General features: G+C 55.3%; 48 protein-coding genes, 1 tRNA gene, 1 rRNA gene and 7 pseudogenes (2 of these 57 only partly in view). 20 read left to right on the top strand and 37 right to left on the bottom strand.

Annotated elements, in window-relative coordinates; all coding sequences use genetic code 11:
- Positions 1-602: ribosomal RNA gene (locus AC1ME2_RS03160) — 16S ribosomal RNA — on the bottom strand; it reaches 937 nt to the left of the window's first position.
- A gap of 545 nt (positions 603-1,147) precedes the next feature.
- Positions 1,148-1,496: pseudogene (locus tag AC1ME2_RS03165) on the bottom strand (reverse transcriptase domain-containing protein); the annotation flags it as partial.
- A 289-nt stretch (positions 1,497-1,785) separates the two neighbouring features.
- Between AC1ME2_RS03165 and AC1ME2_RS03170 the strand changes: the two are divergent.
- Together AC1ME2_RS03170 and AC1ME2_RS03175 are read left to right on the top strand one after the other, a co-directional pair.
- Entirely contained in the window at positions 1,786-1,989 is a 204-nt protein-coding gene (locus tag AC1ME2_RS03170) for a hypothetical protein (protein WP_480439260.1), read from the top strand.
- Positions 1,902-2,839 (top strand): annotated as a pseudogene (locus AC1ME2_RS03175) (IS110 family RNA-guided transposase). The gene AC1ME2_RS03170 and the pseudogene AC1ME2_RS03175 overlap by 88 nt, the downstream one beginning before the upstream one ends.
- 80 nt (positions 2,840-2,919) lie before the next feature.
- Here AC1ME2_RS03175 and AC1ME2_RS03180 read toward each other — a convergent pair.
- The 18 genes and pseudogenes from AC1ME2_RS03180 to AC1ME2_RS03265 form a co-directional block, all read right to left on the bottom strand.
- On the bottom strand, positions 2,920-3,750 hold the full coding sequence (locus AC1ME2_RS03180) for a methyl-accepting chemotaxis protein (RefSeq protein WP_480441970.1): 831 nt from the start codon (positions 3,748-3,750) through the stop codon (positions 2,920-2,922).
- A gap of 24 nt (positions 3,751-3,774) precedes the next feature.
- A pseudogene (locus AC1ME2_RS03185) lies at positions 3,775-4,578 on the bottom strand (cache domain-containing protein); the annotation flags it as partial.
- 156 nt (positions 4,579-4,734) lie between these two features.
- Positions 4,735-5,679: a SphA family protein gene (locus AC1ME2_RS03190; RefSeq protein ID WP_480439261.1), complete on the bottom strand. Its 945-nt coding sequence runs from the start codon at positions 5,677-5,679 to the stop codon at positions 4,735-4,737.
- A 276-nt stretch (positions 5,680-5,955) separates the two neighbouring features.
- The gene (locus AC1ME2_RS03195; protein WP_480439263.1) at positions 5,956-6,147 is read right to left on the bottom strand and encodes a 2-hydroxymuconate tautomerase; all 192 of its coding nucleotides are present in this window, start codon (positions 6,145-6,147) and stop codon (positions 5,956-5,958) included.
- Between the two features lie 52 nt (positions 6,148-6,199).
- Complete coding sequence (dmpH, locus tag AC1ME2_RS03200) at positions 6,200-6,994, bottom strand: 2-oxo-3-hexenedioate decarboxylase (RefSeq protein WP_480439264.1); 795 nt, start codon at positions 6,992-6,994, stop codon at positions 6,200-6,202.
- On the bottom strand, positions 6,991-8,028 hold the full coding sequence (gene dmpG / locus AC1ME2_RS03205) for a 4-hydroxy-2-oxovalerate aldolase (protein WP_480439265.1): 1,038 nt from the start codon (positions 8,026-8,028) through the stop codon (positions 6,991-6,993). Before dmpG ends, dmpH begins: the two co-directional genes overlap by 4 nt.
- Before the next feature lie 11 nt (positions 8,029-8,039).
- Positions 8,040-8,978 (bottom strand): acetaldehyde dehydrogenase (acetylating), encoded by a 939-nt coding sequence (locus tag AC1ME2_RS03210; RefSeq protein WP_480439266.1) that lies wholly within the window; start codon positions 8,976-8,978, stop codon positions 8,040-8,042.
- A 15-nt stretch (positions 8,979-8,993) separates the two neighbouring features.
- The gene (gene dmpE / locus AC1ME2_RS03215; RefSeq protein WP_480439268.1) at positions 8,994-9,779 is read right to left on the bottom strand and encodes a 2-oxopent-4-enoate hydratase; all 786 of its coding nucleotides are present in this window, start codon (positions 9,777-9,779) and stop codon (positions 8,994-8,996) included.
- A gap of 11 nt (positions 9,780-9,790) precedes the next feature.
- Entirely contained in the window at positions 9,791-10,642 is an 852-nt protein-coding gene (locus AC1ME2_RS03220; RefSeq protein ID WP_480439270.1) for an alpha/beta fold hydrolase, read from the bottom strand.
- 7 nt (positions 10,643-10,649) lie between these two features.
- On the bottom strand, positions 10,650-12,110 hold the full coding sequence (locus AC1ME2_RS03225) for a 2-hydroxymuconic semialdehyde dehydrogenase (RefSeq protein ID WP_480439272.1): 1,461 nt from the start codon (positions 12,108-12,110) through the stop codon (positions 10,650-10,652).
- A gap of 35 nt (positions 12,111-12,145) precedes the next feature.
- Entirely contained in the window at positions 12,146-13,069 is a 924-nt protein-coding gene (locus AC1ME2_RS03230; protein WP_480439274.1) for a catechol 2,3-dioxygenase, read from the bottom strand.
- On the bottom strand, positions 13,066-13,404 hold the full coding sequence (locus AC1ME2_RS03235; protein WP_480439276.1) for a 2Fe-2S iron-sulfur cluster binding domain-containing protein: 339 nt from the start codon (positions 13,402-13,404) through the stop codon (positions 13,066-13,068). The genes AC1ME2_RS03230 and AC1ME2_RS03235 overlap by 4 nt, the downstream gene beginning before the upstream one ends.
- 8 nt (positions 13,405-13,412) lie before the next feature.
- Complete coding sequence (gene dmpP, locus AC1ME2_RS03240) at positions 13,413-14,474, bottom strand: phenol 2-monooxygenase reductase component DmpP (RefSeq protein WP_480439278.1); 1,062 nt, start codon at positions 14,472-14,474, stop codon at positions 13,413-13,415.
- Positions 14,475-14,484: 10 nt separating this feature from the next.
- A complete protein-coding gene (locus tag AC1ME2_RS03245; RefSeq protein WP_480439280.1) occupies positions 14,485-14,844 on the bottom strand; it encodes a phenol hydroxylase subunit P4 in 360 nt (119 codons plus the stop codon).
- A gap of 70 nt (positions 14,845-14,914) precedes the next feature.
- Complete coding sequence (locus tag AC1ME2_RS03250) at positions 14,915-16,468, bottom strand: aromatic/alkene/methane monooxygenase hydroxylase/oxygenase subunit alpha (RefSeq protein WP_480439282.1); 1,554 nt, start codon at positions 16,466-16,468, stop codon at positions 14,915-14,917.
- Between the two features lie 10 nt (positions 16,469-16,478).
- Positions 16,479-16,751 carry an MmoB/DmpM family protein gene (locus tag AC1ME2_RS03255; RefSeq protein ID WP_480439284.1) on the bottom strand — a complete coding sequence of 91 codons (273 nt, stop codon included), beginning with the start codon at positions 16,749-16,751 and terminating at the stop codon, positions 16,479-16,481.
- Complete coding sequence (locus AC1ME2_RS03260; RefSeq protein WP_480439286.1) at positions 16,748-17,749, bottom strand: aromatic/alkene monooxygenase hydroxylase subunit beta; 1,002 nt, start codon at positions 17,747-17,749, stop codon at positions 16,748-16,750. Before AC1ME2_RS03260 ends, AC1ME2_RS03255 begins: the two co-directional genes overlap by 4 nt.
- A gap of 46 nt (positions 17,750-17,795) precedes the next feature.
- A complete protein-coding gene (locus AC1ME2_RS03265; RefSeq protein WP_480439288.1) occupies positions 17,796-18,065 on the bottom strand; it encodes a phenol hydroxylase subunit in 270 nt (89 codons plus the stop codon).
- A gap of 405 nt (positions 18,066-18,470) precedes the next feature.
- On the opposite strand from AC1ME2_RS03265, the gene AC1ME2_RS03270 reads away from it, so the two are divergent.
- Entirely contained in the window at positions 18,471-20,162 is a 1,692-nt protein-coding gene (locus AC1ME2_RS03270; RefSeq protein ID WP_480439290.1) for a sigma 54-interacting transcriptional regulator, read from the top strand.
- 272 nt (positions 20,163-20,434) lie between these two features.
- Here AC1ME2_RS03270 and AC1ME2_RS03275 read toward each other — a convergent pair.
- The 3 genes and pseudogenes from AC1ME2_RS03275 to AC1ME2_RS03285 form a co-directional block, all read right to left on the bottom strand.
- Positions 20,435-20,614 (bottom strand): annotated as a pseudogene (locus AC1ME2_RS03275) (ATP-binding protein); the annotation flags it as partial.
- A gap of 271 nt (positions 20,615-20,885) precedes the next feature.
- Entirely contained in the window at positions 20,886-22,124 is a 1,239-nt protein-coding gene (gene ltrA / locus AC1ME2_RS03280) for a group II intron reverse transcriptase/maturase (protein ID WP_480439292.1), read from the bottom strand.
- Between the two features lie 476 nt (positions 22,125-22,600).
- Positions 22,601-22,795 carry a hypothetical protein gene (locus tag AC1ME2_RS03285; protein WP_480439294.1) on the bottom strand — a complete coding sequence of 65 codons (195 nt, stop codon included), beginning with the start codon at positions 22,793-22,795 and terminating at the stop codon, positions 22,601-22,603.
- 193 nt (positions 22,796-22,988) lie between these two features.
- Between AC1ME2_RS03285 and tnpA the strand changes: the two genes are divergently transcribed.
- The 4 genes and pseudogenes from tnpA to AC1ME2_RS03305 all read left to right on the top strand — a co-directional run.
- A complete protein-coding gene (gene tnpA, locus AC1ME2_RS03290; protein ID WP_480439297.1) occupies positions 22,989-23,285 on the top strand; it encodes an IS66 family insertion sequence element accessory protein TnpA in 297 nt (98 codons plus the stop codon).
- A 44-nt stretch (positions 23,286-23,329) separates the two neighbouring features.
- Positions 23,330-23,508, top strand: a pseudogene (tnpB, locus tag AC1ME2_RS03295) (IS66 family insertion sequence element accessory protein TnpB).
- Positions 23,507-23,625 (top strand): annotated as a pseudogene (locus AC1ME2_RS03300) (DUF932 domain-containing protein); the annotation flags it as partial. The pseudogenes tnpB and AC1ME2_RS03300, both read left to right, overlap by 2 nt.
- 181 nt (positions 23,626-23,806) lie before the next feature.
- A pseudogene (locus AC1ME2_RS03305) lies at positions 23,807-23,976 on the top strand (YqaJ viral recombinase family protein); the annotation flags it as partial.
- 44 nt (positions 23,977-24,020) lie between these two features.
- On the opposite strand, the gene AC1ME2_RS03310 reads toward AC1ME2_RS03305, so the two are convergent.
- Complete coding sequence (locus AC1ME2_RS03310; RefSeq protein WP_480439299.1) at positions 24,021-24,893, bottom strand: BrxR family helix-turn-helix transcriptional regulator; 873 nt, start codon at positions 24,891-24,893, stop codon at positions 24,021-24,023.
- A 118-nt stretch (positions 24,894-25,011) separates the two neighbouring features.
- Between AC1ME2_RS03310 and AC1ME2_RS03315 the strand changes: the two genes are divergently transcribed.
- The 9 genes from AC1ME2_RS03315 (at position 25,012) to AC1ME2_RS03355 (ending at position 36,425) form a co-directional block, all read left to right on the top strand.
- On the top strand, positions 25,012-25,266 hold the full coding sequence (locus AC1ME2_RS03315; protein WP_480439301.1) for a hypothetical protein: 255 nt from the start codon (positions 25,012-25,014) through the stop codon (positions 25,264-25,266).
- An 11-nt stretch (positions 25,267-25,277) separates the two neighbouring features.
- Positions 25,278-26,330 carry an ADP-ribosylglycohydrolase family protein gene (locus AC1ME2_RS03320; protein WP_480439303.1) on the top strand — a complete coding sequence of 351 codons (1,053 nt, stop codon included), beginning with the start codon at positions 25,278-25,280 and terminating at the stop codon, positions 26,328-26,330.
- A 472-nt stretch (positions 26,331-26,802) separates the two neighbouring features.
- Positions 26,803-27,813, top strand: a complete 1,011-nt coding sequence (locus tag AC1ME2_RS03325) for a helix-turn-helix transcriptional regulator (RefSeq protein WP_480439305.1) — start codon at positions 26,803-26,805, stop codon at positions 27,811-27,813.
- Positions 27,814-27,985: 172 nt separating this feature from the next.
- Entirely contained in the window at positions 27,986-28,984 is a 999-nt protein-coding gene (locus AC1ME2_RS03330) for a dynamin family protein (protein ID WP_480439307.1), read from the top strand.
- Positions 28,981-31,233 carry a dynamin family protein gene (locus AC1ME2_RS03335; RefSeq protein ID WP_480439309.1) on the top strand — a complete coding sequence of 751 codons (2,253 nt, stop codon included), beginning with the start codon at positions 28,981-28,983 and terminating at the stop codon, positions 31,231-31,233. The genes AC1ME2_RS03330 and AC1ME2_RS03335 overlap by 4 nt, the downstream gene beginning before the upstream one ends.
- A gap of 13 nt (positions 31,234-31,246) precedes the next feature.
- On the top strand, positions 31,247-32,149 hold the full coding sequence (locus AC1ME2_RS03340; protein ID WP_480439310.1) for a hypothetical protein: 903 nt from the start codon (positions 31,247-31,249) through the stop codon (positions 32,147-32,149).
- A gap of 4 nt (positions 32,150-32,153) precedes the next feature.
- The gene (locus AC1ME2_RS03345) at positions 32,154-35,423 is read left to right on the top strand and encodes an ATP-binding protein (protein WP_480439311.1); all 3,270 of its coding nucleotides are present in this window, start codon (positions 32,154-32,156) and stop codon (positions 35,421-35,423) included.
- Complete coding sequence (locus AC1ME2_RS03350) at positions 35,420-36,004, top strand: HNH/ENDO VII family nuclease (protein ID WP_480439312.1); 585 nt, start codon at positions 35,420-35,422, stop codon at positions 36,002-36,004. Before AC1ME2_RS03345 ends, AC1ME2_RS03350 begins: the two co-directional genes overlap by 4 nt.
- Positions 36,005-36,017: 13 nt before the next feature.
- Positions 36,018-36,425, top strand: coding sequence for an SMI1/KNR4 family protein (locus AC1ME2_RS03355; protein WP_480439314.1), 408 nt, complete (start codon positions 36,018-36,020; stop codon positions 36,423-36,425).
- A 410-nt stretch (positions 36,426-36,835) separates the two neighbouring features.
- On the opposite strand, the gene AC1ME2_RS03360 is transcribed toward AC1ME2_RS03355, so the two are convergent.
- Positions 36,836-36,961: a hypothetical protein gene (locus AC1ME2_RS03360; RefSeq protein ID WP_480439316.1), complete on the bottom strand. Its 126-nt coding sequence runs from the start codon at positions 36,959-36,961 to the stop codon at positions 36,836-36,838.
- 231 nt (positions 36,962-37,192) lie between these two features.
- On the opposite strand from AC1ME2_RS03360, the gene AC1ME2_RS03365 reads away from it, so the two are divergent.
- Positions 37,193-37,744: a hypothetical protein gene (locus AC1ME2_RS03365; RefSeq protein ID WP_480439318.1), complete on the top strand. Its 552-nt coding sequence runs from the start codon at positions 37,193-37,195 to the stop codon at positions 37,742-37,744.
- A complete protein-coding gene (locus AC1ME2_RS03370; RefSeq protein ID WP_480439319.1) occupies positions 37,725-37,904 on the top strand; it encodes a hypothetical protein in 180 nt (59 codons plus the stop codon). The genes AC1ME2_RS03365 and AC1ME2_RS03370 overlap by 20 nt, the downstream gene beginning before the upstream one ends.
- A gap of 45 nt (positions 37,905-37,949) precedes the next feature.
- On the opposite strand, the gene AC1ME2_RS03375 is transcribed toward AC1ME2_RS03370, so the two are convergent.
- The 4 genes from AC1ME2_RS03375 to AC1ME2_RS03390 form a co-directional block, all read right to left on the bottom strand.
- Positions 37,950-39,584 (bottom strand): NUDIX hydrolase, encoded by a 1,635-nt coding sequence (locus tag AC1ME2_RS03375; RefSeq protein ID WP_480439321.1) that lies wholly within the window; start codon positions 39,582-39,584, stop codon positions 37,950-37,952.
- Positions 39,585-39,623: 39 nt separating this feature from the next.
- The gene (locus tag AC1ME2_RS03380) at positions 39,624-40,682 is read right to left on the bottom strand and encodes a PDDEXK nuclease domain-containing protein (protein ID WP_480439324.1); all 1,059 of its coding nucleotides are present in this window, start codon (positions 40,680-40,682) and stop codon (positions 39,624-39,626) included.
- A gap of 840 nt (positions 40,683-41,522) precedes the next feature.
- Complete coding sequence (locus tag AC1ME2_RS03385) at positions 41,523-45,314, bottom strand: SIR2 family protein (protein WP_480439325.1); 3,792 nt, start codon at positions 45,312-45,314, stop codon at positions 41,523-41,525.
- A gap of 134 nt (positions 45,315-45,448) precedes the next feature.
- Positions 45,449-48,793, bottom strand: coding sequence for a VPA1262 family protein (locus AC1ME2_RS03390; RefSeq protein ID WP_480439326.1), 3,345 nt, complete (start codon positions 48,791-48,793; stop codon positions 45,449-45,451).
- A gap of 464 nt (positions 48,794-49,257) precedes the next feature.
- Between AC1ME2_RS03390 and AC1ME2_RS03395 the strand changes: the two genes are divergently transcribed.
- The gene (locus AC1ME2_RS03395) at positions 49,258-50,349 is read left to right on the top strand and encodes a competence protein CoiA family protein (RefSeq protein ID WP_480439328.1); all 1,092 of its coding nucleotides are present in this window, start codon (positions 49,258-49,260) and stop codon (positions 50,347-50,349) included.
- A 1-nt stretch (position 50,350) separates the two neighbouring features.
- On the opposite strand, the gene AC1ME2_RS03400 is transcribed toward AC1ME2_RS03395, so the two are convergent.
- Positions 50,351-50,848, bottom strand: a complete 498-nt coding sequence (locus tag AC1ME2_RS03400; protein WP_480439329.1) for an inovirus Gp2 family protein — start codon at positions 50,846-50,848, stop codon at positions 50,351-50,353.
- Positions 50,755-51,006 (bottom strand): hypothetical protein, encoded by a 252-nt coding sequence (locus AC1ME2_RS03405; RefSeq protein ID WP_480442419.1) that lies wholly within the window; start codon positions 51,004-51,006, stop codon positions 50,755-50,757. Before AC1ME2_RS03405 ends, AC1ME2_RS03400 begins: the two co-directional genes overlap by 94 nt.
- 223 nt (positions 51,007-51,229) lie before the next feature.
- On the opposite strand from AC1ME2_RS03405, the gene AC1ME2_RS03410 reads away from it, so the two are divergent.
- On the top strand, positions 51,230-51,658 hold the full coding sequence (locus AC1ME2_RS03410; protein ID WP_480439331.1) for a hypothetical protein: 429 nt from the start codon (positions 51,230-51,232) through the stop codon (positions 51,656-51,658).
- A gap of 1,643 nt (positions 51,659-53,301) precedes the next feature.
- Here the strand turns inward: AC1ME2_RS03410 and AC1ME2_RS03415 are convergent.
- The 6 genes from AC1ME2_RS03415 to rplT form a co-directional block, all read right to left on the bottom strand.
- Positions 53,302-53,378 (bottom strand) — tRNA-Pro (locus AC1ME2_RS03415).
- Between the two features lie 91 nt (positions 53,379-53,469).
- Positions 53,470-53,826: a MerR family transcriptional regulator gene (locus AC1ME2_RS03420; RefSeq protein ID WP_480439333.1), complete on the bottom strand. Its 357-nt coding sequence runs from the start codon at positions 53,824-53,826 to the stop codon at positions 53,470-53,472.
- Entirely contained in the window at positions 53,807-54,109 is a 303-nt protein-coding gene (ihfA, locus tag AC1ME2_RS03425) for an integration host factor subunit alpha (protein WP_002553164.1), read from the bottom strand. Before ihfA ends, AC1ME2_RS03420 begins: the two co-directional genes overlap by 20 nt.
- 3 nt (positions 54,110-54,112) lie before the next feature.
- On the bottom strand, positions 54,113-56,491 hold the full coding sequence (gene pheT / locus AC1ME2_RS03430) for a phenylalanine--tRNA ligase subunit beta (protein WP_480439335.1): 2,379 nt from the start codon (positions 56,489-56,491) through the stop codon (positions 54,113-54,115).
- A gap of 36 nt (positions 56,492-56,527) precedes the next feature.
- A complete protein-coding gene (pheS, locus tag AC1ME2_RS03435) occupies positions 56,528-57,544 on the bottom strand; it encodes a phenylalanine--tRNA ligase subunit alpha (RefSeq protein WP_219061986.1) in 1,017 nt (338 codons plus the stop codon).
- A 105-nt stretch (positions 57,545-57,649) separates the two neighbouring features.
- Positions 57,650-57,671, bottom strand: partial view of a 50S ribosomal protein L20 gene (gene rplT, locus AC1ME2_RS03440; protein ID WP_480439336.1) — the end only. 335 nt of this gene lie beyond the right edge of the window; 22 of the gene's 357 nt are visible here — the last part of the coding sequence; its start codon lies off the right edge, out of view; it ends in the stop codon at positions 57,650-57,652.

The raw sequence follows: 57,671 nt of genomic DNA on the forward strand, positions 1-57,671 counted from the left end.
CACATCCAACTTAACGAACCACCTACGCGCGCTTTACGCCCAGTAATTCCGATTAACGCTTGCACCCTCTGTATTACCGCGGCTGCTGGCACAGAGTTAGCCGGTGCTTATTCTGTCGGTAACGTCAAAACAGATACGTATTAGGTAACTGCCCTTCCTCCCAACTTAAAGTGCTTTACAATCCGAAGACCTTCTTCACACACGCGGCATGGCTGGATCAGGCTTTCGCCCATTGTCCAATATTCCCCACTGCTGCCTCCCGTAGGAGTCTGGACCGTGTCTCAGTTCCAGTGTGACTGATCATCCTCTCAGACCAGTTACGGATCGTAGCCTTGGTGAGCCATTACCTCACCAACTAGCTAATCCGACCTAGGCTCATCTGATAGCGCAAGGCCCGAAGGTCCCCTGCTTTCTCCCGTAGGACGTATGCGGTATTAGCGTCCGTTTCCGAACGTTATCCCCCACTACCAGGCAGATTCCTAGGTATTACTCACCCGTCCGCCGCTCGCCACCAGGTACAAGTACCCGTGCTGCCGCTCGACTTGCATGTGTTAGGCCTGCCGCCAGCGTTCAATCTGAGCCATGATCAAACTCTTCAGTTCAAACATCTTTGGGTTTTGACAAAACCCTAAACTTAGCTCAGCAATCGTTGGTTACATCTTTGATTTCTCGCGGAGTAACTTGTGATGCTGACAATCAGTTGACTTCAGTCTTACAGCACAAGCACCCACACGAATTGCTTGATTCAGTTGTTAAAGAGCGGGTGGTTGAGATCTTTCGTCTCAGCCGAGGCGCGCATTCTACAGCAGCCCCTGTTGCTGTCAAGCGGTTATTTTAACAAGTTTCAAAGTTTCCTTTGCAACTTCAACCACTTGCGCTTCGATCAACTTCACGTCTCTCGTTAGCGGGAGGCGAATTCTACAGCGTTACACGCTGCTGTCAACACCTCTTTTCTACCGCTTTCGATCCAGAAGATCAAAACCCCTTCCTCGCCGCTTACTCTGGATAACTCTTTGATTTACAAGGAGTTTTCCGTTTCATCTGCTCCGGAAGAGGTGCGAATTATAGAGAGATTTGACGGGCCGTCAACACCTAATTTCACAAACCTGTCACATCGTTAAAACACGTCTATATATAGCTAACGATGCCGTCGACTGACGATCCCGCCCGACATCACCCCCGCTCCGAGGTAACGGCGGATCAGCTTGATAACTTGCCGGACTTCGATTTGGCGCTGCACGTAAACCATCAGCACATCATGGCTGACCCGATCAAAGAATTTCTCAAGATCAAGTTCCACGCACCAGCGGTGACCCGCCGCCACATGGGCACGGGCGATTTCGATGGTTTGGCGAGCGGTTCTGCCCGGACGAAAACCGTAGCTATAGTAGCTGCAGTGCCTGTTGGATCAAACGGTCCACGACGCAGGGAATACCCAACTGTCTTGTTCCGCCTTGGGGTTTTGGAATTTCGACGGCGCGTACACCTTGAAGGTGTCAAGGGCTGGCTCTCATGTGACGAGCGAAGACGGGCTGAGACATATGCAGCTTCTTATGCAACGTTACAATTTCTTGCGCCGACACTTCTGGCGCCGGCAAGGCGCAAGCCGCCGACTCCGTTCGTCGCCTCTGCAAACGTAACGCGGAATACGCGACCATGCATGGCTTAAGGATTGCACAGGACGCTCGTAGCGGCCCCAGAACGACGTAATTCTGACGCGGCGGCAATCAACTTAACACTTAAGGACTCCAGCGATGCGCTTGGTCAGTCACCGGGAGATGTAACGTGTCAACTCTCAATGAAATCGCAGCGAACCACGCGAGAATGGCTAAGGCACGGGTAGAAGAGTCGACCGAGCAGAGTGAGAGACACTCCCAAATAGTGGGCACTTTCGAAGCTCCATCCCCTCATGCGATACAGCAAATGCCACTGCACCTCGTCGGAGCAAAAGACAACTACCTCGGACAAGCAACGGGCTACTTGCTCTGACTGCGCGCTCTGAGCTTCGACCTTGTTGGCCGCGTTTGACGGCCCTGTGCTGTGCCGGGTCCCATTTTGTCGCTCGCCAGCTGATGGCGATGGGGCACACGGCCAAGCTGGTCTCTCCACAGCTTGTTCGTCCCTTCGTCAAGGGCAACAAAAACGACTTTGTCGACGCTGAGGCGATTTGTGAGGCGGCTTCCCGCCCTTCAATGCGTTTCGTTACGCCTAAAACCGAAGCCCAGCAAACCCTTTCAGTGTTGCATCGTATGCGCGAATCGCTGGTGCGCGATCGCACCAAAACCGCCAATCAGATGCACGGTTTTCTGCTGGAGTTTGGAATCAGCTTGCCTAAAGGCCTGGCGGTTATGAAGCGTTTGGCGAGCGTCTTGCCTGAGCATGAATTACCCGTGCGGCTGACGGTGTTGTTGCAGCGCCTGCACGATCACTTTGTCTACTTGGATGAGCAAATCAAGGCGTTGGATAAAGAGCTGGCGTGCCAACTGGCCGACGATGATCTGGGCAACCGCTTGCTGAGCATGCCGTGTGTCGGCCCGATCACCGCCAGCCTGCTGGCTGTCGAGATGGGCGATGGCAAACAGTATCGCTGCAGCCGCGACTTTCCCGCCTCTGTTGGCCTAGTGCCCAGGCAATACAGCACGGGCGACAAGGCTAACCTGCTGGGGATCAGCAAGCGCGGTGACAAAAATCTCAGGCAGATTGGGTCCGCGCACGGCTGATACGACGGCACTCGAACGTGGTGGCCTGTGCTTTGACCAACAAACTGGCTCAGATCGCTTGGGCGATATCAGCTCGTCATGGGATATTTGAAGTTGAGTCCGATGCCGTGGCCAGCTGACTCAGCAATTATTGTAGTGCCACGAACCACTCCAGGAACGATCGTTTCAGCATCTCGGCGGAAACTGCAATGGCTACCTTTTACACGCGAAACTGTCCCAGTAGTTGATACAGCTGCCTGACCACATGGCTCAGTTGCTGGCTGGCTGAGTTCGACTCTTCGGCAGCTTGAGCATTGCTCTGGGCCAGGCTAGCGGTCTGGGCGACATTTTGGTTGATCTCGTCGACCACATGCGCCTGTTGCAATGTAGCGCTGGCGATGGAAGCGCCCAAACCGCTGATGTTGCGCAGCGCCCCGGCGATCTGGCTCAAGCTGGTGCCGGCCTGACTGGCTTGTTCCAGCGTCAACCGGGAAGCATGACTGCTGGCGTTGATCACACTTACCGCGGCTCTGGACTTACCCTGCAGTTGTTCGATCATCATCTGGATTTCCGCAGTCGACTGCTGGGTGCGCTGGGCCAGCAGGCGTACCTCGTCGGCGACCACGGCAAAGCCGCGCCCCTGTTCTCCGGCGCGGGCAGCTTCGATGGCAGCGTTGAGCGCCAGTAGATTGGTCTGTTCAGCGATGGCACGAATGACCTCCAGCACACCGCCTATCTGAGTACTGTCCTCATCCAGTGACTGGATCACATTCACCGCTTGGCCAATGGTGGTCGACAACTGATCGATCTGCGTCAAGCTGCGGTCGATGCTCTGCAAGCCCTGTTCCGCCTGATGCTCGGCACTACGAACTTCAGCGGCGGCATGTTCGGAGCTCTTCGCCACATCTTGCACGCTATAGGCTACCTCGTTGATAGCTGTGGCCACCTGTTCCATCTGTTGCGACTGCTGACCACTTTGCTGCTGGGCAGCACTGGCGCTGTCACTCAGGGAATGGGCGGAGCGATCCAGCAATTGCGCAGCCTCGAGCATTTCTCCAATCACCTGGCGCAGCTTACCGGTGAAGGCGTTGAAATGCAGTGCCAGGGAACTGAGCTCGTCACGGCCACTCACCTGCAACTGGCGAGTCAGGTCACCTTCGCCACTGGCGATATTGGCCATGGCCTCGACCGTCTGCTGAAGCGGACGGGATATGCTGCGCACGATCAGGCTGACGGCGACGGCCAACAACAAGGCGATCAGCAGACAGAGCAAAGACGTCTGCAGCAGTTCATCGCGGAACGGCGCCTTTATGTCGTCGATGTAGACTCCGGAGCCAAGTACCCAGCCCCAGGGTTTGAACAACGCAATGTAGGAAACCTTGTCCAACGGCTCGCTGTACCCTGGCTTGGGCCACGTGTAGGCAAGCATGCCAGCGCCCTGTTCTTTGGCGATGCGTATCATTTCAGCGGCAAACAACAGACCGTTGCTGTCCTTCAGACCGCCGACGTCCTGCCCCTCCATCTGAGGATTGACCGGATTCATTAGCATCACTGAACGCAAATCCTGGATGAAAAAGTATTCCTGGCTAGCATAACGCAGACCGCGCACCATCTCCTTAGCCTGCTCCTGGGCTTGTTCACGGGTCAGCTTGCCAGCCTGCTCCAACCCCTGGAAATAGGCAAAAACGCCCAGCGTGTTTTCCACAGCATTACGGGGCTGCTGAATCTTGGCGCTGTAGTGGTTGCTATAACTTCGCTGCAGCATGACGGCGGCAAGTGCCAGCAGCATTAACAAAGAAACCAGCAGAATTAGCCAAAGGCGGCGGTTGATGGGCATGTTTCGCAGACTAGACACGGGGATGTTCCTTATTGAAGTCATGTGCTCGGTGCTCGGATATCCACTGCCCGGATCGTTGCGGTAGTCCCCCCTGCTTGAGCATCCGCGCAGACAGGGGGGATTTACCTCCCGAGCTAAAAATTCGGAGCTGACATCAATCCCTTGACAGCTCCTTGAGATTTTTTCGAAAGCTCTAACTCAGAACGGCACCGCCAGCTTCAACCAGTAAGCATCGCCTTGCGCACGATTTCGCACGTCGGATTCCTGCTCCCATTTTGCGGTCAGGAACCAACCTTTGTTGCTGGCGTATTTGATCGAAGGACCAATGGCAAGCGCGTGCCCTTTGTTGCCTTCGATGGTTTCACCGTACTGCCGATCATCTGTGGTCTGCTGATAGACATAGCCGCCCAAACCCACTACCCAACCGCTGCCCAGTCCCCAACCCACCGAATAGTCGACGTGCAACTCTTGGCCTGATGTGTAATCGGTCGCGTTATTTTTCGTATTGAAGTCATACATGATTTTTGCATCGGCATTCAAACCCACCGGATCGATATACGAAAACGCCAGAATCGGTTGTATATCCCAATAGTTGCGACCTATATTGGCCAAATCGTTACGATCATATTCACCGGCCGGCGTAATTATATCGAGTGCGACGATGGCGTGTAACTTCTCGCTCAGGTGATAGCCCAACGCCGTCCCGAGTGTTATATCACCTAATCCTCGCTTTCTTTGCGACTGGCCATTGAGATCAACTTTTAGGTCAACTAACGGCATAATGGTATGGAACCCCAGGGTACCACCCAATATCTGCTGATCGGTCACCCAGATAAAGCGCGGATCAATCGAACTGGCTTGGACTCGAAAGTCCAGCGGCAGTTTTTCGCCGTTGTTACCGCGCAGCGAATCCGCATCGTAATGGCTGGCAAAAACCATACCGTAAAGACCAGGCGGTGGCATCGCGCCGGTCATGTAGTTTTCAGCGCCCATTGGATAGCTGGACCCGCCACCTTCAGTTGCCTGCACACCGTCTGAAAACCCTACCGTCAGTAGGCTCAGACTGATACAGAACAACAAATACAGAACGTAGATAATGTGTGTGTTTTCCGTCAGTAAAATATTGTTTTTATTATTATTCATGGTCACTTCCATTATATCAGAATTTATACACAGTTAATGGTTAATTGCCAAGTAATGATAGCCATTGTAGCGAGCACAGAAACTCAAGAGGCTCTATTTTTACGCGAGGAATAGCAGTCTCCACATACTCACGAAGCTCTTTATTAATAAAGCGAAAAACCGGTTTGATCTCTAATTTCTTGCCGGTTATTCTTCAATCACGTATGACAAAGTACTTTGAAAAATGGGCCAAGCCAAACCATTCTCAGCATTTGTTGATCATGTTATGCACGCACATTAGCGTTTGAGCTTACTTGCCGATTCACCACCAATACCAAAGTGGTTTTTCGGCATTTCGGTGATGATCACTCGGACCCGTTCGATGGGCGCGTCCAGCGAGCGCGACATGGCCTCGCTCACTTCACGGATCAGGGTTTCCTTCTGCTCATTGGTACGACCTTCGAGGATATACAACTGGGCAATCGGCATGGTGCCTTTCCTTGCGTTTAGCGGCCGGCTCGGAAGCCGGCAGTAAAGGGGGTTAGATAAAGCGTGCAGAGACCGAACCGAGGCCCTGGTAGCGTACGGTGATGTTGTCGCCTGGTGCCACCGGCACCGCTGCGGTGATACCACCGGTCATGATGAAACTACCCGCCGGGATGTGTTCGCCGCGCTCGGCCAGCAGATTAGCCAACATCGCCACGCTGGATGCCGGGTGACCGAGCACCGCAGCGCCAGCACCGAGCTCCACCACTTCACCGTTTTTCTCCATCACTACACCGATGGTGCGCAGGTCGAGATCGGCCACATTGGCCATTTTCCCGCCGCTGATAAAGCGGGTCGAAGAGGCGTTGTCGGCGACCACGCTGATCAGGTCGAACTTGAAGTTCTCGTAGCGCGAATCGATCACTTCCACAGTCGGGATGATGAAGTCGGTGGCTGCCAGTACCTGACCAATGTGGCAACCAGGGCCGTACAGAGGTGCCTTGGTAACGAAGCTAATCTCCGCCTCGACTTTCGGATGGATCAGTTTTGAGCAGTCCACTACGCCGCCGTCGGCGATGCTGAAGTAGTCGGCGAGAAAGCCATAGATCGGCGTTTCCACGCCCATCTGCGCCATCTTCGCCCAAGAGGTCAAACCCATCTTCATTCCGACGATCTTGTTGCCTCGGGCCTCCTTACGCCGGCGGATTTCCCACTGCACGTCGTAGGCGTCTGCAAATGTCATCTTTGGATAGTCGTTAGTCACCTTGCTGATCTCATGCACATGCAGTTCAGCGTTTTCGACGTGCTCCGCGAGGGCCAGCACCTGTTCGCGGGTCAGGGTACGGTTCATGAGCGTTGCTCCTTACGGACGGCTAGAAGATTGAGGGCGACATCAACGATCATGTCTTCTTGACCACCCACCATCCGGCGCCTGCCCAGCTCGACCAGGATGTCCAGAGTCTTGAGGCCGTACTTGGCAGCGGCGACTTCGGCGTGGCGCAGGAAGCTTGAGTAAACGCCGGCATAACCCAGCGCCAAGGTCTCGCGGTCAACCCGCACCGGACGGTCCTGCAACGGACGCACGATGTCGTCGGCTGCGTCCATCAAGGTGTACAGGTCGGTACCGTGGTTCCAACCGAGGCGTTCGGCGGCGGCAATGAACACTTCCAGCGGCGCATTACCGGCACCGGCGCCCATCCCGGCGAGGCTGGCGTCGATCCGGTCGCAACCCTCCTCCACCGCAGTAATGGAGTTGGCCACCCCCAGGCTCAGGTTGTGGTGGGCGTGCATACCGGTCTCGGTTTCTGGCTTCAGCACGGCCTTGAACGCACGGAAGCGATCGCGGATATCCTGCATGTTCATGGCCCCACCGGAGTCGGCCATGTACACGCAGGTCGCGCCATAGCTTTCCATCAACTTGGCCTGCGCGGCCAACTGCTCGGCCGGGATCATGTGGCTCATCATCAGGAAGCCAACGGTGTCCATGCCCAGTTCACGGGCGTATTCGATGTGCTGTTTGGACACGTCCGCTTCGGTGCAGTGAGTGGCGATCCTGACCACGCGAGCACCGGCGTTGTAGGCCGCCTTGAGGTCATGCACCGTGCCGATTCCGGGCAACAACAGGGTGGTGATTTTGGCATGGCGGATCACATCGGCAGCCGCTTCGATCCACTCCAGATCGGTGTGCGAGGCGAAGCCGTAGTTGAAGCTGGAGCCTTGCAGACCGTCACCGTGGGCGACTTCGATGCTGTCGACCTTGGCCTTGTCCAGAGCCCGGGCAATGTCCTGCACGTTCTGGATCGAGTACTGATGACGAACCGCATGGCTACCGTCGCGCAGGGTGACGTCGGAGATGTACAGCTTTTTACCGGGATTAAAACTCATGGCGATTCTCCTTAGGCGTTCAGCATCGACAGCGCCATGCGCTCGGCGGTGGCCAAGGCTGCGGAGGTCATGATGTCGAGGTTGCCGGCGTAGGCTGGCAGGTAATGGGCGGCGCCTTCGACTTCGAGGAAAATCGAGGTCTTCAGCCCGGAGAACGTGCCCAGCCCAGGGATCTTCAGCGGTGCCGACTCAGGGATGACGTCGAACTGCACCTTTTGTTTCAAGCGATAGCCCGGCACGTAGGCGTTCACCGCAGCGGCCATTTCTTCGATGGACGCTTCGATCTCAGCCTGGTCGGCAGCTTCGGACAGCACGAAAACGGTGTCGCGCATCATCAGCGGCGGCTCGGCCGGGTTCATCACGATGATCGCCTTGCCCTTGCTCGCGCCGCCGATCACTTCGATGGCTTTGGAGGTGGTTTCGGTGAATTCATCGATGTTGGCGCGGGTGCCGGGGCCGGCAGATTTGCTGGCGATCGAGGCGACGATTTCGGCGTAATGCACCTTGGCCACCCGCGACACGGCGGCGACCATCGGAATAGTGGCTTGGCCACCGCAGGTGACCATGTTCACGTTCAACGAGTGGAGGTTTTGCTCCAGGTTGACCACCGGCACGCAGTACGGACCGATGGCGGCCGGGGTCAGGTCGATCAGGCGGATCCCCGGTTTGATCGAACGCAGGAACGCGTCGTTCTTCACATGGGCACCGGCCGAGGTCGCATCGAAAACGAAATCGATGTCCTTGAACACGTCCATGCGGGTCAGCCCTTCCACCCCTTCATGAGTGATGGCCACGCCCATGCGCTGCGCACGGGCCAGGCCATCGGAGGCCGGGTCGATACCGACCATGACGGCCATTTCCAGGTGTTTTGCATTACGCAGAATCTTGATCATCAGATCGGTGCCGATGTTGCCGGAACCGACGATGGCGACTTTGAGTTTATTGTTCATTATGAGCTCCCAGGATCAAGTGAAACGCACAGAGGCGCTGCCAATACCACCGATGTCGACGCGCATTACATCACCAGCCTTGATCGGCTCTAGTGGTACCAGCGACCCGGAGAGAATCACTTCCCCAGCTTTCAGCGGGATGCCGAAGCGGCCGAGGGTGTTGGCCAGCCAGGTCACACAGTTGACCGGCGATCCGAGTGCCGCCGCACCGGCCCCTGTGCTAATCACATGGCCATTCTTTTCTATCACCATGCCGCAGGTGACTAAGTCGACCTGCCGCGGTGACACGGCTTGGTCACCGAGTATGAATAGGCCGCAAGAGGCGTTGTCTGCCACCGTGTCCTGGATCTTTATTTTCCAATCGCGGATACGCGAATCGACGATTTCGAAACACGGCATTACGCATTCGGTGGCAGCCAGCACATCTGCATTTGTCACGCCGGGGCCAATCAGATCTTTCTTGAGGATGAAGGCGATCTCACCTTCGGCCTTGGGCTGCATCAGCAATTGGCTGATCGGCACCGCTTCGCCACTGTTGAACACCATGCGGTTGGTCAGGTAACCGAAGTCCGGCTGGTGCACATTGAGCATGTTCTGCACCGCCTTGCTAGTAACCCCGATCTTCTTGCCGATTATCTTCTCTCCGGCCGCTAGGCGGCGCTCGAGCATACGCAGAGAGATGTGGTAGGCGTCGTCGATGCTCATGTCGAAGCCCCGCTCGGTCAGCGGGCTGATCGCCTCACGGTTAACCATCGCCTGGTACAGCTCGTCGCCGAGCTCATTGATCAATATCTTGTCCATTCTCGTCTCTCTCAGGAAAGGCTGGTGGCGTCTGCCTCGGCAAGGAAGTCACCGACCAGGCGAGCGAAGCGGGCGGCATGTTCTATCTGCGTCCAGTGGCCGCACTGCCCGAATACGTGCAGTTGCGCGCGGACGATTAATTCAGCCAGGGTCAGTGAGGTGGCTAGGGGGATCACCTGATCCTCGCGCCCATGGATCACCAAGGTCTCATGTGGCAGGGCACGAATATCCGCCACGCTACTGGCCAGGCCATCGACCCAACGCTGACGCGGAGCCGGGAACATCTGCGCGAAGGATTCTTGAAAACCGGGACGTATGCTGGCCTGGTAACGCAACTCGGCCAACTCGTCCGTGACCAAGTTGCGGTCGTAGGCGAAGGTGTCCATCAGCCGGCGCATGCTGGCGAAGGATGGTTCATAGCCCCACACGTCATCGAGGCCTGGGGTGATCGGAAAGCTCACTCCGACGCTGCCCATCAACACTAGCCGGCGCACGCGCTCGGGGTGGCGAATGGCCAAGGCCAGGGCCAGCCCGCCGCCGAAGGAGTTGCCGATCAGGTCAGCCTGTTCAATGCCCAGGGCATCAAGCACGCCAAGTGCATGGTCGACCCAATGCTGCTGGTGGTATTGACCATCTGCCGAGCGCTCGCTGTAGCCGAAGCCGAGCATGTCCGGGGCGATCACCCTGCGGCTCTTGGCCAATTCGGGTATCACCAGACGCCAGTTCGCCCAGGCGGTAACGCCCGGACCGGAGCCGTGGATCATCATCAATGGAAAACCTTCGCCACTGTCATGCAGGTTGGTGCGATAGCCAGCGGCGAGGATTTCGCGGCCGATTTCCGGGCTGTTCCGGGGGGCGTTCATGACGGCCTCACAATTTCACGCAGATGTTTTTCAGTTCGGTGTAGAACTCCAGCGAGTGCACACCCCCTTCTCGGCCGATCCCGGATTGCTTACTGCCACCGAAGGCGGTGCGCAGGTCACGCAGGAACCAGCTATTGACCCAGACGATGCCGGCTTCCAGTTGCGCGGCGACGCGGTGCGCGCGACTGACATTCTCGCTCCAGAGGGTCGCGGACAGACCGAAGGGTAGCCCGTTGGCCAAGGCAATGACTTCGGCTTCGCTGTCGAACGGACGGATATGGCAGCACGGTCCGAAGATCTCCTCAGTAACTACCGCAGAGTCGTCGGCCAGGCCGATCCAGATGGTTGGCTGCACCCAAGCCCCGCCAGACAGCTCGCTCGGCATCTGCGGTACCCCGCCGCCGGTGACCACGGTGGCACCGTCGTCAATTGCTTTCTGGTAGTAGGACAGCACCTTCTCGCGGTGCTTAAGACTAACCAAGGGGCCGAAGTTGCTCGCCGGATCGTCCGGTGGACCGATCACCAAGCTCTCGGCACCCGCTTTCAGGCGGGCGACGAATTCCTCGAAAATCGAGCGTTCGACATACAATCGCTCAGTGCCCAGACATACTTGGCCACAATTGGCGAACGCCGACCGCAAGGTGCCTTCTATGGCCTTATCCATGTCACAGTCGGCAAAGACGATTCCGGCGTTTTTGCCGCCTAGCTCCAGGGAAACCTGACGCACGCCCTTGGCGGCGGCGCGCATGATCAGCTCGCCAGTACCGGTTTCGCCGGTGAAGGTGAAGGCGTCGACATCCGTGTGCTCGGTGAGAAAGGCCCCGGCGGAGTCGCCACCGAAACCATGAACCACGTTGTACACACCGGCCGGCACGCCGGCTGTCTGCATCACCTCGCCGAGCAGGGTGGTGGTCAGCGGGGTTTCCTCGGAAGGCTTAACCACAACGGTGTTGCCGCAAGCCAGGGCAGGGCCGACCTTCCAGGTCATCAATAGCAACGGTAGATTCCACGGACTGATCACTCCGATCACCCCCTTGGGTCGGCGCACCGAGTAGTTGATCGCGCCGTTGCCGTCTGGCGTGGCCATCTCGTAGGCTTCGCTGGGCACGTTCTTCAGCAGGTCGGCGAACACCTTGAAGTTAGCCGCGCCGCGCGGGATGTCGATATGGCTTGCCAGCGACCTGGGTTTGCCAGTGTCCAGGCATTCGGCATCGAGAAACTCGTCGAAGCGCGCGATAATGCCGTCGGCCACTCGGTGCAGGATATCCGCCCGCTCGTTCACGCTCATCTTGCCCCACGGCCCATGCAATGCAGCACGGGCAGCCTGCACCGCGGCATCGACCTCGGCGCGACCGGCCTCGTGCACATTGCCGATCACCCTGCCGTTGGCCGGGTTGATGTCTTCAAAGGTGCGGCCGCTGGCCGAACCGACAAAGGCACCGTTAATGAAGTGCTTGATCTCTTTCATTTGCGCAATCTCTGAAAAAAAGGCGAGCCGGACTTTCAAGTGAGCACGGTCAGGAAACTTTCGTTAAGCACACGGTCGTGATAGAAAATGGCCTTACCCAGATCCTTGGCCAACCAGGTCACTGGCCTGTGGTCCTGATAGTTGTAATCGCCACCACAGAACACCTCGTTGCGATTGCCCGAAGGGTCAAAAAAGTAGATGGTTTTGCCATGGGTCAGACCGTGACGGGTCGGTCCGATGTCGATCGACGTGTCGGTCATGGAAATAAGGTCGGCGGCGCGTAATACGTCTTCCCAGGTTTCCAGATAGAATGAGACGTGATGGAACTTGCCCTTCTCTCCATGCTGAATAAAGGCCACGTCATGAGCCTTGGTTGAGAGGCTGAGAAACTGCGCGATGCGCGTACCCTCGTCGTCAACCACTTGCTCGGACAGGTAGAACCCGAGTACCTCGGTGAACAGATCATGGGTCGCCTGCAGTTCATCGCCATACATCAGGCAGTGATCGAAACGTACCGCGCGCATACCTTCAAGGTTGCGTGGCCACGCTTCCGGGTTGATCTCCTCGACACCCCACTTGCCGGTGTATTCCTTATCGGCATAGAGCTCGAAAAAATGCCCCGATGGTGCCTGAAAACGAATGCGCCGACCGCATCCCTTCAGTTCTCCAGCGGCAATACTTTCGATCATGCACCCGTAATTCAACAGGTCTTCGCTGAGCCTGGTTAGGGTTGCTTCATTGAGCACCTTAAAGCCCATGAAATCCATGCCAGGCTCGTCAGCCTCACGCAGCACCACGGAAAACTTGTCGACCTCAGTCCAGGCCTTCAGATAGATGCGTCCCTGATCGTCGCGGTCCATCTCGATCAAGCCGAGTAGGTCGCGGTAATGGATCAGAGCGCTCTCCAGATTGAGTACGCGAAGCTGGACGTGGCCAGGACGCATAACGCCTTTTTTCATGACAACACCTCTTGCTGGTTTTTGTTGTTGTAATCGCCTGGGCCTTGGCGGCGTAGGCATTCGATGCTCAGGTCGGTCTGGGGAAACAGTTGGCAAGCCAAGGCCAGACCTTGCATGGTCGCTTCCGGCGAAACATGTCTACAGCTCATCTTGCGGCACTGGTAGGTGCCGCTCAGAATGCGCACTTTGCACAGGCCGCAACCACCTCCCCGACAGCCCACGGGCACGCAACGCTTGCCCTGTTGCTCCATCGCGCTCAGCACCGACTGGCCTGGCATGCAACGGAACGACTGACCGCTGACGATTTCGAGAACTTCATAACCAATACTGTTCATGGCGCACCTCAGATGCGTTTGAACAGGGCAGAACGGGTGCTCTCGCTGGTACCGTCAGCAGCGGTGAAAAACCGCTCCATGAAAATGTCGCGCTCGAACAACCGGCCCTGCATCAAGGTCGTAATGGCGGCGTCGATCATTGGTGGAGGACCGCACAGGTAGGCCTTCTGCCCACTGAAACGACCGTCGAAATGCGCTTTGACAGCGTCGTGTACGAAGCCCTTGAAGCCTTGCCATTCAGGATCGTCATTGGCTTGGTTGAGCGCCGGCACGTAGCTGAAGTGTTCGTACTGCACCGCCAACCCCTCGAACAGCTCGCGGTTGTAAAGCTCGGCACGGTTGCGTGCACCCTGGAACAGGGTTATCCGGCGACCGTCGCCTCGCTCGAGCAGATCGAGGATCATCGACTGCGGACTAGACAGACCAGAACCACCGGAGATAAAAATCAAGGCGCCTGCTTGGGAGTCGCGGACAAAGAACTGACCATAGGGCCCGGACAGCTCCACCGGATCGCCGACTTTCAGCTGATTGTGGATAAAGCCGGTGGCTACCCCGCCCTCGACCAGGCGCACATGAAGCTCTATCTCGTCGGCCTTGCTCGGCGGGTTGGCCAGGGAGAAAGCGCGAGTACCGTCTATACCCGGCAGGACCAGGTTGACGTATTGCCCGGCCTGGAACGGCAGAGGCCGATCTAGTCGGATGTGCACGCCCTTGATGGTTGGAGAGAGATCGACGATGGCACTGATCACCCCGTGGTAATCCGCTACCGGATGGCCGAGGAAGTCCGGATCCGCATCGACGTCGGCCTCAATCACTAGGTCGGAGAGTGGTATGGCGCAGCAGGCTAAAACCTTGCGTTCGTCACGTTCAATGTCCATCAGTGCGAATGGAGAGGCCGCGCCGATATCCACCTCTCCCTCGACCACTTGCACTTTGCAGGTGGCGCAGGTCCCATGCCCGCAGGCGAACGGCAGCCAGACACCTTGACGCAGGGCCGCCTGAAGAATGGTCTGGCCCTCCTCCACTTCGATGACTTCACCGGTCGGTTCAATAGTGACGTTGTAACTCATAGCACACCTCTCAGCAGCAAGAACCCTGGATACCGGACAGGCCTGGTGTGCTCAGGCGCAGCAGACTCTTGTGATCAACGCCGTTGGCCTCCAGGCTCGCGGCATGGTCTGGGGTTAGACGCTCGCCATTGAGGGTCCAGACGGCCGCTGAAAAATCGACTCTGGCGCTGTCCGGATGGGCTTTGATCGCGTCCTTGAGCACCTGGTCGATGAACTCGGAAAAGGTCATTGTCGGGGCAACGAGAAAGGCAAAGGGCGAACAGAAAATCAGGTGCTTTTCCCAATAGACGTAGAGCAGCTGCATCCCATTGAAATTGGCTTGCAGGTCGCGCGGCGTGGAGCTGTATTCGCTGATGGCGTTAACAGTCATGAGTTGACCCTCTTGTTCTTGGAATAGGGGAGTCAGGGGCGGCAGCGCCACCCCTAACCGGGGCAATGCATTAGGCAGCGTCGAGCTTGCTGTCCGCTCCGGCGGGTGCTTGCGGGGTGCCAAGTTTCTTCCAGGCCAGCCAGCGCAGATACTCGGGCGAGCCGACGTACTCGAGATTGTCCACACCGGTTTTCAGGTGGTAGTACTTCTCAACCACGGTTTTTACGTCGCTGCCCTCGCAGTTGCCCTGGTAAATCTGGTGCACCGGCAGCCAGGCCTGGACGTACTTCTCCGGTTCGAACTGGAAGATGTCGAGGCAGCCATCCGAGCAGAAGTGATAGCGCTCGCCTTCATGCACGATCTGCCGGTGGCTGAGCATGGTTGGGTCGTCCGGCTCGGTGAACAGCGGCGGCACCTGGCATACCTGGCACAACAGCGGCAGGGTATGGTTATAGAAACGCTCGCCCTTGGCATGCTGTTGCTGCCAGTGATCAAAACGCGGACGGTAGTATTTATCGAAAGTATCCGGGTATTTTTCCGCGAGCCATTGCTGCTCTTCCTCGCTGGGAATCCAGGTGTGGAAGTTGGTGGCCTGGCTGTACTGGTAGAAGGTCGACCAGATCTGGTGGGTGATGTGTTCCTTGCCGATATTTGCCTGTTCCTGGTACTTAGGCGGACGGATACCGTAGCGCTCAAGATCCTTGAACAATGCGCCGCCGTTCTGCTCGTAATAGACTTCCCAGGCTTCGGCCCAAGACATCACTTTGTTCGGCAACATATAGTCCATCATCATGCCGACCAGACTGAGCAGGCGGTAACCGCGCCAAAACCACTTATCGATCCAGCGCTGGATGATCGGCACATTGTCTTCGTGCTGTTCAAGCATGAACTTGATCACTTCCAGGCCCAGGGTCATGTGCCGCGCTTCGTCCGACTGCGCGGAAAAACCGAAGGTGACCGTGGCCATATCGCCGTTGTAGGCGGCACCGGACATGAACGGTATAAATAGCAGGTTGGTCAGCACGTACTCGAAAGAGAACGAAATGGCAGTAAGGAATTCAAACGGACCGGCCGAGCGCGCGTCGTCAAAGAACGACTTGGGCACCGAGAGGAACCACAGCCGGTCATGCATGTGACCGAAGTCATGCAGGCCGTTGAAGTGCTTGTTGTAGTGGCTCATCGCGTGAATCTGCGTCTGCACGTGGCGCAGCTCGTCGATCGCCTGCATCTGACAGGCGACTCGCGCACCTGCACCGCTGAACTGCCGACCGGCTCGTGAGTAACCCTGGAAGGCACCGTATTCCAGTGGCGAAACGCCGGCGAGGAAAAGCTTCAGGGCATTTACGTAACGCGCATCGGAGATGTTCTGGTGGCCGTTGTTCTGAGCGAAGGCGTCGAAGATCGCATAGAGCTTCTTTTCCTTCTCCGCCTGGTATTTCCAGTATGCATCCATGGTCAGGCGAAACGGATCTTCCCACTTGTCCCAGTCGATGATCTTGATGCCTTCGAAATCTTCGTCGGGAAAAATGTCAGCCTTCTTCTGATAGCTCGGCTCCCAGGCCATGTCACGGGTCAGGTACTGGTACTTATCTTTCAGGCTGAGTTTTTTCTTCTGCGTAGTCATGGTCTGCCTCCTAGTTCTTCCACTCGAGGACGAAGCTGTCGTCGTCCTCTGCCACGTTGCCGCCAATGCTGATCACGTCGGTCAGCATTTCCTGGACATCCCATTCGCGACCGATTTTTGCTTCCACCGTCGCGCGGCGAATCTCCAGGCGCTTCTCGGCCTGGACGCGGATCATCGCCGGCATGTGCTGAACCTCGGCGTGAGGGTTGTCCTCGGTAATGGCGTCGACCAGGTAGCGGGCATTATCGTTGTCCTGAAATACGATGAAGGCGAGCTGTTTCATGCCGGCACTCCTTGGCTGCGCAGACCGAGTTTTTGCAGGCGCACGGCTAACGCGGCGCGGACCTCATCGAGGGCGGCCTGGCCGGTAGCCTCTTCGGCCCATGGTTGCAGGGCGGCATAGGCACGTGGTTCCCACACATCTACCCAGGCCTGGATCAGTTCCCGGTTGCCTGCACTTTCGGCCAGCACCACCTTGAGCATGGCGTCGACCCAGCGGATGCTTTCGGCGTACCAGTCGCGCATGAATTCGGTCAGCATCGACACGTCCCCCGCACCTTCTTCGCCCAATTGCTGGTCGAATCGCTGGTACATCAGCGGATAGCTCATACCATCTAACAGCAGGTTCTGCGCCAGGGTCAGCTCAAACCAATCCTTAATCACCAGACTGTCTTCGACGTAGCGGCGGAGGCCTTGCCAGATAGGGTCATCCATCCAATAACCCTTGGCTTGATCCAGCACACCACCGCTGCCCTCACCGACCAGCAGGCCAATACGCGATAGGTACTGGCCAATCCCCAGGCGATCCATGGCCTGATAGATATGCATCTGGGTCATGGTGGCTGCGATACAGTCGCCAGCAATACCGCTGTTGTTCATGTTGGCGCCCATCTCGGCATGCCGCAGTGGCACTAAGTAGCGCAGGATCTTGTTCTTCAGTGCCTCGGGTAGGCGACTCAGAAGGCCGCGTTTCTCACAGAAGCCATAGGCATGTTCGGTGGCTTCTTGCATCCGCGCGCGGGTCTGCACATAGACACCGTAGTAGTACTGGCGCGGATCGGTGACCGCGTGCCAATCGACCATGCGAATCGCCGTGCGGCTAGGATCGTTGAGTTGGCGCTGAGGGTCCCACAGAGGTCGGTAGTGGAAGTTTGTGGTCGCCTCTATGTCGTAGCTAGCTTCCTGATAACGGCTCGCTGGCTTATCACCAAAGCGGCGTTGCAAGTGGGCATAGGTATGGCGGAGAGGCTCCGTCGTAGTCGTTTTGATTTCTATGTTCATATCAACCGTACCGTCTTGTTGTTGTGTGTCCGGCTATCGCTTGTGTTTAACGTCGGTCGCTCGCTACGCGTCGTCCGATATCACCAAAGCGCCACTTGGCCATGTCTTCATCCACTGCCCGGCACATCGCTGCATCCATCTGCACTACACGGTTGTGCTGGCAGAATGTTTTGAAGGCCTCGTGCGGCAGTACCAGTTCAACGAACAGTTCCGGATGACCGATGGCGAAGTCGAATTCGACGAACCGAGCATCAGGCTCGCTGCGAATCCGGATAAAGCGGGTCATCTGATCGAAGGGGATAACAGAGGCATTCATCGCGGCAGAGTCCTGGCTAGTTGCTGGCATGAGATCCAGAGCAAAGCCTGTGCCACTTGCGTGAATAATCATGCAACACACTGTTTTATAAGCACTTAAAAGTATTTTTCGGAGTGCTAAAAGATGAGAATGGACAAGCGCCTCTTCGGGCGTCTACGCGCTTTTTTCAGCATTTGATGAATCGCTTCGAAGCACTTAATCAAATGCTGAAGACAGAACACGACTCAGTGCCTTCTTCCTGCTGGGTTAGCATTTGATTTGACTTTCATCTGCCAAAAAGCAGAAATGGTGAATGACGTTGTGCCTATTCCGGTCGAAAAAACCAATGGGCGTCCCCGCTGAATCGCCGGCTGCCCAGACACGTCAGGTGCTTCAGCTTCCTAACAATAAATATGGGACATCCGCATGCCGATTCACCATAAACCCGAAGTTCAATATGCAGATATCAAGGACCTTTCGGGACTCATCCATTTCCAGAGTACAGAAGGCAAAATTTGGCTGGGTGAGCAACGTATGCTGCTCTTACAGGTGTCCGCGATGGCTAACTTCCGCCGGGAGATGGTCAACACCCTGGGCATTGAAAGGGCGAAGGGCTTTTTTCTACGTTTGGGCTATCAATCCGGACTGAAGGACGCTGAACTGGCCCGCAAGCTTCGCCCCAACGCCAGCGAATACAATATATTTCTCGCTGGCCCCCAGTTGCACTCACTCAAAGGGCTGGTCAAAGTGCGCCCCATTGAAGTCGTTATCGACAAGGAAAGCGGACGCTTTTACGTCGAGGTGGAGTGGATTGACTCCTTTGAGGTGGAAATCTCTCAGACCGGGCTAGAAGAGATGCAGGACCCAGCGTGCTGGACTCTGGTCGGTTACGCATGCGCTTATTCCTCGGCATTCATGGGTCGCGAAATCATCTTCAAGGAGGTCAGTTGCCGCAGCTGCGGTGGTGACAAATGCCGCGTCATTGGCAAGCCTGCCGAAGAGTGGGAAGACGCGGAGAGCTTCAAGCAGTACTTCAAGAGCGACCCGATCATCGAGGAACTCTACGAACTGCAATCTCAATTGATGTCTCTGCGAACCAATCTTGACAAGCAGGAGGGCCAGTACTACGGCATTGGTCAGACCCCGGCTTACCAGAGCGTGCGCACCATGATGGAAAAAGCCGCCCAAGGCAAAGTCTCGGTGCTGCTACTTGGAGAGACTGGAGTTGGTAAGGAAGTCATCGCACGCAGTGTTCATTTACGCAGCAAGCGCGCCACCGAGCCCTTCATCGCGGTGAACTGCGCAGCGATTCCCCCGGACCTGATCGAATCAGAGCTTTTCGGTGTGGAAAAAGGTGCCTTCACCGGGGCCAACCAATCTCGAATGGGCCGCTTTGAGCGGGCTAACAAGGGCACCATTTTCCTCGACGAAGTGATTGAGCTAAGCCCCCGCGCACAGGCCAGTCTCCTACGCGTACTGCAAGAGGGCGAGTTGGAACGGGTTGGCGACAATCACACACGCCAAATTGATGTGCGGGTAATCGCCGCTACCCACGAAGACCTGGCAGAGGCGGTCAAGGCCGGACGTTTCCGCGCCGACTTGTACTACCGGCTCAATGTTTTTCCGGTATCGATTCCGGCTCTGCGTGAACGCCGCGAGGACATCCCACTATTGGCCGAGCACTTCCTCCGGCGTTTTCACCAGGAGTATGCAAAAAAGACCTTAGGCCTATCCGACAAGGCCTTGGAGGCTTGCCTGCATTACGACTGGCCGGGCAATATTCGCGAACTGGAGAACGTCATCGAGCGCGGCATCATCCTCACCGAACCCAATGAAAGCATCAGCGTACTGGCGCTGTTCCCACGGCCGCCTGACGAGTCACAGATCGCCAGCGAAAGGGTCTCATCGGAGGGCGTGCTGATCCAACCGGGAAATAGCGAGGGCAGCTGGATCAGCCAGTTGTTGGCTAGCGGCCTGAGCCTCGATCAGATTGAGGAAAGCCTGATACAAGAGGCTATGCGGCAGGCTAAGCAGAACGTCTCCGGGGCCGCACGCCTACTTGGTCTAAGCCGACCTGCTTTAGACTATCGCCTGAAAAAAATCGGCATTGAAGGCTAGGGTCCGCTGTCGTTTCAGCACAAGCCGCATTGCTGCGTAAAATCTCGTCGGGCTAGCTCCGGCAATGCTCGACGAACTGGGTGTATCGGTGTTCGGCCGGTCGGGATGAGCAGATCAGGGCGGCCAGAGCATCGTTCCAGAACGATTCGGCTTTTAGAACCAGCCCTTTGCGGATTCCACGCCATCCGGCCACTCATTCCACCAACATCCGGCCACCTGTTCCACGCTTATCCGGCCGGGCAGTCGGAGCGCAGCGACGCAGGTTTGTATTGTTAGTCTGAAGTACCCGCTGTCGTCAATTTCGTCGAGCGTCTGCGCATTGATTCGCCCTTCAGTTCGAGGCGGTAAGCGTTGTGCACCAACCGGTCGAGGATTGCATCAGCCAAGGTCGGATCGCCGATCAGCTCGTGCCACTTGTCCACCGACATCTGGCTGGTCACCAGCGTTGAACGTGGCTTGCTTCCGACTAGCCTCGTAGCGACGGCCTCCCGCGACCAAGTCGCGCCTTGAGCACTCAAAACCGCCATTAAGCGTAACCTGCGCGACCCCATGACTTAGCGCTATGACAGGTCAGTCCGTCTGACTCGATACTGGTGAAACCTGAACAGCTCCTCTCTGATTTTTTGCTGCGATTCACCCTCTATTGCAACCGAACACATGGCATCGATTGCATACCGCACGACGATCATCTCGCCGTGTGCGGCAGTTTGGTCCATCTCCCGACTAGCCGATCAGCAGCCGGATTTTATCGACCAGCGCATTCATCGTTTGAGCAGTGCTGAAGTAGCCTGTTTCTGCACTGTTCATGCAAGCAAGCCCAAATAGATTGTCTTCAAACCCCATCTCTTGGTAAGCAGTCCAAAACACTTGTAAATGGTTGTCGTCGTAGTGATCCGCGTAGTCACCTTTAATCAGTGGCATGTACTTGAATAGCTCGGATAGCGATGTCGGGATCTCCTTGAGCGTTGCTCTCATACGCTTGCCGATGGTCACGCGCCCAACCACGAACATACCGCTCTTGGTTTGATCACAGAAATGCGTGAACCCGAGAAAGTCGAACGTTTCGGGCTTTCCTTCTCCACGCTTCTTGCGATCTTCGACCGCGAACCAGCCAAACCGCAGCAAACGTGTTTTCTCTGGGTGTAGAGTCAGGTTGAACTGAGCCAGTCGAACTTCCAACGCATGGCGAAAACTCCGTGAATCTTCATGTTTTTCAAACCCTAGCACGCTATCGTCTGCGTACCGCACGGCAATCATCTCACCCTGTGCCGTACGCCCACGCCATTGCCTGACCCACAGATCCATCACGTAGTGCAGGTAGATATTGGCTAGTAGCGGTGAAATAGGCGCACCTTGTGGTGTGCCCTGCTTCGCAGGAATTCGCTTTCCGTTTTCAAGAACACCTGTACGCAACCATCGGGCTATCAACGCTAACACCCGTCTATCCGCAATTCGGTGTTGCAGGAAGCACATCATCCACTCGTGATCGATGGTGTCAAAGAGCGCACGAATATCCACGTCCAATACCCAGCGCACACGAGAGTCTTGTATTCCTACCGATAAAGCGTCCAATGCATCGTGTTGCCCTCGACCAGGGCGAAACCCATACGAAAGTCCGAGAAAGTTCTGCTCATAAATCGCATTGAGCACTTGTACGACTGCAGCCTGGACGATCTTGTCCTCCAAGGCGGTCACGCCCAGCGGCCGCTCGCTACCGTCTGCCTTGGGGATGTACACCCGCCGGACAGGTTTGGCTCGATAACGACCACTGTGCACGTTGTCGTGCAGGACTTTCAGCTTTGCAAGCAGATATTGCTCGTACTCTCGCCACGATAGGCCGTCCACACCACTGGCCGCATCTCGCTTGAGATTGTAGAAACTCTCGCGCAACAGCTCGACCGTTACGTGGTGCAGCAGGCTCGTGAACTTGACCCGGCGATCCCGCCGGGCTGCTTGACGCACAACGAGCAACCCCGACAACGCACTTGTCCGGCTCTGAGTCCGGGATGCGGAAGGCTGTTCACTGTTCCCCTTGGCTAACTCCCTTTCCTCCATTACCTCCGCTGAGCCAAGCTCATTGTTCGGCAACTTCTTAGGTACTACGGAATTATCCGACTTCTCATACGCGTAACGGCAGACGTTTGGCTTGTGGCCTTTCCTGCCCCGTCTGGCTTGTCACGACCAGACACGGATGAGATCTCCCAGCTTCCGTGCAGTTGACTTCCCAGCATGCTCAGGGTCTACGACCGCGCAGGGCGTGAAACATGACTTGCGATTATCGTCATGCACACTGTGGCCTTCCGCTTCGGTTAACAGCGTCGGCGCCCCAAACTCATGATTTCGCGGCTCAATGGCTGGCCTGCTAGTTTCCCCTGCCAACACTTCACCGTGCATAGGAGTTTCACCCTCAGCCTCTCGCAGAACCGTACGTGAGCCTCTCAACTCATACGGCTCCCGTTGCCCGGTCGAAACTCATTTCCATAAACATGCCAGTGCACGAACAACGATGGACAGGCTTTCTTCATCCGGTTGAGCCAATCAACACTGCGGCGCTTGTGCCCCGCCAGTGGTTTGTACTTCTGACGGGCCCAACGTTGCAGCTTCAAATCAAAATGACTGAAGACCTTGCGCATTGCTCGAAGTTCTCCGCCGTCAGCGCACACCACACGCCAATGGCTAGCGCGACTTCCGCAACCCACCCAGCGCCTAGTTCACCTATGCGCTCAGGGCTTGGCTGATAACCTTCGTGAAAGGTAAGCCTCCAGCCCCGCCACCTGTGATCTGATCCTGTCTTCTGAGATGTTGTGGTTTTCAAGGGACACTCTGATGAAATCACTTCAGTCACGCCGTGTTTTCTGGGCAAAACACATTGAACAGTGGCAGGCCAGTGGCCTCACTCAAGTCTCTTACTGCCAGCTACATAGCCTTAAAACCAAAGCGTTTGGCTATAGAGTAAGAATCCACGAGCGAGCCAGCGATACCCTGACTTTAGTTCCCGTAAAGGTCAGTAAACCGGTTGGCACGACTGAGGTACTACTGAGCCATCCCAACGGTTGGCAGTTGGGATTGTCGCCTTTGGTCGAACCTGCTTGGCTCGCGCGATTGCTGCGGGAGATGGTGTGATGGTGTCGCCTGATCAAGTCTGGCTGGTGCTCGATCCCATGGACATGCGTCTGGGCATCGATGGCCTCTCATCACGTCTTCAACAAACGCTGGGGCGCTCGCCATGTGACGGCACGGCCTATGCGTTTCTCAACCGCCGGGCACTCGGGTCAAGCTTTTACAATGGGATGGCACTGGCGTCTGGCTGAGCCACCGGCGCTTGCATCGAGGATCTTTCGTCTGACCACGAGCGCCGTGCCCGCAGTAACGAGTACCGCATAAACACGGCTTGGTTCGGCCAAGGTGCCGTCCCGTCATCAAACAACGTGCGCTCAACACGGCCCTGCAATTGGTGGCCTGACTCGCAGCATAACGGGAGGCTCACGCCTCACGCCTCACGCCTATACGCCTATACGCCTTACTTCAGGGGTTTAACCCTTTCACCGGAACGCCACCATGGCCCCACGCTGCCTGATCTGCGATTCCAAGGCTGTACTGGGCATTTCGGTTATCTGGATTTTTATGCTGCATAGGAAAACGTCATGGAAACGCAAACGCTGCAAAACCCCAGCGCCCCCCCCCGTCCAGCGTTACGCCTGGTGGGCACCAAACAACTGCTGGCGATACGCAAATTGGCATCGGCAGTTCTGATGCCGCCGTGGGCCTTAATCCTTATAAATCCCAGCTTGAGCTATGGAGGGAAAAAACGGGCGTGATACCTCAGGCCAAGTCGGCTAAGTGCGGTCACGGCTTAAATTAGCTATACAGCCAAGGCTCCAACTCATCCAGGTTCTTCACCACAATCTGTTGTGCTGCAGGCCTGGGTTCCATCTTTTTGGGATCAATCTGATAGCGCTGCAATACATACTTCACGAGCGCCCTGCGGCTAGGGATCACTAATTGACCGTCCACCATGCCGAAATCGGTTTCTATGATCGCTTTCTGCGCAGCCGTCAGGCGTGAATCCGGCTCTATGACGACCGCTACTTCCGTATTCCAGACTTCGTCTCCAGCAATCACATTTTCAGACTTGCCCAATAGCTCAGGTTCGCCACGCAGACGGCTGAGCACAAAGTCGCGGTACTGCCGATTCTTCTCGCAGTAAGCGCGCACGTGCCAACGCATCCCCGTGTAGATCAGCGTGTGGGGCGCGATCAGGCGGATCTCGGGTTCAGGGTTGGCCAGCGATACGTACTCAATTTCCAGACGCAGGCTCTCGCGGCAGGCTTTAAGGAGCGGGCGAAGAATCTCCGGGCGAATCGTGCGATCCGGCACCTCCAGCACCTTAGTGTGGGCATAGGCCAAGGCCAGCCCTTCAATGTGCGGAGCTCTCTCATTGTTCTGATAGAGCAGGTGCAGATAGGCACTGGCGCTGTCGTCAATAAACAGCGGCTTGAACGCCTTGCTCGGTACATAGCCTTTTATCTGCTTGTCATATGTAAGGTTTCTAGGCGCATGTTCATTGATGTACGTATTGATGTCCTTCGATGCCTGTTGTCGGCTGATGCCGAAGCTCTGGATCAGGTGTCCCGTGGTCAGCCGGCCTTCCCACCAGGCAACTGTCTCAATCAAACGATAGCGAAGTGCCAGATCCCAGCGTACATGTTCAATGGATTGCTTGCGTTTCATGTCCCCTCCATGTGCGTGAATACTTTACCTGTATAAGTCTACATTCTAGACCTGTCGCTTAACACTACATATCGTGTACCTGTCTTCGAGATTCCTCGAACTCGTCAAGGAAGCGGACATGAACGCGTTGGACGTGGTTTCTACAGGTGCATTGATGCTGCTTGGGTTGATCCTGTTGGTGCTATTGATTCAGACCCTGAGGCTACGCGATATCTGGCAGATGATGCTTGGCTGTCAGAAGGCTGCACGCTGGGCGAGCATCTGGGAAATTGAAAATAAAGAGTTGCGCTCAGCTTTGCGGGCAGAGAAAGAACATGTCGAACAGCTGAAAAGAAAGCTGGTGATTTTGCAGACACTGACACCAGCAGCATGAAGGGGAAGGACATGAACAGACTTGAAAGAATCAAAGGTTGCCTGCTGGGCGGTGCTGTTGGCGATGCCTTGGGCGCCCCGGTGGAGTTCCTCGAATGGCCCACCATCGAAGCGAAATTCGGCCCCTGCGGCATCATCGATTTCGCCCCAGCCTACGGGCTCACCGGCGCAATCACCGACGACACACAGATGATGCTGTTCACCGCCGAAGGCCTGCTGCGTGCCTTTGTGCGCGGCAGCTCCGGAACTGTCTGCCACGTCCCCAGTGTTATTCATCATGCCCTACTGCGTTGGTTGATGACTCAGGACTATCTGCCTGCGATGCCCGTCAGCAGAGATGGCTGGCTGATCGAGGAAACTGCTCTATGGTCCCGTCGCGCCCCCGGCACTACATGCCTGAGCTCCCTCAAGACCAGCACCCGACTCGGCATGCTGGCAGAGAATGACAGCAAGGGTTGCGGCGCAGTCATGCGCGTTGCGCCCTGTGCCTTCTTCGCCAACGCCTTTGAATACGCCGCCGAATCCGGCCGCCTGACCCATGGGCATCCCACGGGTTACCTTGCAGCTGGGCTGTTCGCCGACATTCTTCAGCGCATGGTCGATCGAAATGACAGCCTGGAGCATGCGTTGACCGAAAGTCTGACCAAGCATGGGCAGAAAGCGGGAATGGAAGAAACCCGCAGCCTGCTTGAGCGCGTGCTGTTTTTCTTCTACGAAGGTTATCGCCCCACGCCGCAACGCATTGCCGATTTCGGAGCGGGATGGGTGGCAGACGAGGCCCTTGCCATCGGGCTGTGGTGCGCGCTCAGCGCCGACTCCTTTGAACAAGGGGTGATTAACGCCGTGAACCACAGCGGGGATAGTGACAGTACCGGGCTGATCGCCGGGCACCTGCTGGGCATCCAATATGGCCCGGCGGCAATACCGGCACGCTGGTACGGGCGGTTGGAGTTGCGCGGGGTTATTGAGAAAATTGCTGAAGATATTGAACGGGTGCCGCGTGATTATTGTGGATATGACGGGGTGTTTGATGAAGAAATTGCGCAGGCCTACCCTGGAAATTGAGCCAAATAGAGTATTTAGAGAGTAGCCATGCCTATGAAGTCTGGGCCTTTTACCGTTTTTGTTCTGATTTCGGATGGAAGAAACCCAGAGCGGCGCAGAGTAATGCTCTGGGGCCAAGTAGTTTTATTGGCCGCCTAAGGCTGCTCGCGCAAGAAGATCGCACCAGTGACGGACCTCGTTGTCTCAGTCACTCGCGAGGGCTAACGTTTTCAAGTGCTGCGCCCTCAAGATCTAGTTTATCTGCCGGGGCACAAACGCCCCCCACATGGATGTTACCCAGTCTGTATTTGGGACGGTTGAACAGCCTTACTAGCCCGTGCTTAGGAAATCCGGGACGATCAAAAAACCTTTACTTGGTTCCTCAATCCAGAGCAACTAACTGGCTAATGGCCATCCCATAGAGTATCTTCAGACCCTGAAAACGGATCCGAAAGTCCGCCAAACCACAAGGTCGTGAATAGGCAACGTCAAGATGTCAGAAGTCAAAGATCCGCTGTTCAGATACATCGCCATGCTGCAGTTGATCCCTCACATGCCAGGCCGCATATCCACCCCCTCCCTGCAGGAAAAGCTAAAGGACAGGGGCTTCGAGATCAGTCTTCGCTCCTTGCAGCGCGATCTTCGCGACAAGCTCTCAATCCCATTCTCTATTATTTGTCATGAAGATGAGCGCCCATACCGCTGGAGCCTCGATGCCAAGGCCAATATCAAGCTGCAGAGCCTGGATCCAGCCTCGGCCTTGGCGTTAAATCTGGCCGAAGGTCATTTAACCCGGTTGTTGCCGCAAAGCGTGATGGCGCAACTTGCACCTCAGTTCCGCGCCGCCACCCACTACTTGATGGGCATGGAAAAGAATGGCCTTGCCCAATGGCAGCGTCGCGTCAGAACCATCCCCAATGGCAAAGCGTTATTCCCGGCCGAGATTTCTCACGTCGTATGGGAGTCCGTTTCTTGTGCCCTTGTGGAACAACGGCAACTTCGAGTTCGCTATCTGAGTCGCAGTAAAGGCAATACCAAGACGTTGGTTCTTCATCCAACCGGCCTGGTGTCCCGCCACTCCGTCAACTACTTGATCGCCTGCGTCGATGGCTACGAGGACCTGCGGCAATTCGCTCTGCACCGTATCCAAGAGGCCGAACTGCTCGGAGAGTCTTCACGCCACCAATACGATTTCGACATGGATCGCTATATCGCGTCAGGGGCTTTTGCCTCTCGGCAAGGCCTCGATGAAGTCGAGCTGGTCGCCGACGTTCATCCGCAAATCGCCTGGCTGTTGAATGAAACTCCACTCAGCCAAGAGCAAGAGATAGCGCCTCTACCCAGCAGTGATTGGCACAGGTTGCGTGCACGGGTTCCTCAGGACCAAGAAACCCTGTGGTGGATATTCGGCTTGAACGACAACATCCGGGTGCATGGGCCCCAGGTTTGGGTCGACGAGATCAGAGGGAAACTGGAGAGGATGCGAGGGCTCTATGAGAATTGACACTGCGACATAGTTTGTCGCGTGACAGTGGGACACTCCAGCTCAGGTATACAACCGACAACGCTTTATTCAGGGCAGCGGCTCTACGTGCCGACCTCTATCGAACTCATGGAATGTAACTCGCCAAGCCGTTGTCAAGCGCTCAGCGATAGGGATACCTAAGATGTACCCAATGTCAAAAAAAACACGAGCGCCTCTACGGAGGAAGCTATCGTCCGATGGAAAGAACACCTTTGATGTGTTGGTTCTGGCCACTATGAGCGCCGGTAAGACATCTTTTATCAACGCATTGATTGGTCAAGAGCTGTTGCACACTGCCAACGAAGCCACAACGGCATGCATTACCAGCATCGAACACAAGCAGGGCACCAAATTCTTTAGAGGCGCCTGCTATTCGTACTCCAACATCGAGTTAGCCAAGCAGCGAAACGCATCGGCCGAGCTGATTCGTGACTGGAACTCAAATGTACAGGTCAAGCGGATTACGCTGGCGGGCAACTTCAAAATCGTGCCTCGCCCTGCCCCGGGATTGGTGTTCCACGACACTCCCGGGCCGAACAATAGTCAAGACGATCGGCATGCCCAACTGATGCTTGAGGCTGTCCAGACGGTCTCATTCAAAGCGCTGTGTTATGTGTTGAATGCAAGCCAGCTGGGTACGCAGGATGATCGTGCCTTTCTAGAGCTACTTCGTGACGAAATAGCAAAGAAACCCCTACATCAGATTTATTTTATTCTTAATAAAGTCGATCTCCTCGACCCTGAAAAAGGCGAAGACATCGCTGCGTATGTCCGGAGTGCGCACACTTACCTGACCACTATCGGTTTCGATCATCCAATCATCATACCGACCATGGCCAGTGCCGCGCTCTACGCAAAAAAAGCGCTGACTACAGATGTGCTCACAAGGGTGCAACGCTCGAAACTTCGACAGGCTCTGGATGACTTCAGAGAAAAAAAACGATCCTTGGTTCACGCCACAGTGGCGCCTGACTTCATTAAGAATCGGGTGCTCAAAGACTTGGACGACCTCGAAAGAGCACACGAGGCGAACGCCTTTGACGTGCAAGCTTCAGAAAAAATCGAATTGCAACAGTTGGTAGCCTACAGCGGGCTAAAAACTGTGGAAACGCTTATTAAACATCAACGCAGGTTAGCCGAATACCAATGAACCAGATCGAAATCACGCACAACCCATTTACCGTTGATACACACTTTTTCATCAACAGCCAGGCACCAGCGGAAGGCTGCAAGCTTTCAAGCTACAAAGAGTCGCGCCTGCAGGTCTGGGTTGAAAAACTGTTTGATGAGTTGAGTCGGCTATTCAACGGTGACGATCACTACGACATCACCTTCAAGGGCGTTGAATCGGACTACCTCGATATTGTCGCAGCCGCCGAGGTCGCGATTACCCAGGGGATGCAGGTCAAGCTGAGCTGGATCGAGACCCTCCCGACTGAGGTCCGTCTGGAGCAGATTCGGCACCTGATGGACGAGGCCAGGCGACACCCGCAGTTCGAGCATTTCATTACCGAGAATGATGAGGTCCGCAAGTCGTTCGACGAGGCGTTCAACCGGGATTTCGACGTGTATGTCGTGGCCACGATGTCCTCGGGAAAATCGACTCTTATCAATGCCATGCTCGGTCGTGATTTGCTCCCGGCCGCCAATCAAGCCACCACGGCGACTATCGCCAGGATTACCGACAACGCTTCGATGGGACAGCGGTTCTCGGCCAACCGTATCGTCGGCGACGAGCAAGTCGCCGACAGCGATGGCGATGTGACGCTTAAAACACTCGAAGACTGGAATGCGCGTCCCGATACCCTGCGTATCGATATTGAAGGGAACATCCAGGCTATCCAGGAACGCGATAGTGTCAGGCTAGTATTGACTGATACACCTGGACCAAACAACAGTCAGGATGAAAAACATCAACTCAAAACCATGAGTTTTATCCAGGACTCCAAGCGCAACCCACTGATCCTCTATGTACTAAATGCCAGCCAACTGGGCGCCCAGGATGATAAGAACTTACTTGAGCTCGTCGCCGAGTGCATGCGCAAAGGGGGTAAACAAAGCAAGGACCGTTTTATTTTCGTTATCAACAAGGTGGACGTATTTGACCCCGAAAAAGAAGACATTCCAAAGATGTTGAAGAGGGTGAGCGATATCCTGATCAGCAATGGCATTCAAAACCCTGTTGTCTATCCAATATCTGCCTCCCTAGCGCGATTAATCCGCATTCCGAGCGACAAGCACACTAAGGCGGAGCGCGGTAATTACAACCGCATGGCAGATCTTTTCAGTGAAGAACCGAGCATGAACCTGCTGCAATACATGCCGATTACCTCTCGAGTCAAACGGACGCTGAAAGAGAAAAAACTCTCCGACCTCCTCCTAAACAGCGGCCTGCCGGCCGTCGAGGCTATGATTGATGAGTACATCGACAAGTATAATTTCCCGCACCGATTAAAGCGCGCTTACGACGCCATGACCAAAGCGATCGAAGAGGGGCTCAATGAAACTCAGTTGATAGAGCAGCTGGATCAGGATGAGCGGTATCTCAGCCATATCAACGAAGAGATTCAGGCCCTGCGGTATCGTCAAGAGCAGGGCTTCGATACCGTCGCCTACAAGGATAGTGTGGCACGCGAGGGTAAAGCGCTACCCCGCGAAATTGAGAAAGAGCTAGCCGACCTTGAGGCTGTGAGCAACAACGTTACCAAAACGCTGGAACATAGCTTCAGCGGGAAGGTAGACCCCCGTACTGCTGACACGCGAGTTCAGGAGGCAGAGGAGCATCTTCAGTTTCAGTATAAAAAACTGATTAATGCCTATGAGGCTGTTTTCAGCTCCAGCCAGGAAATCATTCGCCATGACCTCCACGCAGAGTACCAGCGCTACATCGTCGACTTATTCAAAGACAGCCAACATTTGCAATTGCCTATCCTGGAGGGCATCAGGAAAACCATCGGTGATATTTCATTCAACCTGAGTGTGAAGACTGACGAAATAAGGACCCAACGGGTCAAAGTCGGTACCCGCGATGAAAGTGATAGCCGCTGGTATAACCCGCTATCTTGGGGCTCAACTAAGACGATCAATGTGTATGGGGATAAAAAGTTCGTCGATCTTGCGGAGCTTTGGAAAGAACGTGTCACCCGGATCGTTGCAGAATTCTCACGACTGGTGGCGAGTGCACGCAACGAAATCGAAACCGGCCAAACCAGGTTGATCGACCAATTCGTAGCATTCATGAGCCGAGAGTTCGACGTAAAATTCAATGAACTATTAGATTCCCTCAAAGAAAAGATGGCTGATCGCGAAATCCGAGAGCAGGCGATCGAAGAGGCCAGGGTGCTGCAAGCCTGGATCAATGACTTCAAAACCAAACTCGATCAAACGCTGGCCGTTTAACCCTGGAGTTTCCATGACCATTACCGCTACAACGATCTCCAAGGCCCGCAAAGAATTTCTTTCGGCACTCGACGAGCGACAGGTCAGCTCAGAACTATTACTACAGATGCTGGCGCAGGCAGAAGCTCAGACCCCGGACATGTTGGTTCCCTATGCGGTTGATGGTGTTATTGATGCCATTGATACCGTTCAGTTTAACTGGACCTCCAGATATTACAGTCGGCAAAAATTCTCCGCTGAGCGCAATTTTTCTAGAGAACGCCTGGAACACTTGATTCAAGTTCGCGAGCTTTTTCGCCAAAAGGGCTATAAAAGCTTCGTTCCGTCCGGCGCTACTAATCAAGCCGTACACACTCAAGCTGAGCAGGTCCCGGGCATGGTGTCCGCGTATCGTCCTTCGACTAACCTCAAAAAGTTTGTTGCGGAGGGAGATTTGCATACGGTCCGTACGGCGCTACGCTTGGAGCTCAACGACACTAACTTGGACAGTCATGAACTTCTTGCTGCGCTGGGTTGGGTAAAAACTAATACTCAGGGTCTCTGTGAAGACTATGTAGAAAAATCTTTCGCCCGTGAGATCGACCCGGATAGAAACCATTGGACATCTGGGTATTACGACACTCAAGTTGTCTACCTGACGACTAACTTCGCTGAAGAACGTTATCTGCACCTCGTCGAAGTGCGGTCGTTCCTGCGCGAGTGTGGGGAGGAGGGCTTTGCATCCACAACAGCATCTAAGCCCAAATCTGCGCACACCCAGCCTTCGACATCACAAGCGCCACGATCGGAACCACACACGGCACGCCCAGCTCCGCAATCGGCAAGCTCGGAGCTCAATCCAGTGTTCAAAGCGGCCTTGCTGATCGGCGGCGCCATCGCCGCCATGGTGGTATTTCTGTTAGCGTTGGTGAAGTGAGCTTATGACAAGTCAAACCCTAAGACCCTCCGATATCCGAGATATCCGCGAAAATGCCGCCTTGACCCTAGAGGCTGGGCGCGCCCTGATCAATCGCAGTTATCTTTCGGAGTTGGAGCGTTACCCGGTTCATTCCTTCGCTGAAAAAGGCACGCTGTTCAACCGTGCGAGCGACATGCGAATATACCGCATCGAGCGCATTGTCCAGGACAACAAACAGTCGGTGCTTGAGAGTACGACCGCCGCCTATACCGCTTTGGGTGCGGCCGGTTACTCGGTGTTCCTATTCCTGCGCTCGGATGGCATCGAGACCGACCTGTACATTGGCACCCGTGGCGAAGCCGGTAAAATGCTGGGGCATAACTCGGGTGAACTCTTACGCGAAACCTTCAAGGGGCATTTCTCAGGTAGCTCCTTGCGAGCCCTAAATGTCCTAGATGTCAATACGCTGCTCGATGCCGTGCAGGCTGAAAAATACAACCCTTCCGCCAGTATTACCGCAGTCACGGGCGTGCCTGCGCTGTCCACCGAAAACCGCGAGCACTTCATGCAGGGGCTTGAGCGCTTTATCGACGCGGCGGAAAGCCGGGTCTATCAAGCGATCATTCTGGCCGAGCCGGTGTCCTCGCAGAATCTCGACCTGATCCGTGCCGGCTACGAGCAGGTCGCCACGCAGCTCTCGCCGCTGCTAAAACAGCAACTGTCGTTCGGCGAGCAAGAGAGTGACAGTGTCGGACTGAGCATTAGCCAAGGGCTGAGCGATTCGCTAGGGCAAAGCCTTGGCCTGACGGAAACCAAAGGAACGTCGGAGACCATTGGCACATCAACCACGGAGACGGCAGGCACATCGGAATCACTGAGTGCCCCGACCTATATATCCAAGATCGCTGCCATTGGCGGCCCAATGCTGGGTCTGCTGGGCGGTTCGGTCCTAGGCCCGGTCGGTGCAATGATCGGAAGCCAGATTGGCAGTACGGCTGCTAAGCTCCTGCAGGAGGGGAAGTCGACAGGCTCCACACAGTCGACCTCCCACGGCAGCAGCGAAAGCCACGGCGCTTCTTGGAGCGAGTCTGCGTCCAAAACCAACTCGACCAATCAGACCACCAGCACCACCGACAGCCGCTCACTCAATAAGACCACCGGGGCAAACCGGCAAATCTCAATCGAAATGATTGATAAAACGATAGAGCAACTGCTGGGTAAAATCGACCACCACCTCGAGCGTATCGACGAAGCCAAGACCTACGGTGGATGGAATTCCGCCGCGTACTTCATCGGCGACAGCACCGCTTCGTCCGAATCTCTGGCGAGTATTTTCCTAGGGTTGATCCGTGGCAGTAAGTCCAGCCAAGAGGATTTCGCCCTTACTACCTGGAATTCCAATCAAAAGAAATTGGTCTTGGATTGGCTCACCGCTTTTAGCCATCCACAACTGAGCCCCGGGTTTTCAAAAAAAATTCCGATCAGCTACCTGACGCCTGCAACGCTTATTTCTGGTAAGGAAATGGCGATTCAACTGAGCTTGCCACGTCGCTCAACTTCAACAGTGGCGGTTCTTCAAACGCAGGCCTTTGGACGTAAAGTGCAGCGTCTGGACGGCACCTTTACCAAGCCAAGTACGGAGAGAACCCTTACCCTCGGTAATATCCGTCATCTATGGGAAAACCTGCCGCAGACTATTTCACTCAATATGGATCAGCTATCCAGTCATGTGTTTGTCAGCGGATCGACCGGGGCAGGCAAGAGCAATACCCTTTATGAAATGTTGAGCCAGATCGATGCTGCTGGCGTGCCTTTCCTAGTCATTGAGCCAGCCAAGGGGGAGTACAAGCACGTCTTCGGCCATCGCCCTGACGTCAGTGTGTTCGGCACCCATCCGGCGCACAGCGACCTGCTCAGGATCAACCCCTTCAGGTTTCCGACGGCCATCCATGTGCTTGAGCATATTGACCGGCTAGTCGAAATCTTCAATGTTTGCTGGCCGATGTATGCAGCCATGCCAGCGGTACTCAAAGAGGCCATCCTGCAAGCGTACCAGCACTGCGGCTGGGACCTGGATCTATCTACCAATCGTTACAGCAACAGTCTCTTCCCGACCTTCAGTGATTTGCTCAGCACCCTGGAAAGCGTGATCGAGGCGTCGGCCTACTCCCAGGAGCTCAAGGGCAACTACATCGGCGCGCTGTCGACCCGGATCAAATCCCTCACTAACGGGTTGAACGGCCAGATCTTCACAGCCAATGAAATCGAAAGCAGCGTGCTATTCGATAGCAACGTAATCGTCGACCTCAGCCGTATCGGTTCGTCTGAGACCAAGGCGCTGATCATGGGCATCCTAGTGATGCGCCTGAGCGAATACCGCATGGCACACGGCGGTATGAACCTGCCTTTGCGCCATGTCACCGTACTGGAAGAAGCACACAATATCCTCAAGCGCAGCCCTACTGAAGGTGGTGCCGAGGGCTCAAACGTGATCGGCAAATCCGTTGAAATGCTGACCAACGCAATTGCCGAAATGCGCACTTATGGCGAAGGCTTCATCATCGCCGACCAGTCCCCACACGCCGTCGACATCGCGGCGATCCGCAATACCAATACGAAGATCATCATGCGCCTGCCCGATGAGATGGACCGACGCCTGATCGGAAAATCCGTTGCCTTGCGCGATGATCAACTCGAAGAAATCGCCAAGCTGCCCAAGGGCGTCGCCATCGTTTACCAGAATGACTGGCTGGAGCCGGTGCTTTGCCAGGTGAAGAAGTTTTCAGGCGTTGAAATACCGTACGTTTTTCAGCCGGCCGCGAAGGCCAGCGTCAGCAGCCGGGATTTCAACCGGCAGGTGCTCAATCTACTTATGGAAAAGCGCGTTCGCACGCCAGTTGAAGTAGACGTGAGTCTTCTGGAAAACGGCCTGTGCAATCTACCATTGCTCGCCCGTTGCAAAATTGCGCTGTTCGACGCTCTCAAGGAGTACAACGACGACCAGCCGCTTACGCTGTGGAAGCCAGAAGCCTTTGCTTACGCCGCGCAATTGGTTGTAGACGTTCTCGGTTGCCGGCGCTTGGTGCAGCAGACGATTCAGACGGCATCCGATTACGGCCACCTTAGCGACCAGCTCGACGTCATGCTCAATGAGTGCGCTGCCGGCCTGACCTATGAGTTGGCTCTGGCCACCCAACAATGCCTGATGAAAGACTACAGCCTGCAGCACGACAGCCACCTCGACATTTATTCTGCGTGGCGTGCGCGCCTCGAAACAGGGAGCGCTTTGTGAATTTCGAAACTTTTTCCGCCGAAAAGGCTGAGGTTCCGTCCAATCTGGCGTTGCTCGCCCGTGAAGTGCCAGACAGATGCCTGATCGTCACCGAACTCGACCGCCCCATCGTACTCACTCAGGAAAACCGCCTAGAGTTACCCAAGATCACTCCCGAAACCCGTGAAAGACTCGAGAGCCAGGGCTTTCCAAAAGAAGTTCTGGATGTAATGGGCAGTGAAGCCGAAGCCCGTATCTATGAGAATGCCAACCTCGAACCGACGGAGGTCAACGGCAAGGAAGCGTTGATTCGCACGGATATCGATTATGACCAAAAGGACATTTCCGGTACCAACCTTGACCGGATGAAACTAGGTAAAGCACCGCTTCATGCCAACGGCAAGCCGATCGAACTTCATCATGTCGGCCAGAAGCAGGATTCCCCCTTAGCCGAATTGACTGGCGCAGAACACCGCGGGAACGGGAACGACAATGTCCTGCACAATAAGCAGAAGGAGTCTGAAATCAATCGGGAAGGTTTTGACAAAGAGCGAAAAGACTACTGGAAGGCAAGAGCCGAACAGATCGAGAACCAGAACTGACTGTGAGTCCCCTATGAAAACACTTGAAAATCTAGTTGAACGCCATCACGCCGACATCCGTCCTGCGAACTCGGCCAGCATTCATGCGCTCGAAAAGAAACTCGCTTTTCCTCTTTCTGCCGAATACACCTCGTTCCTGTCAACGTTTGGGGTGATTATCTTTGATGCCTACGAAACCTATGGCCTTGGCGTTCCGGAGGACTACTATCTGCACGTTTTCAATATTTTCGCCGATCTGAGTCGCGACCCGAGTTATCCAAAAAATACGGTGCCGCTGATGGAGATTGGAGATGGTCAATATTATCTATACGACAATAAGGCCCAACAGGTTTTGCTGTGGGCGACCCCCAATGGCGGAGTGATCCGTGTACTGGACGAAGACTTGGAGCAGTTTTTAATTAAGCATATATTTACTGAATAACACATTGTGTTCAGTGACAGTATCCACCCGACCCAGCACAGGAATACGGGCCGGTATCTGTCACTACCGATGTAAAACTGATACATCCTGCCAGACCACTTGGGCACAGTGCAGCTTTTGCGTGCGGCCCATGCGGTACCAGGAGAAACACGTGGAAATCAGTTTTTTATCCGTCAAGGCCTATTAGTCAGAGCAGTCTCTCGGCAGATATGTTGCTCGCGTAACACCGTCCAGCGCCACCTAAAATCGCACGCAGAGCAGCGAGTCCCGCCCTATGGCCCTCGCGTTGAGCGACCGGGAAAGCTCGAGCTGTTTGAAGGTCTCAAACAACGCGGTGTTGATGACAGCGTTCACTGCGTTATTTTTACTTTCGCTCAATTTCAACGCCTCACATCGGATTAACGGGCGCGTCAAACCTGACGATTACGTTGCTGCTGATAGCGCAGCGCGGCAAGCAGTGCAGCGCTGTCCATGGACTGCTTAGTCAGCACGCTGCCGATCAACAAGCCAATTACAAAAATGCTGATTTCTTTCATGAAAGTTCCCCTTACCTCTGCGAATGAGTACAGAGGCTAGTATCGGGTAACGATGCGACAGGCAACGTCGCATTCGTTGTGTGCCAGTCATGAAGTCGCTTCGCCTTCCGCCGCTATTGATTGCCGTGCTACTGGCCTGCTGGATCTTCAGCCGACTGCAGAATGGCACAGACAAACCCTCTCAATGAACGGCATAGATCAGCGTGAGCAGCTTAATGGCTGCTCACGCTGGTGACCTGGTCATTTTTCTTTTGCCGCATTAACGCGAATTCAGCACTGCACAGCCAATCAAATTTTCCAATGCGGCAGCTTGCAAAGAAGGCCAGCGCTTGTCGATGCGATGCGGGTAGCCGGCTGCCGACGTTTCTTCTAAATGAACTTCACGACACGCCAGCCGGTCTTGCCTTGTTTGTTGGTACGCCGGATAGCAAGGCAGGTAACTTCTTGGGGCTGACCGGGAGTAAAGGCTTTGGCCAGTGCTGGCGGCACGAAAATGTCGTCTCGGGCGCTGCGAATAAAAGCGAAATCCTTGCCCTCCTGGCGCTCCAACGTGCCGTTCAGCTTTTCAAACAGCCCCGGCAGTTCCCTGACTTCCGAAAGCCGCCAATCGAGAGGCGGCCCCTCGTCCTAGACATATCCGATCTCCACGATGGCGCCCGGCAGCAATTCCGCCACATTGGGAAACTTGCGATGCTAGAGGCCGAAGCCGGTGTCAGCATTAGTTGCCGCATAACTGAGCGACTTTTCGCTATTGATGTGGTCGATGCCCCCGAGTGCAGGTAAGGCTGTATTGGTTCAACTGCTGAAGCAAGGCATGGGCAGCAGCGTCCATTTGGGGAAGAGGTTGCAAGCTGTTGTTGGCTACCGCGTGTTGATACCAGTCGCTGGCGAGAAGTTGCTCGACGATATGACGTTCAAGTTCGCATTCGTGGTGGATGTGTGACGTGTCTGATCCTTGAAAATGTGGAGAGCGAACAGCGAAAGCGCCTCAGCTCTCTTCCTGCATCATCTTTCGGTAATCCGTCAGAGAGATGCCCTTGTAAAACCAACAATCTGGTCCGCGTGCCCCATTAACTTTTCGCCCTGCCTGCTGCAATGCAAGCACGGTTGCTCTGGATAAGCTGACAACCTGGCCTTGGAACTCGACCTTGGTACCCTGAGCAACCACACACTGCACAGCCGTGTTCAGCTTGAAGGTCAAGACCGTTCCTGCCTGCACTGCGATATCCACAAACTTGAAAGCCGGTAGTCGCTTGGCTGTCCTACTCAACTCGACCAGCAGCTCATCGAACGACTTCGACGTGGCTTTCCCATGCGGTTCGACCATCTGCTGTAAAATTTTGCCGGGAAACAGCACGGATTCCGTCCCAAGAAACACCGATACCACGTAGGACAGAAGCTCCGTGTGCCGTTGCTGCCAAGTAGCCTCGTCAATCACCTGCTGAAACATGGTTTCGCTCAATTTCCGGATCGCCAGATCGACCGCAGCCAGCCCTTCGGAGACAATCATGGCGAGGCTTTCGCCAGCACAGTAGTCCTCATCCAAACCGAAGCACTTCACAAGACTCTTACCCAACTGATCCGCAGTGTGCCAGCCGGGCATCCTCACATAGCCGGTATCGTCTTCGGTCATGATACGCACCAGAGATATCATCAGCTTATGCCTGTCTGCCGATGTTGCTTCCTTGACGATGCATTTCAACACGATCTCAAACCAGCCTGCCACGAGCTGATGAACCACTTCGGGTTTGCCGAGGTAGTTAGGCTGGCTGGCCAGCTGGATAGCCGACCGGACGCTGGATGGCTGGGGCGGCATCTGGTTGAGCTCTGCCAACCCACGCACCATCATCTCGATACGTCGGAGGTCCTCCGCATCATCGGTACTCTCGTACTGCTCCGGATCACGATTCACCTCGGCGTGAGTCGCCCGAAGACCTCCGGCATGCGTCACAAAGTGGATCTGGTCGATGCAATAGCCCGTCCAGCTGCGGTACTGATACAACGTGTTATCGGCAAAATAGGCGAACCACTTCTCTTCCATCTTGCTCGGAATAAATCCCAGTCGAATGGCTGTGGCGTCCTCGGTATTTAGCGTGAAATCCAAGGCCAGCGTGGAGTAACGAGCAGGCATCTCCTGAGAGTTCCAGTCATTTTTGGTGGCTGGCTTGCCAGTATTGGTATTCGGCAGCACTGCCGTCCGATTGGCATCGAACCACACTTTCGCCGCGGCCAGCACGGCCAGATCGCGAATGCGGCCAATGCTATTGGTGGTCTGCTCGATAAGCCGCTGAGCCTTCTCAAAACTCACCCACCGGGTACTCCGGGTTTCCCAGTCCAGACGCCCTTGCGGCCCGATATGGCGCATGACGAAGTAGGCATTTGTGGACGTACCGCCCTTGAATACGCCGGGAAGCACATCGATAACTTCAGCCTCGTAGCCAGTTTCCTCCCTAACCTCGCGCAATGCCGTCTGCTCAGGAGAGTCGCCAAGCTCTGCCTTGCCCTTGGCGAACGTCCAGACATAACCGTCGAAATGATTCGAAGGTTCACGCAGCAAGATCTGTCCGGTGTGGGTCAGCAAGACGCCACCATAGGCGCCCGCCTTGGCAATGCTCAATGACATATTTGATCGCCCTCTCAGATGGCTCAAAGAGCCGCTGCTTCAATCTTGATCCAACCCCAAAGATGGGTTCCCAACCAGCAAGGCCCGCTCGCGATCCAGCTCGGCGCGCAACTCTTCCTCGGTCGGCAGCACCAGCTTGTACTTGCTGGCGAACAGTTGCTCATTGCCCTGTAAGACCGAGTAGCGCACCACCGAAGCATCTTTCTGCGCACAAAGAATGATACCGACCGTGGGGCCATCCTCCGGGCCACGCTTGAGGTCGTCATACATGCGCACGTACATGTCCATCTGACCGATGTCCTGATGGGTCAGCTCACCACGCTTGAGATCAAAGATGACGAAGCACTTGAGCAGATAGTTGTAGAACACCAGGTCGATGTAGAAATCTTTGCTTTCGGTACTGATGCGCTGCTGCCGTGCAACGAAGGCGAAGCCCTTGCCGAGCTCCAGCAGGAACCCCTGCAACTGGTCGATCAGCGCCTGCTCCAAGTCGCTCTCCAGCAAAGCACCCGCATTCGGCAAACCGAGAAACTCCAACAGTACCGGGTCACGCACAAACTCACGGGGGCTCTTACCCAGTGCCTGCACGTTGCTCACGGCCTCCTGCTCCACGGCGGTACGGTCCTGACTGGCCAGCAAGCGTTCGTAGTACAGCGTACCGATCTGCCGCTCCAGTGCACGGGTACTCCAATTCTGCGTGGCAGCTTCGGTCATATACCACTGCCGGGCTGTGTCGCTGTCTACCTTGAGTAACGTGCGGTAATGCGTCCAGCTCAATTCGCGACGCAGTGCGTCGTACTTTGGAAAAGCCAGGAAGAAACCACGCATATGGCGCAGATTGGTGACGTCAAAGCCCTTGCCGAACTCAGCACTCAGTACCTTGGCCAGGGTCGGCAACAGTTTCTTGCCATAGACCGCACGCGACTCACCGCCCTGCTCGAACTCGACGATATAACGACCAATCTCCCAGCAGGTTTGTACCTGCAACACATCCACGGCACGCAGCGCCTGCTGGCGGGCCTGCCGAATCAGCCCGGCCAGACTGCCGAGCAACGGTTGTAGCTGCGTATCCAGATGGAGCGGCGGGTTTTGACTCATAGCACCTCCGGTATGGGGTTCAGATTGTTCAATCTGCTGATCTTGCCAGACCGCGTAGGTTGTATCGCAGAGAAGACCTCAGCCAGCACATGACTGACTGCAAATGGCCTCTCGGCAATGCGTTATTTACGAATAGCCGAACCTTAACTGTTTGGGTAAATCAGAGCCAGCACGATGGTTCTGAACTCCAACGTTTTCAAGCAATCAGCTTCTCCGGTACGCCCCATCCGCAGGCAGCGAGCCCCACCTACAATTGAGTGCAGGAGGGAACTGGACAGTGGATGCTGGAAGGTTATTCCTGGTGCTTATAACGGCGGAATCTGTTGGACCGCTGTCCTTGCGAGCACCAAAAAGAAAGGGGAGCAGGAGGATGAAGGTCAAGCCCAAGATATTTGCGTCTATCTCGGCAGTATTGCTGCTCACTGGCTGCTTGGAACGCTCTATATCCGATACTTACTTATTGCAGCAGCCATAGGGGCTGAGTTACTGCAACTCACATAGACACCGGACCATCACCTCATCGGAACGATTCAGCGGGCCATGCTGAACGCTGCCGGCGGTTCACCGGAATCTGCCTGGACGATGAGAGCACGGTGAAACCTGGTGATGTCATACCCAACATGGGGCCATGCAAAAGCCTCATCTCTGTCGTAACAGCGTACAAGGTAGCGCTTGGCCTATTGCATTCGACCCACAACACAGGGCTTCAGCAACCGAGTGAGATATGGCACAAAGCATCCAACCTGCATTGATGAGCCCCGTCCGTATCCGTCTGTCCAACACACCTTAGCCAAAGATCCTTTTTGGTGACTGGCATTTTGAACATCCACTTATCTGACGCTAGCGCTGCCCCCGAAGCAGTTCTGCCAGTCTTGGCTCGTCTCGGGTCTCCGGCTGCACTACAAGCTGGCTCAAGAGTTTTTCGGCGCCGTACGGCCAATCGGCCGATTCCTCGGTGAGAATGGCCCCGAGTAGGTTGAGGAGTGCCTGCGGATGCTGTTTGGCAATACTCGACTCAGGATCGATAAACGGAGCGAACCGTAGCGAGGCGCCCTTTATGGGAACCAGCCGTGGAAGGATAATCTCCACGATCTCAGGAAATCGGTCAGGTAATGCCAAAGCGAGCTCAGCAAGGCGCCCCGATATCAATGCCGTACGGACATCACGTTGGCGTGGCCACACTCGTGTAAGAAACGGTACTAGGAGATCCCCCCACCGGCTTCCCGATTCGAGGGTCCAGCGTTCGAGATGCCAGAGCATCTGCACTCGCAGGTCATCCTCGGCATGAATAAGAATATCGCGCAATTCAATGTCTGAGATCAGGCGTTCGGCGTCGATTGCGTCCTCAGTACCGCCCCAGCCGGCCAACAACATGCCAACCAGAATTCTTGCCTCGTCCCGACGCTGACCTGACTGGCTAGCGAGCGCAATAAACCCAGGCTTCAGCAGCAGATAGAGAGAGTGTTGTGGCGTGTGCGCGCGCCAGAAATAACCCGCCCAGAAAGCGTTACTGTCGTTTCCTCTACCGCTGGCAAGCGGCAGCAGTTGGTCGTGGACCCAATTAGGATCGATGTGAAATAGCCAGTTAAGTTGCGGTGTGATCATAGCGATGGCGTGTGGTCGATGATCGCCCGGCAGTTCAAGCAGGCTGTCGAGTCGGCGTTTCCAGGCCTCCGGCATGCCTGAGCAAGGCTCAAACTTCGTCTTGGCGGGATCCTTTAGCAGCGCATCCACCATTCGTCCAACAGGACTATTCAAACCCTCATCGACCCACGCTCGATCAGGTCTTGGATACCGCTTCGCCGAAGGATCCGTCACCAGTGCTGCAACCATGGCTTCCCAGACCAGATCGAAAATTACCGGGAAATCGGCGAGTAATCGCCCGTGCTGGTCGCTCAGCCATGCCGAGACCGGATGGAGTATCTCCGCCAGATTATCAGCCGGCAGACGCGCCAGCCGCTGCCCTATAGTCGAAAGCATGCGGGGCGACGTCGTTACCTTACTTACCGAAGAAAGTAGTGCGCTCCACGCCCATGGTTCGAACGTGCTCTTTCGCGCAGCGTCGGTCAGAACGCTAAGTGCACGTACTGGTCTCCTCTCGGCAAAGCCACGAAAAGGTTGTCGCTGAATGTGTGAATCGAAATCGTAATGCCCCAGAGCCTTTGCTTTTTCAAGGACTTCACTAATAGGCAACTGCTCAACGGGAGTGGCACTCGTATCGATATCAATGCCCCGAATCTTCGAAACATTGGGCTGGGCCGTGTTCGCGCCAGCACGTTCCGTCCACTCAGAAGCGAGAGCCCGCAGAGCCAAGACTTCGGCATCAAAATCGAAGGAAAAAGTGACTCCCTGAGTTGAGAGCCAATGGAGCCGGTCGAGTCTGTAATGAGCGATAAGTTCGTCGCTATTTTCGTGCTGCGTTGCCCATGAGATTTTCCCATCGCGAAGGCGTGACTCAATCTCCGCGATCGTCGACGGGGGCATTTCGGACCACCTATCGCGTAGGGAAAACAGCAAATCCCGTTTCTGCTTGGATTTCCAAAATGTATCCTCGTTAAGATCCAAAAATATCTGGCCAGCTTCCTCGGGTGTCGTCAGGTCGTTGCGTCCCGCAGCCCAAATACGTAAACGGGTAAAGAGCGGATCGTTTATTCCAGACCACTGAGCGGCTTCTTTACGCGCAGCTGTGCGGTCCTCCACTGTCAGTCGCGCCACCATTTTAGTAAAAATAGCGAGGTGGCCGGTCAGTCCGTAACTATCCTCATCCAGGGCATCGCCATCATCTGGCCGCGTCGTGTCAAAGTACAGATCGTCGTGACCATTGACCTCGCGCTCAAGCTGGACGGCATATCCAAGCTTCTCGCGGAACAGGGTGACAGCGTAGCCGAGCAAGTCTGGCGGAATATCAAGAGTCTGATGCGGTCGCGGATATTCCACATCAGCCCGAATAATGGCTTTGAGTTCAAGTGCCGGATTCGCCTCGGGCGCCATGGCGCCAAAGCGTGATTTAACGGTCAGCATCGGTTGATAAAGGGCGACAGCTTCTCGAACGAGCGAGGGTGACCAACCTTCACGCTCCGCTCTGGCCTCAATATCATATCGGCATTGGTCTGGATCAAACACTTTCTGTTGCCAGCACGCGAGTAGGATGCGCCAACCATCGCGCACAGCCGGGGGATAAAGACTTGCGTCGTGGCGCAGCGACCATTCGATACGTTGCTGGATGGACGGATGGAACCGCGCTTGATTAGCCGCCCACCATAGGGCTGCCGGTTGATGCGCAACTCTAACGATCCATATGCCGATGTGCCAAAGGCGCGGAGGGAGACTTACCGCAACATCTGCGCGAACTCCGCGCAATTGCGCGACTTCCTCAGGCGAGAGATCTGTACGATCAGATGGCAGTGAGGCGATGCCGTCCCAAGCATTTTCTGGCACCGCACGCTTCGTAAAAAGCTGATCGGGATCAATTGGGGTTGGAGGCGTATCGCTGTCTAGACCAAACGCCTCGAACGGGTCGAAACGATAGCTCGTCTGGTCATAACTATTTACCTTGTCGGCTTGTGCGTACCGGGCATTGCGATCAAAGACGCTCAGCCAGTCAGCGGGCAGTGGGTCATGAGTACCGGCCAGCAGTCGGGCGCCGGTTATGGTCGAAGCAAGATGTGCAATCATGCCGCGCTCATGTGGAGGCATCAACATCGGCCCCTTGGACGCGCTCATGATTAGCCGGTCGTGCCAGCCGTCGACGTCGCGAGCGCGCTCGGCCCAGGCAGACAACGTCTTCCACAGCGCAGCGTGGCCATTTGCGCTGTCATATGCGATCGGCTCAACTCCTTTATGCGCCCACTGAGCTATCGCCTCCGTCGCATTACCTGATTGGAATGCATAAAGCTTATGGCCTGGCTTTTCAAAGCGATTGAGGGCCTCCAGCAGATACTGGACCGGCGGATCGTCGGCTGAATAACCGACGAACACAATCCGAAAGCGCCGCAGAAGCGCTTGGATATAACGGGTCGCCCAGCCATCCGACAGATAAGCATGGCAAAAATCTGCGCTCGACAGCACAAACTCGTCATCGCAAGCCCGGCGATAATCTGTATCGACTCGGCCATGGAGATGAATAATGCCGCGAAAGTCGATGTCGCGGCGTGGGTCTGGCAGTCGAGGTGGGTTGGACGAGATGATCCCCGGCTCACACTCCTCGAATAGAAGATCGAAGTTGGTCGTGACGAGCCGTGCCACTCCAGCGCGAGTTCGCGATAGGTCGAGCAACGTCCGATGTGCGGCGAGGCCACAGCCTGGCTCCGGCTTGAGTGCGATCGCTACCGCCTCTCGTACATCTGTAGGCTCGAATTCCCGCTCTAGCATCCCGAAGATTCGGTCGGTCGCGACCAAGCCAGTGAGACCGCTCTCTTTCTCAAACCTTCGTCCGGCGTCGAATAACCGACGCGCTGGGCTGTCGAGCGCTGACCCGAGCAGGTCGAGCACCTTTTCAGCAAGAGTCGCAAAGTCCGGCAAATGCGCTTCGGCACGTGAAACACCAGCGCCGCAGAAAAACAACACGTCTCCCGCATCTCTCGCAATTAGGAGCTCATCAGGTAGCGACGGACCATTCGGGATAAAGCGCATGGAATTAACTCACTTGCTCGGTGCGGCCATTGGGACCTGTGGAAGATTGAGGGAACCCCGAGTTCCGCTATCAGCTCAACATGGCGGCGCTACCGCGACAAACCCTGATTGATCTGAGGGCACCGCTGAACCAACTATTGACGTTCACTTTCCGACTCGTCGATCGAGGCCAGGAGTTCCTCCACTTGATCAAGGAACGCGGCGAGTTCGGTCTGCTTGCCGGCGCCCTCCGACCGCCACTCGTCCATAGGCCTGACCATTGCAAGCTCACGGGCGCCCTGCGACAGCTCCTGCAGCTCATCGTCTGCCATGCTGAGCCCGTGCAGGTAGTACTGACTCCATCGAGTAAAAGTCAAAATCCACATCGAGATCTGTAGAGCATCGTCCCATCGTGTCCAGTCAGAGGTGCTGGCGAGAGGTTGTTGCACAACCCTTTGCTGTCGCCCCAGGATCGCTTTCATAGACTTCAGGCTGGCCTGCTGGCGCTCGGGACTGCTATATGCAAAGAGGAACGCGGTTATGTTGGTCGTCTGGCCTTCGCGCGCTCGGTTAAACATCAGTAATTGGTGACCCTGTTCAGCCCTCAACGAAGCCGCTAGCTCCCGAACCCATATTTCGCATGCATCGTCGGTATTGGCGCGGTCATTTTGCAACAACGGGAAGACAACATCCTGGAAGAGCCACGGCCCGGCCCACGCCAGTTGCCGCATATGCCCACGCATTGAGTCGACCAGGTGTATCAGGTCTTCAGCGGAGATTTTCGCCGGCAGCACACTATGGAGTGCCGCTACTAGGCCGGTGTAGATATCAGCAGTCTTCGGTATCCCTGAGGCACGATGAACCATCCAGCCTAAGACCCGGACCTGTCTAAGGTAAGAGAAGTCAGCCACCAACTGAAGCACGGCGGCGAGCCCTCCCGGCTTTTCTAACTGCCGCTCGATAACGTTCAGCCCTATCCATTGCAACAGACCATTGCTGCTGCGAATGAGGCTGTCACGTTGCACTTCGCTGGTATCAAACTCCATTGACAGTGAAATCTCGCTGGCAATCTGGCTCAAAAGGGAAAGTCGCACTGCATCGTGACCTTCAGGCTCCATTGGCACGCTCGCCATTTGGGTTTCGGCCATCGCCACCAGAGTTCCAGGGGTATACGCCCATAAAAATTTGACGGTGTAGTACTCCGCCCAGGTCAGGGCTGTGTATTTTGTCGCGTGGAACAAGTGATGCGGGTGATAGGAGCTATGCAGAAAGTTATCGACCGATTTCTGAAACAACTGGGTGTCCATAACAGCTAACTCCTTATTCACCTCGTCATGTGTGCGTTTGAATGATGCCTCGAGGAATCGTGCCAAAAACGCCATAAAGCCAAGTTCGGATTTGACCTCGCGAAAGTAGCTATCTGTTGTGCTTGAATGCGCGAGTACTTCGCCGAGCACTTCCCAAGTCGTAGCGAAGTCCGTGAAGTCGCCGGCCTGCTGGCTCAGGCAATTGCGCAAGCCTGTCGTCTCAGGCAAAGCGAGCGAGTCATCCTTGAGCAGGCCTGTCGCAGCCATTTCCTGCTTCAATGGATCCCCGCTCAAGCCTTGAAGCGATAACTTGCCACTCCAAACGCTCAGCACGTCGCCGGAAAGGGCTTTCTCGAGAAACCGGAGAGGCTCATAGCGGCGGGGCAGTGTCGAAGTCGACGACACCATAGAATCGAAAAGAAGGCGCATGGAGGGATTTTTGTCCCCGCCTTCGGGCTGCGCCGCCTCCGCCTCCTGTACCAGCCCTGAAGAGAATTGCTCCACATTTAGCAAGGTGTCCGCAGGAATTGGAGTGACTAAAAGGGGGTAGTTCTCCGAAGCTTTCTGAAGTGAGTTGGACAGGTTGAAACCTGCAACCGGTAGTCCGTCCGGTGCCATAATTAGAATGCAGCGGTCATGTAACCGGCCCTCCTTCAGGCCGTAGATACGTAGCTTTTTGCGTTGCAGCAGGTGATGGTTGCGCTCACAGCTCGCCACCAGGTTGTTAACCCTGTCCGTAGTGGGGTTGTCGGACTTGCGTCGCATGGGTTTGTCTTTGTTGTGTGGTTTGGGCAGGGACGTGAATACAATGTAGTCAGCTTCCGGTGCCGCGCAGATTACTATCAGACCCAATCCGGAGGCGTCAAAATAGGGGTCGAAAATGATCATCTGGTGGTTTTGATGCTTAGCCAACAGCGCCCTGAACCATTCCACGAATTGCAGGCGGCCCTCCCCATCGCCCTCATTCCAGCGCAGGAAGAACCTCCCCTCAGACTTCGGAGGATGGAGCCGCGCAAGAAGGGATTGCAGATCGCGATTGGCAGGGACCCAAGGGTCCATATCACGCCCACCGATGCGGTTGGTGAATCCCCGATTGCCTGAATTGATTGTCAGGGCTGACTTAACCCGCGCCGCCACGGACGGCCGAGTGGCTTTCTCCAGCCAGTCGAACTTAACCGGGCTGGCACTGTGGCCCACGACATTCCCCTGAATATGAACCTCCCGAACGTATCCAACCCGCCACCGACAACACAGTGTGCCCTCTCGGGCTTGGTCGCCATGAAAGCCGAAAATCTCCAGATCTGTACTGTCGGTTATCGAGTGGATCTGGTCGTTCAGCCCGAACTTGAATTCAAACTCCCCACTCTCATTGCATTCCGCTGTACCGATGCTCGAATAAACGATATGGCCGTCATTCTCAATGCTCAGGCGGAACTGGAAGACGCTAAAATGCGGCACCTGCATCGGGTTAAATCTTGCGACTAGGGCGAGCGGGGCATCGGTCCAGCTCACGTTCAGTAAGCGCCGCTCTAGATCGTCCATCGCAGGGAAGACCAGCAATTCAAGGTCGCCGAACCTGGTGGTATCAGTTCCGCCGAAGTCCAGACCCGTATCCGCCTTGAGGTGCCTAATAACCGATTCGGTCAAGTTGACGTCGTAGTCCAGACCTAAGCGGAATAGAGCACCCTTGTTAGTCTGAGTAATCGACGCGCTGAAGGCGCCAGCTCCGCCATGTGGGCTGGACGGGCAGCTCCTATCATGCGCATCGCGGTTAATCAGATAGGCGACGGGGCGATAGACCAGTTCATCGGCGTTGAGCGCGGTCGCGCCGAACCGTGCTTTCAAATCCTTTGAAAGGCCGAGCTTTAGTTCTTCGCTAATTGCCAAGATGGTTCGGCCGGCGCTCAATTGCCTTAGAAGCGCAGCGCACTGATCGCTCTTGACGTACAGTTTGAGCGGGATAACCTGAGCTTGGACTTCCCCGAAGCGCTGGAAATTATCGTCGTCGCTGGAGGACCAGCGGTCGCTGGAATGGCTGTAGGGAAGCAAACGACCGTAAACCAAACGATTTTCAGTCGATTGTTCGGACTTGATCTGCAAAATCCACAGCTGCAACGCGCAGTGACGGACATCCTTCGAGAACAACCGTGTCAATCGACCGTCGTTGAGCAGGTCATCTAGTGTAGGAGCCATCAATTCCTTATGAGTACTTTTCCGCATTTTTATGTTGGCGCCTACACTGAAATAAGCCACATTTTTGGATATCTGACGACGTTAGCAAGTACCGAGCCGTCCGACTCGAAACCCGTATGAGTGCAATGTCCGCGCACTAATCGGATGACTCGATAGAATGTCGGTGCGGTGTCTCGAAGCTGAGTCAGTGCCAGCAGTGTAGTGCCCCCTTCGCTGATTGCCTACTTCCGCTCTGGGCCCAAGCTGTGTGAAAACCCTAGGACCAATTGATACCGTGAAGAGCAGTCGAGAAATCGCGCATCTACGTGAAATTAAGGTCTGTGGAACCTGCCAATAAATTTGAGATTCCAAATAGAAGCGCAGACTCTAATTTTTTCTTTGAGTTTTCAAACGGCCTGGGTCGAGAGCGGCCTGCGATTACCGGGTATGATCCGCGCGATCGATAGAAACGTGGGACATGGACGATGCGCGAGAGCAAAATTCCATTTGGCGAGCGTGACGGTGTCCTGATTCGGGCATATGAGGCCGAAAATGGACTTCGTTGCGGCTGCATTTGCCCAGGTTGTCATCAGCCGCTAAATGCAGCCAATAATGGTGAAAAAGTCATTCCCCATTTCCGTCATGCGCAATCGAATGACTGTATCGATGGTTTCCGTGAAGGAGTAAGACGAGCTGCAGTCGCACTAATCGTGCAGCACAAGCAGCTCATGCTCCCGACCTTCCTCGACACGGTCAGTGTTTCCATTGCAAGCGGCCAGTTGCTGAAAAAAAGCGTCGGACTGACGCCAGTAATCGCTACTGCAGATTCAGTGGAGCGATTTGTTGATCTGGACGGATTAAGAGGCCATGTAATCCTGCATAGGTCGGGCCGCCAGCTGATTGTACGAATCAAGCTGTCCTCCAGAATGGAGCATGAGCGGTACCGTCAGCTAGCGGCTCTGGAGCACTCCAGCATGGAAGTTGACCTGTATAGCCTGACGCTGGAGCAGATCAATGACCCAGACCGCTTCGCGTATGCCGTACTGCAGGATCCGTCGACCCGCTCCTGGATCAGATGTATCCGTGGCGAAAGGCTATTGGCAAGCACAGAGCAGAAGCTCCAACTGCACGCGACTGAGCTAAACGCCAAGTGGTTGGATGAAGAGGCGGAGCGAGAAGCTGCAAAAAATGCTCATCAGCTTGCGCTCGCGGAAGAAAAAACCGAGCGCGGTTTGTCCTTGAAAGCACACCGCGCCATGCAAATTGAATTGGCTGCTAAACGACCAGCTATCGAATCGGACTTTACAGTCCAAGACCGAACGCAGCTCATTGCTGCCACCATGTTCAAAGCATTGCGAAACTGGGAAGGTAAAGCCGCCGAGTGCAAAGCCTGCTATCTGCTGAGTCCTCCTGGCTCAAAATTCTGCCTCTACTGCACCGTGGACGGATACGATCTGCTTGAAACGACCGTATCGCCCGACCTACCAGCGACCATTCACAAACGAATGTACTGCTCGGCCAAGCCGGGCATGTCGGTAAGGGCGGCGCCTCTGCTTATCATAAAGCCAGAGGTCTGATTTACCCTCTGCTGCAACCAAATGCCCGGCATCGACTGCCGTACACCTTAGTCGCAGCCTTGCAGAGGTAGCTCACGCGACGGAAGTACCGTTCCATCTCCGATGGATCATCCTGAGAAAGGTGGTATTCAGCGTTGGCAGGGATATGCACCAAGCCATTGGCATCATCGACAGGAATCCTCAATGCACCGGCCCATGCAGCATGAATGCGACTGTATGTATTCTGTTGTGCCGAGTCATAGCGTCCCACGGTGTGGTACGCATCCCGGTTGAGCAGCAAGACGAAGTGGTAATGCGGTCGACCCTGCAGCCCAATCTCTCTGACCCAGCACCATCGCACCTCTGCCTGATGAGCAGTGCCATTCAGGCGCACAGAGCGCTCCCGTGCTGATTGAATTCTGAAGGTCAAGGAATCAACAAACCTGGAGATGACGGTGCTATCTGATTCAGGTACTGAGTCGTCATCTGGGAAATGTAGGTCGAAACGTAGCGCGAACACCCTACAGTGAGCGCTAAGTGAGTGGTTTCATATACGCCTTCAAGGTATTTGGTAATGAAGGGGGTATGGGACGTCAGCACGGGTAGCCCTCGAAAGGTGCTCTCGTAGTGCAGGTGGAGATTGCTGTTGCCGGGGTGACGCTTGGGCTGATGTGCCATGGGGATGATCCACTGAGTGAGTTCATAAACTCAGTGGACTGGGTATTTATTTACGGTTCGATCTGCCAATGGGCTGACCTCAGCTCAGCGTCTGGTGCTGATCCTGTTACTGGTTACAATGGGGATGGGTAAACGAGCTCATAGCCCCTCGCTGATGTAGTTGCAGGTACCTGCCTAAAGGGTGGCTGGATGTTCATGGAATAGGTAGGTCGCCGGATGGTAGATGAATGCGATTGATTGGTCAGAATCGGTCAATTACTATCATGCCCTCAGTCCTCTTGGACGGCGCTGGTGGCAGGCATTCAATACCCCCAGCCATGAACGGAACCCTAAAATGACAAACAATGTGTACCACGCAATAGACGATTTCATCTATGCCTCCCCAGTAAGCGAACAACAGGCCGAGTCAATCCTGGCGAAATACTCTGAGGACGTTCAACGGCAGCTAATCAACGCGATGCATGTCGGTCGATCCCACATCGATTATAAAAAACTAGAAAAGCCTGGCGAGAACTACGCTGGTTTTACCGACCATATCGGGCAAAACGAATACGCCCGAATTCTCTACGAAAAAAACAGCCGCCTGAAAACCTACCTTCAAAAAGTAATCGAATGCTCAGAAAACTCGAACTTTGACCTGAGAGGCCTGTAGCGGTCAAATGTCCAGATAATCGCTTGATCTCCCAGCGTCAGCTCGTACACGATGGTTCAGCTATTGGCAAAGCTCTGAATTACAACCTAAACGCCGAATGGTGACGCTCATGATTGAGGAGAGCTCGCAGCGACCTCGTAGCCCCTACCTGCGCTAGCTGCTGAAACAGAGAGATCGTCCACACAACGACGCTCTCTTGGGACTTGGGAGTAGATGAGCCTGGATGGCTCTTTCAGCAGCGCCAACTGCACAATACCTGCCTATCCGCACGGCAGGTTATGAATTCGCTCAACAACCCGCCACCACATGGGCGTGAGCTGTTGCAGCAGCGCTCGGCGAACGTCTTGGTTTGAGTCCAGAGTTAACGCCTAGGCCAGTACCTGCTACTCGCCTCACATATCGCAGACGCGTAACCAAAATAATCCCAGCCTTCAACGCATCCAACGTGTTTTAACATAGCCTGAGCCAGTTGCTGAGCAAGCGCCAAGCACACTTGATTCACGAGACTCCGTTGAGTCCGGACATTATGCTGGAGCAGTTGGAGGATGGCTATCGGGTGCGCTCGACAGGTTCATATACTCAGTGGACTGTATAACTTTTTACGGTGACAGACATTCGTGACTGGATGATCCACTCTTCATCGCGGATCAGTGCACGCGCACCGGGCGCTGGGGCTTGGGTCAGCTGCATGATGCATCCTTGTCAGGGCTTTAAGTGCGCAGTGAGTATGGATGACAGACGGCCATAGCCAACTGGGCCTACACAAACTATGCCACCCAAGTGTAAGTGCGTCATTAGGTACGGAGCACAACTCATACAGCCTGAAGTAATCAGCTTTCACGTGTGAGTTAGCAGCGGATTTGGCACCGACCAGGACCTTGCAAGAGATTCCGAGCTGACCGCTAGAAGCCGCGGCCGACGGATCTTTCGAGGGTTCAGCGGCACTCAATCGGTGCCAACTACCTGCAAAATGGTTTGTCACCAAAACAGCAAGAAGTCGGGTGAATTTGCGGTCTGTTTGGCACTGCGGTTTGGGCCCAAAAACGTCGAATTTGGAGGTATGAGGCAGGCTCTCGGACGCGATTGTTTGATTCCAAATCGGCCCCTGGGCCTTGTGATCAAAGGGTCTTCAGAAGGCCCACAGCCCGTCAGCAATCAATTCGAATAGATGCGCCCTCCCCGCGCTCTGTTCCGTTTCCCTAGCGCACAATCGGAAGTCCGGCCTAAAGGTGCTTCCGTTTGTCTTCAAAGGCACGGCCCGCGTGACGTACAGCCTGTTTCGCTGATTTGGGATGGTGACCTTTAAGAACAAAGAATCGGAACTGAGCTTCCAGGGTTTAGCGCCGCGGAGAAGGTGAGGAAAAACGCCGTAATCGCCCGGAAACAGGGAGTTTGGCAAGGTTATCTGACATGCGAAAAAGCTGAGCAAGGAAGAGAAATATCAGAAAGGGTTGGTGCCAAAGGCAGCGCGAAAAAGGGCCAAAAGCGGCGTGAACTCACATCACGAACTCAGCACCGCGACGTGGCAGATGGCACTTTACGAGTTTTTTTGCTAACGGTGACCCAACGGTGACCAGAATGATCAAATCCCAGAAACAACAAAGCCCGGTCGTTTCCGAACCGGGCTAAGTCATTGAAAAATATGGTCGGGACGGAGTGATTCGAACACTCGACCCCTAGCACCCCATGCTAGTGCGCTACCGGACTGCGCTACGCCCCGACTAGGCGTGAATCTGCTTTCGCAACCTGCGAAAAACGATTAGAAATATACCCTAAGCGTTTGAATTATGGAAGTATCTGATCAAGTCGACTCACTTACGCAGCACGACCAATACCTCTTCCAGTTCTGAAATCATCTGGCGGATCATTTGCTTGTATTGCGTGGTGTCGTCCTTCGCCTCATCACTGGACATACGCAAACGCGCACCACCAATGGTGAAACCCTGATCGTAGAGCAAAGCGCGGATCTGTCGGATCATCAGCACATCCTGGCGCTGATAATACCGGCGGTTTCCGCGTCGCTTGACGGGGTTGAGCTGAGGAAATTCCTGCTCCCAATAACGCAAAACGTGCGGTTTTACCGCGCAGAGCTCGCTGACTTCACCGATGGTGAAGTAGCGTTTGCCTGGAATGGGCGGTAGCTCGTCGTTATGACTTGGTTCCAGCATAAGCCTCAACTCGGGCCTTCAACTTCTGCCCAGGACGAAAAGTGACCACACGGCGAGCCGTAATCGGGATTTCTTCTCCCGTCTTTGGATTTCGACCAGGCCGCTGGCGTTTATCGCGCAGATCGAAATTGCCGAAACCGGACAATTTGACCTGCTCGTTATCTTCCAGAGCGTGCCTGATTTCCTCAAAGAAAAGCTCAACCAATTCCTTGGCTTCTCGTTTATTCAGGCCCAGCTCTTCATACAGACGTTCGGCCATCTCAGCTTTCGTCAGAGCCCCCATACGCTACTTCCTTAACGTGGCGTTTAACCTTTCCTCGAGCGAGGTGAGGATTTTATGCGTCGTAGCATTGACCTCATCGTCATTAAGAGTGCGCGATGGATGCTGCCAGGTCAAGCCAACTGCAAGACTTTTTCTATGCGGATCAATGCCTTTACCCTGATACACGTCAAATAGCCTGAGATCTGTGAGCCATTCGCCTGCATTTTCACGAATAACTTCCAGCACCGCACTGGCCGCTACATCACGATCAGCCACTAACGCTAGGTCCCGACGAACTTCAGGGAAACGCGAAAGCTCCACGAACTGCGGTAAACGACCTTGAGCCACTTCCGCCAGCACCAGCTCGAAAACGAAGACTGGACGGTCCAGACCCAGCGTTTTCGAAAGCTCCGGGTGGAGTGCGCCGACATAACCCACTTCACGACCGTCGCGCTCGATGCGGGCAGTCTGGCCTGGGTGCAGCGCGGGGTGTTGCCCCGGCGTGAAGCTGAACGTTTCCAGCGCACCGGCGAAACCGAGCACCGCTTCGACGTCAGCTTTGACATCGAAGAAATCAATTGGATCACGGCCTTGCGCCCAGCCTTCAGGCAGGCGACTGCCACAGATGACGCCAGCGAGCATTGGCTCTTGCTTCAAGCCTTCCAATTGACCTACAAACCGCAGCCCGCTTTCAAACATGCGCACGCGATCTTGCTGGCGATTGAGGTTGTATTGCAGAGCCTTGACCAGACCTGGCCACAGCGAAGAACGCATAGCGGCCATGTCGACCGAAATCGGGTTGGCCAATAGCAATGGCGCTACGCCCGGATTGAACAGTTCGAACCATTTAGGATCAATAAAGCTGTAGGTGATCGCTTCCTGATAACCACGGGCAACCAACAGGCGACGCAACGCAGGCAGATCACCCTGCGCTTCGGCCTTGGCTTGAGGCGCCAGACGCGCCTGCGGATAACGAACAGGCAGGCGATTGTAGCCATACAGCCGCGCCAGCTCTTCGATCAAGTCGACTTCCAGACTGATATCGAAGCGATGACTCGGCACTTCTACTCGCCACTGACCAGCCGCTTCAGAGGAGATTTTCAGGTCCAGGCCGGTGAGCAGGCGCTCGACCTCGGCCGTCTCAATTTCCATCCCCAGCATCTGGGTGATGCGTTCAGCACGAAGAATGACCGGAGCAACCGAAGGCAGATCCTTCTCGCTAACAGCTTCTACGATCGGACCGGCTTCGCCGCCCGTTATTTCCAGCAACAGGCCTGTCGCGCGCTCCATGGCTTCGCGTGCAAGCTGCCAGTCCACACCGCGCTCGTAGCGGTGAGAAGCATCCGTGTGCAAACCGTACGAACGCGCTTTGCCCGCAACCATAATGGTGTCGAAAAACGCACTTTCCAGAAAAATATCGCGGGTTTTAGCGCTGACGCCGCTGTGTTCGCCACCCATGACGCCGGCAATGGCCAACGCGCGTTGATGGTCCGCGATAACCAAGGTGTCAGCACGCAGGCTGACTTCCTGACCGTCGAGCAGAACCAGCTTCTCGCCTTCTTCCGCCATCCGCACACGAATGCCGCCGTTGATTTCGGCCAGATCGAATGCGTGCAGCGGCTGACCTAATTCAAGCATTACATAGTTGGTGATATCGACTGCGGCATCGATGCTGCGCACATCGGAACGACGCAGACGCTCGACCATCCACAGCGGCGTCGAGCGGGACAGATCGACGTTGCGCACCACACGGCCCAGATAACGTGGGCAAGCAGCAGGCGCCAGCACCTCGATAGGACGTACTTCGTCGTGCGCGACCGGCACTACAGCCACTTGCGGGCGCTTGACTTCAACGTTGTACAGCGCGCCGACTTCCCGTGCCAGACCGGCTACCGACAGACAATCGCCGCGATTAGGCGTCAGATCGACTTCAATACTTGCGTCATCCAATTCGAGGTAAACCCGAATATCCTGACCCACTGGCGCATCAGCAGGCAGTTCCATCAAGCCATCGTTGCCCTCGCCCACTTGCAGCTCGGCAGCGGAACACAGCATGCCGTTGGACTCGACGCCACGCAGCTTGGCTTTCTTGATCTTGAAATCGCCGGGCAGCTGAGCCCCAATCATGGCGAACGGAATTTTCAGACCCGGACGCACGTTGGGCGCTCCACACACGATCTGGAAACTCTCTACGCCATTGCTGACTTGGCACACACGCAATTTGTCGGCGTCTGGATGCGGCTCGGTGCTCAGCACCTCGCCTACTACCACGCCAGTGAATTCACCGGCGGCCAGCGTGACGCTATCGACCTCAAGGCCGGCCATCGACAGACGAGCGACCAGCTCGTCGCGGGAAACTGCCGGGCTTACCCAGCCACGCAGCCATTGTTCACTGAATTTCATCCTGCTCTCCAAATAGATTCGTTACGGGCGTGCGACCTAGCGAAATTGCGCGAGGAACCGCAAGTCGTTGTCGAAGAACAGACGCAAATCATTGACGCCGTAACGCAGCATAGCCAGACGCTCAACGCCCATGCCGAATGCAAATCCCTGGAACTCTTCAGGGTCGATGCCGGACATACGCAGTACGTTCGGGTGGACCATGCCGCAACCCAGCACTTCCAGCCAGCCCGTTTGCTTGCACACACGGCAACCTTTGCCGCTGCACATGACGCACTGAATATCGACCTCAGCCGAAGGCTCGGTGAACGGGAAGAAGGATGGACGGAAACGCACCGCCAGTTCCTTTTCGAAAAACACTCGCAAGAACTCTTCGATCGTGCCCTTGAGATCCGCGAAGTTGATGTCGCGATCAATCAACAGACCTTCGACCTGATGGAACATAGGCGAATGGGTGATATCCGAATCACAACGATAAACCCGGCCTGGGCAAACGATGCGAATGGGCGGTTGTTGCGTTTCCATGGTCCGCACTTGCACCGGGGAGGTGTGGGTGCGCAGCAGCATGTTCGCGTTGAAATAGAACGTGTCATGCATCGCCCGCGCCGGGTGGTGGCCGGGGATGTTGAGCGCTTCGAAATTGTGGTGATCGTCTTCGACCTCAGGGCCTTCGGCGATGCCGTAGCCAATATGAGTGAAGAATTGCTCGATCCGCTCCAGAGTTCGGGTAATCGGATGCAGCCCACCCGAGGTCTGACCGCGTCCCGGCAGGGTCACGTCAATGCACTCGGCCGCGAGCCTGGCGGTCAGTTCCGCCTGCTCCAACGACGCTTTACGCGCATTGAGAACCTCTGTGACACGCTCCTTGGCGACGTTGATGAGCGCGCCAACTTGTGGACGCTCTTCAGCAGGCAAATTTCCCAGGGTCTTCATCACCTGAGTCAACTCACCCTTTTTACCAAGGAAGTGAACCCGGATTTGCTCCAGGGCATTGATATCTTCAGCGTGTTGCACGGCCTCAAGTGCTTGAGAGACCAGCGCATCCAGGTTTTCCATTTACAGACTCCAGATACGAAATAGGGGAAGAGCTTAAAAGGCTCTTCCCCTATTTATGACGTTTAACACCGAACCCGGAAACCGGGCCCGGTGATTGTCGGGGACTTAGGCCAAAGTGGCTTTAGCT

This window comes from Pseudomonas sp. ASL9, from assembly GCF_056680335.1.

What these genes read in the sequence shown, in the direction of transcription:
- AC1ME2_RS03190 (WP_480439261.1), bottom strand. Translation starts at nt 5,679, where the DNA reads ATGAATAATAATAAAAACAATATTTTACTGACGGAAAACACACACATT.
- AC1ME2_RS03380 (WP_480439324.1), bottom strand. Translation starts at nt 40,682, where the DNA reads ATGAGTCAAAACCCGCCGCTCCATCTGGATACGCAGCTACAACCGTTG.
- AC1ME2_RS03225 (WP_480439272.1), bottom strand. Translation starts at nt 12,110, where the DNA reads ATGAAAGAGATCAAGCACTTCATTAACGGTGCCTTTGTCGGTTCGGCC.
- tnpA (WP_480439297.1), top strand. Translation starts at nt 22,989, where the DNA reads ATGAAATCACTTCAGTCACGCCGTGTTTTCTGGGCAAAACACATTGAA.
- AC1ME2_RS03315 (WP_480439301.1), top strand. Translation starts at nt 25,012, where the DNA reads ATGAACGCGTTGGACGTGGTTTCTACAGGTGCATTGATGCTGCTTGGG.
- AC1ME2_RS03180 (WP_480441970.1), bottom strand. Translation starts at nt 3,750, where the DNA reads ATGCTCGAGGCTGCGCAATTGCTGGATCGCTCCGCCCATTCCCTGAGT.
- AC1ME2_RS03285 (WP_480439294.1), bottom strand. Translation starts at nt 22,795, where the DNA reads ATGCGCAAGGTCTTCAGTCATTTTGATTTGAAGCTGCAACGTTGGGCC.
- AC1ME2_RS03370 (WP_480439319.1), top strand. Translation starts at nt 37,725, where the DNA reads ATGCCCCCGAGTGCAGGTAAGGCTGTATTGGTTCAACTGCTGAAGCAA.
- AC1ME2_RS03390 (WP_480439326.1), bottom strand. Translation starts at nt 48,793, where the DNA reads ATGGCTCCTACACTAGATGACCTGCTCAACGACGGTCGATTGACACGG.
- dmpH (WP_480439264.1), bottom strand. Translation starts at nt 6,994, where the DNA reads ATGAACCGTACCCTGACCCGCGAACAGGTGCTGGCCCTCGCGGAGCAC.
- AC1ME2_RS03270 (WP_480439290.1), top strand. Translation starts at nt 18,471, where the DNA reads ATGCCGATTCACCATAAACCCGAAGTTCAATATGCAGATATCAAGGAC.
- AC1ME2_RS03375 (WP_480439321.1), bottom strand. Translation starts at nt 39,584, where the DNA reads ATGTCATTGAGCATTGCCAAGGCGGGCGCCTATGGTGGCGTCTTGCTG.
- AC1ME2_RS03220 (WP_480439270.1), bottom strand. Translation starts at nt 10,642, where the DNA reads ATGAACGCCCCCCGGAACAGCCCGGAAATCGGCCGCGAAATCCTCGCC.
- AC1ME2_RS03325 (WP_480439305.1), top strand. Translation starts at nt 26,803, where the DNA reads ATGTCAGAAGTCAAAGATCCGCTGTTCAGATACATCGCCATGCTGCAG.
- AC1ME2_RS03260 (WP_480439286.1), bottom strand. Translation starts at nt 17,749, where the DNA reads ATGAACATAGAAATCAAAACGACTACGACGGAGCCTCTCCGCCATACC.
- ihfA (WP_002553164.1), bottom strand. Translation starts at nt 54,109, where the DNA reads ATGGGGGCTCTGACGAAAGCTGAGATGGCCGAACGTCTGTATGAAGAG.
- AC1ME2_RS03340 (WP_480439310.1), top strand. Translation starts at nt 31,247, where the DNA reads ATGACCATTACCGCTACAACGATCTCCAAGGCCCGCAAAGAATTTCTT.
- AC1ME2_RS03345 (WP_480439311.1), top strand. Translation starts at nt 32,154, where the DNA reads ATGACAAGTCAAACCCTAAGACCCTCCGATATCCGAGATATCCGCGAA.
- AC1ME2_RS03395 (WP_480439328.1), top strand. Translation starts at nt 49,258, where the DNA reads ATGCGCGAGAGCAAAATTCCATTTGGCGAGCGTGACGGTGTCCTGATT.
- pheT (WP_480439335.1), bottom strand. Translation starts at nt 56,491, where the DNA reads ATGAAATTCAGTGAACAATGGCTGCGTGGCTGGGTAAGCCCGGCAGTT.
- dmpG (WP_480439265.1), bottom strand. Translation starts at nt 8,028, where the DNA reads ATGAGTTTTAATCCCGGTAAAAAGCTGTACATCTCCGACGTCACCCTG.
- AC1ME2_RS03255 (WP_480439284.1), bottom strand. Translation starts at nt 16,751, where the DNA reads ATGAAACAGCTCGCCTTCATCGTATTTCAGGACAACGATAATGCCCGC.
- AC1ME2_RS03385 (WP_480439325.1), bottom strand. Translation starts at nt 45,314, where the DNA reads ATGCGCTTTATCCCGAATGGTCCGTCGCTACCTGATGAGCTCCTAATT.
- dmpP (WP_480439278.1), bottom strand. Translation starts at nt 14,474, where the DNA reads ATGAGTTACAACGTCACTATTGAACCGACCGGTGAAGTCATCGAAGTG.
- AC1ME2_RS03410 (WP_480439331.1), top strand. Translation starts at nt 51,230, where the DNA reads ATGAATGCGATTGATTGGTCAGAATCGGTCAATTACTATCATGCCCTC.
- AC1ME2_RS03335 (WP_480439309.1), top strand. Translation starts at nt 28,981, where the DNA reads ATGAACCAGATCGAAATCACGCACAACCCATTTACCGTTGATACACAC.
- AC1ME2_RS03320 (WP_480439303.1), top strand. Translation starts at nt 25,278, where the DNA reads ATGAACAGACTTGAAAGAATCAAAGGTTGCCTGCTGGGCGGTGCTGTT.
- dmpE (WP_480439268.1), bottom strand. Translation starts at nt 9,779, where the DNA reads ATGGACAAGATATTGATCAATGAGCTCGGCGACGAGCTGTACCAGGCG.
- AC1ME2_RS03310 (WP_480439299.1), bottom strand. Translation starts at nt 24,893, where the DNA reads ATGAAACGCAAGCAATCCATTGAACATGTACGCTGGGATCTGGCACTT.
- AC1ME2_RS03355 (WP_480439314.1), top strand. Translation starts at nt 36,018, where the DNA reads ATGAAAACACTTGAAAATCTAGTTGAACGCCATCACGCCGACATCCGT.
- AC1ME2_RS03210 (WP_480439266.1), bottom strand. Translation starts at nt 8,978, where the DNA reads ATGAACAATAAACTCAAAGTCGCCATCGTCGGTTCCGGCAACATCGGC.
- pheS (WP_219061986.1), bottom strand. Translation starts at nt 57,544, where the DNA reads ATGGAAAACCTGGATGCGCTGGTCTCTCAAGCACTTGAGGCCGTGCAA.
- AC1ME2_RS03405 (WP_480442419.1), bottom strand. Translation starts at nt 51,006, where the DNA reads ATGGCACATCAGCCCAAGCGTCACCCCGGCAACAGCAATCTCCACCTG.
- AC1ME2_RS03195 (WP_480439263.1), bottom strand. Translation starts at nt 6,147, where the DNA reads ATGCCGATTGCCCAGTTGTATATCCTCGAAGGTCGTACCAATGAGCAG.
- AC1ME2_RS03245 (WP_480439280.1), bottom strand. Translation starts at nt 14,844, where the DNA reads ATGACTGTTAACGCCATCAGCGAATACAGCTCCACGCCGCGCGACCTG.
- AC1ME2_RS03250 (WP_480439282.1), bottom strand. Translation starts at nt 16,468, where the DNA reads ATGACTACGCAGAAGAAAAAACTCAGCCTGAAAGATAAGTACCAGTAC.
- AC1ME2_RS03420 (WP_480439333.1), bottom strand. Translation starts at nt 53,826, where the DNA reads ATGCTGGAACCAAGTCATAACGACGAGCTACCGCCCATTCCAGGCAAA.
- AC1ME2_RS03265 (WP_480439288.1), bottom strand. Translation starts at nt 18,065, where the DNA reads ATGAATGCCTCTGTTATCCCCTTCGATCAGATGACCCGCTTTATCCGG.
- AC1ME2_RS03230 (WP_480439274.1), bottom strand. Translation starts at nt 13,069, where the DNA reads ATGAAAAAAGGCGTTATGCGTCCTGGCCACGTCCAGCTTCGCGTACTC.
- AC1ME2_RS03360 (WP_480439316.1), bottom strand. Translation starts at nt 36,961, where the DNA reads ATGAAAGAAATCAGCATTTTTGTAATTGGCTTGTTGATCGGCAGCGTG.
- AC1ME2_RS03235 (WP_480439276.1), bottom strand. Translation starts at nt 13,404, where the DNA reads ATGAACAGTATTGGTTATGAAGTTCTCGAAATCGTCAGCGGTCAGTCG.
- AC1ME2_RS03330 (WP_480439307.1), top strand. Translation starts at nt 27,986, where the DNA reads ATGTCAAAAAAAACACGAGCGCCTCTACGGAGGAAGCTATCGTCCGAT.